Source organism: Pseudoxanthomonas sacheonensis (assembly GCF_031455975.1).
Lineage (GTDB): Bacteria > Pseudomonadota > Gammaproteobacteria > Xanthomonadales > Xanthomonadaceae > Pseudoxanthomonas_A > Pseudoxanthomonas_A sacheonensis_A.
Window position 1 is genome coordinate 1 of record NZ_JAVDTT010000005.1, and the last position, 55,295, is coordinate 55,295.

The 55,295-nt window shown below is 64.4% G+C and carries 54 protein-coding genes and 4 tRNA genes (1 of these 58 running past the window's edge); 31 read left to right on the forward strand and 27 right to left on the reverse strand.

The window, feature by feature from the left end; genetic code table 11:
* The 6 genes from J2W94_RS16100 to J2W94_RS16125 all read right to left on the reverse strand — a co-directional run.
* Positions 1–338 (reverse strand): GTP-binding protein (locus J2W94_RS16100; protein WP_310095647.1); only part of this gene is annotated, 338 nt, incomplete at its 3' end.
* Between the two features lie 60 nt (positions 339–398).
* Positions 399–474 (reverse strand) — tRNA-Thr (locus J2W94_RS16105).
* Positions 475–537: 63 nt separating this feature from the next.
* A tRNA-Gly gene (locus J2W94_RS16110) sits at positions 538–611 on the reverse strand.
* Between the two features lie 28 nt (positions 612–639).
* A tRNA-Tyr gene (locus J2W94_RS16115) sits at positions 640–725 on the reverse strand.
* A 281-nt stretch (positions 726–1,006) separates the two neighbouring features.
* Complete coding sequence (locus J2W94_RS16120) at positions 1,007–2,044, reverse strand: isoaspartyl peptidase/L-asparaginase family protein (protein ID WP_310095649.1); 1,038 nt, start codon at positions 2,042–2,044, stop codon at positions 1,007–1,009.
* 35 nt (positions 2,045–2,079) lie between these two features.
* Positions 2,080–3,108 carry a cyanophycinase gene (locus J2W94_RS16125; RefSeq protein WP_310095651.1) on the reverse strand — a complete coding sequence of 343 codons (1,029 nt, stop codon included), beginning with the start codon at positions 3,106–3,108 and terminating at the stop codon, positions 2,080–2,082.
* A 188-nt stretch (positions 3,109–3,296) separates the two neighbouring features.
* Between J2W94_RS16125 and J2W94_RS16130 the strand changes: the two genes are divergently transcribed.
* The 3 genes from J2W94_RS16130 to J2W94_RS16140 all read left to right on the forward strand — a co-directional run bounded on the left by J2W94_RS16130 (position 3,297) and on the right by J2W94_RS16140 (position 8,150).
* Entirely contained in the window at positions 3,297–3,884 is a 588-nt protein-coding gene (locus tag J2W94_RS16130) for an RNA polymerase sigma factor (RefSeq protein ID WP_310095653.1), read from the forward strand.
* Complete coding sequence (locus J2W94_RS16135; RefSeq protein ID WP_310095655.1) at positions 3,862–4,959, forward strand: FecR family protein; 1,098 nt, start codon at positions 3,862–3,864, stop codon at positions 4,957–4,959. The genes J2W94_RS16130 and J2W94_RS16135 overlap by 23 nt, the downstream gene beginning before the upstream one ends.
* Before the next feature lie 95 nt (positions 4,960–5,054).
* The gene (locus J2W94_RS16140) at positions 5,055–8,150 is read left to right on the forward strand and encodes a TonB-dependent receptor (RefSeq protein WP_310095657.1); all 3,096 of its coding nucleotides are present in this window, start codon (positions 5,055–5,057) and stop codon (positions 8,148–8,150) included.
* Positions 8,151–8,369: 219 nt separating this feature from the next.
* On the opposite strand, the gene ychF is transcribed toward J2W94_RS16140, so the two are convergent.
* The 8 genes from ychF to J2W94_RS16180 form a co-directional block, all read right to left on the reverse strand.
* On the reverse strand, positions 8,370–9,461 hold the full coding sequence (gene ychF / locus J2W94_RS16145) for a redox-regulated ATPase YchF (RefSeq protein ID WP_310095659.1): 1,092 nt from the start codon (positions 9,459–9,461) through the stop codon (positions 8,370–8,372).
* A 92-nt stretch (positions 9,462–9,553) separates the two neighbouring features.
* A complete protein-coding gene (gene pth, locus J2W94_RS16150) occupies positions 9,554–10,135 on the reverse strand; it encodes an aminoacyl-tRNA hydrolase (RefSeq protein ID WP_310095661.1) in 582 nt (193 codons plus the stop codon).
* 48 nt (positions 10,136–10,183) lie between these two features.
* The gene (locus J2W94_RS16155; protein ID WP_310095663.1) at positions 10,184–10,846 is read right to left on the reverse strand and encodes a 50S ribosomal protein L25/general stress protein Ctc; all 663 of its coding nucleotides are present in this window, start codon (positions 10,844–10,846) and stop codon (positions 10,184–10,186) included.
* 111 nt (positions 10,847–10,957) lie between these two features.
* A complete protein-coding gene (locus J2W94_RS16160) occupies positions 10,958–11,917 on the reverse strand; it encodes a ribose-phosphate diphosphokinase (RefSeq protein ID WP_310095665.1) in 960 nt (319 codons plus the stop codon).
* A 97-nt stretch (positions 11,918–12,014) separates the two neighbouring features.
* Positions 12,015–12,090: transfer RNA gene (locus J2W94_RS16165), tRNA-Gln, on the reverse strand.
* A gap of 5 nt (positions 12,091–12,095) precedes the next feature.
* Positions 12,096–12,968: a 4-(cytidine 5'-diphospho)-2-C-methyl-D-erythritol kinase gene (gene ispE / locus J2W94_RS16170; protein ID WP_310095667.1), complete on the reverse strand. Its 873-nt coding sequence runs from the start codon at positions 12,966–12,968 to the stop codon at positions 12,096–12,098.
* Entirely contained in the window at positions 12,965–13,618 is a 654-nt protein-coding gene (gene lolB / locus J2W94_RS16175; RefSeq protein WP_310095669.1) for a lipoprotein insertase outer membrane protein LolB, read from the reverse strand. Before lolB ends, ispE begins: the two co-directional genes overlap by 4 nt.
* Positions 13,615–15,279, reverse strand: a complete 1,665-nt coding sequence (locus J2W94_RS16180; RefSeq protein WP_310095671.1) for a hypothetical protein — start codon at positions 15,277–15,279, stop codon at positions 13,615–13,617. Before J2W94_RS16180 ends, lolB begins: the two co-directional genes overlap by 4 nt.
* 67 nt (positions 15,280–15,346) lie before the next feature.
* Here J2W94_RS16180 and hemA point away from each other — a divergent pair, with 67 nt between their 5' ends.
* The 8 genes from hemA (at position 15,347) to J2W94_RS16220 (ending at position 24,153) form a co-directional block, all read left to right on the forward strand.
* Positions 15,347–16,627, forward strand: coding sequence for a glutamyl-tRNA reductase (gene hemA / locus J2W94_RS16185; protein ID WP_310095672.1), 1,281 nt, complete (start codon positions 15,347–15,349; stop codon positions 16,625–16,627).
* Positions 16,605–17,690 carry a peptide chain release factor 1 gene (gene prfA, locus J2W94_RS16190; RefSeq protein WP_310095674.1) on the forward strand — a complete coding sequence of 362 codons (1,086 nt, stop codon included), beginning with the start codon at positions 16,605–16,607 and terminating at the stop codon, positions 17,688–17,690. The genes hemA and prfA overlap by 23 nt, the downstream gene beginning before the upstream one ends.
* 75 nt (positions 17,691–17,765) lie before the next feature.
* Complete coding sequence (locus tag J2W94_RS16195; RefSeq protein WP_310095676.1) at positions 17,766–18,215, forward strand: GNAT family N-acetyltransferase; 450 nt, start codon at positions 17,766–17,768, stop codon at positions 18,213–18,215.
* Positions 18,215–19,936, forward strand: coding sequence for a tetratricopeptide repeat protein (locus J2W94_RS16200; RefSeq protein WP_310095678.1), 1,722 nt, complete (start codon positions 18,215–18,217; stop codon positions 19,934–19,936). The genes J2W94_RS16195 and J2W94_RS16200 overlap by 1 nt, the downstream gene beginning before the upstream one ends.
* Positions 19,937–19,963: 27 nt before the next feature.
* On the forward strand, positions 19,964–20,482 hold the full coding sequence (moaB, locus tag J2W94_RS16205) for a molybdenum cofactor biosynthesis protein B (protein WP_310095680.1): 519 nt from the start codon (positions 19,964–19,966) through the stop codon (positions 20,480–20,482).
* Positions 20,483–20,486: 4 nt separating this feature from the next.
* Entirely contained in the window at positions 20,487–20,834 is a 348-nt protein-coding gene (locus J2W94_RS16210; RefSeq protein WP_310095682.1) for a hypothetical protein, read from the forward strand.
* Positions 20,831–21,613 carry a polyphosphate kinase 2 gene (gene ppk2 / locus J2W94_RS16215; protein ID WP_310095684.1) on the forward strand — a complete coding sequence of 261 codons (783 nt, stop codon included), beginning with the start codon at positions 20,831–20,833 and terminating at the stop codon, positions 21,611–21,613. The genes J2W94_RS16210 and ppk2 overlap by 4 nt, the downstream gene beginning before the upstream one ends.
* Positions 21,614–22,104: 491 nt before the next feature.
* Complete coding sequence (locus J2W94_RS16220) at positions 22,105–24,153, forward strand: glycosyl hydrolase family 18 protein (protein ID WP_430540637.1); 2,049 nt, start codon at positions 22,105–22,107, stop codon at positions 24,151–24,153.
* A gap of 156 nt (positions 24,154–24,309) precedes the next feature.
* Here the strand turns inward: J2W94_RS16220 and J2W94_RS16225 are convergent, their stop codons facing one another.
* The 3 genes from J2W94_RS16225 to J2W94_RS16235 are packed head-to-tail and all read right to left on the reverse strand — an operon-like array spanning position 24,310 to position 26,419.
* Positions 24,310–24,576, reverse strand: a complete 267-nt coding sequence (locus J2W94_RS16225; RefSeq protein WP_310095685.1) for an acylphosphatase — start codon at positions 24,574–24,576, stop codon at positions 24,310–24,312.
* A complete protein-coding gene (locus tag J2W94_RS16230) occupies positions 24,576–25,145 on the reverse strand; it encodes a TlpA family protein disulfide reductase (RefSeq protein WP_310095687.1) in 570 nt (189 codons plus the stop codon). The genes J2W94_RS16225 and J2W94_RS16230 overlap by 1 nt, the downstream gene beginning before the upstream one ends.
* Positions 25,142–26,419: a YihY family inner membrane protein gene (locus tag J2W94_RS16235; RefSeq protein WP_310095690.1), complete on the reverse strand. Its 1,278-nt coding sequence runs from the start codon at positions 26,417–26,419 to the stop codon at positions 25,142–25,144. Before J2W94_RS16235 ends, J2W94_RS16230 begins: the two co-directional genes overlap by 4 nt.
* Before the next feature lie 76 nt (positions 26,420–26,495).
* On the opposite strand from J2W94_RS16235, the gene wrbA reads away from it, so the two are divergent.
* The 4 genes from wrbA to J2W94_RS16255 are packed head-to-tail and all read left to right on the forward strand — an operon-like array spanning position 26,496 to position 28,664.
* Positions 26,496–27,095: an NAD(P)H:quinone oxidoreductase gene (wrbA, locus tag J2W94_RS16240; protein WP_310095692.1), complete on the forward strand. Its 600-nt coding sequence runs from the start codon at positions 26,496–26,498 to the stop codon at positions 27,093–27,095.
* The gene (locus tag J2W94_RS16245) at positions 27,092–27,439 is read left to right on the forward strand and encodes a DUF2069 domain-containing protein (RefSeq protein WP_310095694.1); all 348 of its coding nucleotides are present in this window, start codon (positions 27,092–27,094) and stop codon (positions 27,437–27,439) included. Before wrbA ends, J2W94_RS16245 begins: the two co-directional genes overlap by 4 nt.
* Positions 27,436–28,170 carry a hypothetical protein gene (locus tag J2W94_RS16250; protein ID WP_310095696.1) on the forward strand — a complete coding sequence of 245 codons (735 nt, stop codon included), beginning with the start codon at positions 27,436–27,438 and terminating at the stop codon, positions 28,168–28,170. Before J2W94_RS16245 ends, J2W94_RS16250 begins: the two co-directional genes overlap by 4 nt.
* Positions 28,171–28,175: 5 nt before the next feature.
* Complete coding sequence (locus J2W94_RS16255; protein WP_093287593.1) at positions 28,176–28,664, forward strand: asparaginase domain-containing protein; 489 nt, start codon at positions 28,176–28,178, stop codon at positions 28,662–28,664.
* A gap of 319 nt (positions 28,665–28,983) precedes the next feature.
* Here J2W94_RS16255 and J2W94_RS16265 read toward each other — a convergent pair whose 3' ends face one another.
* Both J2W94_RS16265 and sufT read right to left on the reverse strand, forming a co-directional pair.
* Positions 28,984–31,335 carry a S8 family serine peptidase gene (locus tag J2W94_RS16265; RefSeq protein ID WP_430540638.1) on the reverse strand — a complete coding sequence of 784 codons (2,352 nt, stop codon included), beginning with the start codon at positions 31,333–31,335 and terminating at the stop codon, positions 28,984–28,986.
* 327 nt (positions 31,336–31,662) lie between these two features.
* Positions 31,663–32,214, reverse strand: a complete 552-nt coding sequence (gene sufT, locus J2W94_RS16270; protein WP_310095699.1) for a putative Fe-S cluster assembly protein SufT — start codon at positions 32,212–32,214, stop codon at positions 31,663–31,665.
* Positions 32,215–32,467: 253 nt separating this feature from the next.
* On the opposite strand from sufT, the gene J2W94_RS16275 reads away from it, so the two are divergent.
* Positions 32,468–32,887, forward strand: coding sequence for a hypothetical protein (locus J2W94_RS16275; RefSeq protein ID WP_310095701.1), 420 nt, complete (start codon positions 32,468–32,470; stop codon positions 32,885–32,887).
* A gap of 18 nt (positions 32,888–32,905) precedes the next feature.
* On the opposite strand, the gene J2W94_RS16280 is transcribed toward J2W94_RS16275, so the two are convergent.
* Together J2W94_RS16280 and J2W94_RS16285 are read right to left on the reverse strand one after the other, a co-directional pair.
* Positions 32,906–34,312, reverse strand: coding sequence for an NAD(P)(+) transhydrogenase (Re/Si-specific) subunit beta (locus J2W94_RS16280; protein WP_310095704.1), 1,407 nt, complete (start codon positions 34,310–34,312; stop codon positions 32,906–32,908).
* Positions 34,309–34,608, reverse strand: a complete 300-nt coding sequence (locus J2W94_RS16285; protein ID WP_310095706.1) for an NAD(P) transhydrogenase subunit alpha — start codon at positions 34,606–34,608, stop codon at positions 34,309–34,311. The genes J2W94_RS16280 and J2W94_RS16285 overlap by 4 nt, the downstream gene beginning before the upstream one ends.
* Positions 34,609–34,747: 139 nt before the next feature.
* On the opposite strand from J2W94_RS16285, the gene J2W94_RS16290 reads away from it, so the two are divergent.
* The 4 genes from J2W94_RS16290 to J2W94_RS16305 are packed head-to-tail and all read left to right on the forward strand — an operon-like array spanning position 34,748 to position 36,533.
* Positions 34,748–35,098, forward strand: coding sequence for a hypothetical protein (locus J2W94_RS16290; RefSeq protein ID WP_310095708.1), 351 nt, complete (start codon positions 34,748–34,750; stop codon positions 35,096–35,098).
* 21 nt (positions 35,099–35,119) lie between these two features.
* Positions 35,120–35,680: an RNA polymerase sigma factor gene (locus J2W94_RS16295; protein ID WP_310096146.1), complete on the forward strand. Its 561-nt coding sequence runs from the start codon at positions 35,120–35,122 to the stop codon at positions 35,678–35,680.
* Positions 35,677–36,066 (forward strand): hypothetical protein, encoded by a 390-nt coding sequence (locus J2W94_RS16300; protein ID WP_310095710.1) that lies wholly within the window; start codon positions 35,677–35,679, stop codon positions 36,064–36,066. The genes J2W94_RS16295 and J2W94_RS16300 overlap by 4 nt, the downstream gene beginning before the upstream one ends.
* A gap of 5 nt (positions 36,067–36,071) precedes the next feature.
* Positions 36,072–36,533 (forward strand): DUF3106 domain-containing protein, encoded by a 462-nt coding sequence (locus J2W94_RS16305; RefSeq protein ID WP_310095712.1) that lies wholly within the window; start codon positions 36,072–36,074, stop codon positions 36,531–36,533.
* An 85-nt stretch (positions 36,534–36,618) separates the two neighbouring features.
* Here the strand turns inward: J2W94_RS16305 and J2W94_RS16310 are convergent, their stop codons facing one another.
* Positions 36,619–37,713, reverse strand: a complete 1,095-nt coding sequence (locus tag J2W94_RS16310; protein ID WP_310095714.1) for an NAD(P) transhydrogenase subunit alpha — start codon at positions 37,711–37,713, stop codon at positions 36,619–36,621.
* Positions 37,714–38,325: 612 nt separating this feature from the next.
* Positions 38,326–40,599 (reverse strand): DUF1631 domain-containing protein, encoded by a 2,274-nt coding sequence (locus J2W94_RS16315; protein ID WP_310095716.1) that lies wholly within the window; start codon positions 40,597–40,599, stop codon positions 38,326–38,328.
* A 155-nt stretch (positions 40,600–40,754) separates the two neighbouring features.
* Between J2W94_RS16315 and J2W94_RS16320 the strand changes: the two genes are divergently transcribed.
* The 5 genes from J2W94_RS16320 to J2W94_RS16340 all read left to right on the forward strand — a co-directional run bounded on the left by J2W94_RS16320 (position 40,755) and on the right by J2W94_RS16340 (position 44,586).
* On the forward strand, positions 40,755–41,357 hold the full coding sequence (locus J2W94_RS16320) for a nitroreductase family protein (RefSeq protein WP_310095718.1): 603 nt from the start codon (positions 40,755–40,757) through the stop codon (positions 41,355–41,357).
* A complete protein-coding gene (locus tag J2W94_RS16325; RefSeq protein WP_310095720.1) occupies positions 41,350–42,285 on the forward strand; it encodes a 5'-3' exonuclease in 936 nt (311 codons plus the stop codon). Before J2W94_RS16320 ends, J2W94_RS16325 begins: the two co-directional genes overlap by 8 nt.
* Before the next feature lie 30 nt (positions 42,286–42,315).
* Positions 42,316–42,867: an NUDIX hydrolase gene (locus J2W94_RS16330; RefSeq protein ID WP_310095722.1), complete on the forward strand. Its 552-nt coding sequence runs from the start codon at positions 42,316–42,318 to the stop codon at positions 42,865–42,867.
* Positions 42,848–43,651, forward strand: a complete 804-nt coding sequence (locus tag J2W94_RS16335) for an N-formylglutamate amidohydrolase (RefSeq protein WP_310095724.1) — start codon at positions 42,848–42,850, stop codon at positions 43,649–43,651. Before J2W94_RS16330 ends, J2W94_RS16335 begins: the two co-directional genes overlap by 20 nt.
* A 107-nt stretch (positions 43,652–43,758) precedes the next feature.
* Positions 43,759–44,586 (forward strand): transglutaminase-like domain-containing protein, encoded by an 828-nt coding sequence (locus J2W94_RS16340; protein WP_310095728.1) that lies wholly within the window; start codon positions 43,759–43,761, stop codon positions 44,584–44,586.
* 38 nt (positions 44,587–44,624) lie between these two features.
* On the opposite strand, the gene pip is transcribed toward J2W94_RS16340, so the two are convergent.
* A complete protein-coding gene (gene pip / locus J2W94_RS16345) occupies positions 44,625–45,566 on the reverse strand; it encodes a prolyl aminopeptidase (RefSeq protein WP_310095729.1) in 942 nt (313 codons plus the stop codon).
* A gap of 251 nt (positions 45,567–45,817) precedes the next feature.
* Positions 45,818–46,657, reverse strand: a complete 840-nt coding sequence (prmC, locus tag J2W94_RS16350) for a peptide chain release factor N(5)-glutamine methyltransferase (protein WP_430540639.1) — start codon at positions 46,655–46,657, stop codon at positions 45,818–45,820.
* Between the two features lie 170 nt (positions 46,658–46,827).
* On the opposite strand from prmC, the gene ahpC reads away from it, so the two are divergent.
* From ahpC to J2W94_RS16375, 5 genes are all read left to right on the forward strand, one after another.
* Positions 46,828–47,391, forward strand: coding sequence for an alkyl hydroperoxide reductase subunit C (ahpC, locus tag J2W94_RS16355; protein WP_310095731.1), 564 nt, complete (start codon positions 46,828–46,830; stop codon positions 47,389–47,391).
* Positions 47,392–47,501: 110 nt separating this feature from the next.
* The gene (ahpF, locus tag J2W94_RS16360) at positions 47,502–49,100 is read left to right on the forward strand and encodes an alkyl hydroperoxide reductase subunit F (protein WP_310095732.1); all 1,599 of its coding nucleotides are present in this window, start codon (positions 47,502–47,504) and stop codon (positions 49,098–49,100) included.
* A gap of 153 nt (positions 49,101–49,253) precedes the next feature.
* Positions 49,254–50,222, forward strand: coding sequence for a LysR substrate-binding domain-containing protein (locus J2W94_RS16365; RefSeq protein ID WP_310095733.1), 969 nt, complete (start codon positions 49,254–49,256; stop codon positions 50,220–50,222).
* 42 nt (positions 50,223–50,264) lie between these two features.
* Positions 50,265–51,233 (forward strand): transaldolase, encoded by a 969-nt coding sequence (locus J2W94_RS16370; RefSeq protein ID WP_310095734.1) that lies wholly within the window; start codon positions 50,265–50,267, stop codon positions 51,231–51,233.
* Positions 51,230–51,871 carry a hypothetical protein gene (locus J2W94_RS16375; protein WP_310095735.1) on the forward strand — a complete coding sequence of 214 codons (642 nt, stop codon included), beginning with the start codon at positions 51,230–51,232 and terminating at the stop codon, positions 51,869–51,871. The genes J2W94_RS16370 and J2W94_RS16375 overlap by 4 nt, the downstream gene beginning before the upstream one ends.
* Before the next feature lie 40 nt (positions 51,872–51,911).
* Here the strand turns inward: J2W94_RS16375 and J2W94_RS16380 are convergent, their stop codons facing one another.
* Entirely contained in the window at positions 51,912–54,152 is a 2,241-nt protein-coding gene (locus J2W94_RS16380; protein WP_310095736.1) for a sensor domain-containing diguanylate cyclase, read from the reverse strand.
* Positions 54,130–54,393, reverse strand: coding sequence for a DUF2007 domain-containing protein (locus J2W94_RS16385; RefSeq protein WP_310095738.1), 264 nt, complete (start codon positions 54,391–54,393; stop codon positions 54,130–54,132). The genes J2W94_RS16380 and J2W94_RS16385 overlap by 23 nt, the downstream gene beginning before the upstream one ends.
* Before the next feature lie 121 nt (positions 54,394–54,514).
* On the opposite strand from J2W94_RS16385, the gene J2W94_RS16390 reads away from it, so the two are divergent.
* A protein-coding gene (locus J2W94_RS16390; protein ID WP_310095741.1) for a glutamine--tRNA ligase/YqeY domain fusion protein crosses the window boundary here: on the forward strand, positions 54,515–55,295 show its start. The gene runs 989 nt beyond the window's last position; 781 of the gene's 1,770 nt are visible here — the first part of the coding sequence; its start codon is at positions 54,515–54,517; its stop codon lies off the right edge, out of view.

Below are 55,295 nucleotides of genomic sequence, written 5' to 3' on the forward strand. Positions count from 1 at the left end.
ATCGGGCCGTCGGCGGCCGAGCACACCAGAATCGCACCGTCCATCTGCGCCGCACCGGTGATCATGTTCTTCACATAGTCGGCGTGGCCCGGGCAATCGACGTGGGCGTAGTGGCGATTGGCCGACTCGTATTCCACGTGCGCCGTCGAAATCGTGATGCCGCGCGCCTTCTCTTCCGGCGCCGCGTCAATCTGGTCGTAACCCTTGAACTCGCCACCGAAACGTTCCGCACCGATCTTCGTCAGCGCCGCCGTCAGCGTCGTCTTGCCGTGGTCAACGTGACCAATCGTGCCCACGTTCACGTGCGGCTTGGTGCGTTCGAATTTACCCTTTGCCATGGCTGCTTCTTCTCGAGTAGATCGTTGGATGGATGGTGTTTTGCTTGGAGCTTTGCAAGGTGGTGCTCACGAAAGGAATCGAACCTTCGACCTCCTCCTTACCAAGGAGGTGCTCTACCGACTGAGCTACGTGAGCATGCTTCTAAATGAACATGCCGCTTAAGTTTTTTGCCGATTCTCTAAAGCGCGCTGCGTTCGTTGGAGCGGGAGACGGGGATCGAACCCGCACCATCAGCTTGGAAGGCTGAGGTTCTACCATTGAACTACTCCCGCGCCGGGAAACTGCTGTGACACATGAAACTGGTGGAGGGAGGTGGATTCGAACCACCGAAGGCGTAAGCCAGCAGATTTACAGTCTGCCCCCGTTGGCCGCTTGGGTATCCCTCCGGATTGCGTAGATTCGATAAAGCCCAGCCGGCCAAATCAAACCGGAGTGAAACAGCCGGAGATTTTCGCCTGTAGTCCAGGCACTGTCAACCGGACATTCACTCCGATCTCCAGATAAATGATCCTGGGATGGCGCAAGAGCGCTTCAGGGTCACTCCCGTTCAGGCTGACTCGGACGGGATAGCGTGGGAGCGGCGTCCCGCCGCGAGCTCTTGCTCTTGGATTTGTACCGCAAGAGCTCGCGGCGGGACGCCGCTCCCACGCCACTCCGACGTTGATGCTTAGGGCTTGGCCGCAGCGGCAGGCGGATGAGATGGCAGCGTCTCGTCCGAATACAAGGCCACGTGCGGCACGCCGTCGGCGCCGATCCAGCCGCGATACATGCCTTCGGTGTTGAAAGGCGTGCCGATGGCGCCATCGGCGCCCAGTACGATGGCCCCGCCATCCCCGCCCAGCTTGGGAATGATCTGGTTGATGACGGTTTCGCCGGCCTGCTGCGGGGTTTCCTTCAGGTAAGCCATGCGCGCACAGATGTCGTGGGCGGCGGCGGCGCGGATGTAGAACTCGCCCCAACCGGTCCCGGAGACCGCACAGCCGGCATCGGCATAGGTGCCGGCGCCGATGATGGGCGAATCGCCGACCCGGCCGTAACGCTTGTTGGTCATGCCTCCGGTAGAGGTGCCGGCGGCCAGATGGCCCTGCCGGTCCAATGCCACCGCACCGACGGTGCCGAAGTGCTTGGCGGTCTCCAGATCGGTGTGGGCCTGCCCGGAGGCTTCTTCCTTCAGCGCTTTCTGCAGCTGCTGCCAGCGCTTCTCGGTACGGAAATAGGACGGGTCGACCAGCGTAACTCCTTGTTCCTTAGCGAATATTTCCGCCCCCTGCCCGACCATCATCACGTGCTCGGACTTTTCCATCACCGCGCGCGCCAGCAGGATCGGGTTCTTGACCGTGTGCACCCCGGCCACCGCGCCCGCCTTGCGGGTGGCGCCGTCCATCAGCGAGGAATCCAGCTCGTTCTTGCCATCGTGGGTGAAGACCGCGCCCTTGCCGGCGTTGAAATGGGGATCGTCCTCCAGCACGGTGATCGCCGCGGTCACCGCGTCCAGCGCGGGTTTGCCGACCGCCAGTTGTTCGTGGCCCTTGCGCAGCGCCAGCTCCAGCGCCGCCCGCACCGCGGCCTCGTCGGCCGGAGTCATGTCGCTGCGCACTACGCCGGCGCCGCCATGGATCAGTAGCACGCTGTCGTCGGGCTGCGCAGCCTGGACGGTAGGACCAAGCAGGACCAGCAAAGCAGCGCAAAGACGCAGTTTTTTCATCGGGATTTCCGGTTTTTCGTGGGCTGGGAAGGATTTCAGTCTAACTGGCGGACTACCAAACGGCCCTTCACCACATCGGCTTCGGATTGGAAGGCCGGGTTCTCGACGGTGAAGGCCGGCAGCACCAATCGGCTGCCGGAACCGATGCCGGTGATCATGAAGCCAGGAAAATCAAGGGCCTGCCCTGTCTGTACCCGCCCTTCCATGAATTCTCGGTAGGACTGAGGGCCATCCTTGGCAGTCAGCTCCATTAACGTCTGCGGCAGTACCAGCCAGACCTTGCCGCCTGTATCGGTGAAGACCTGGCCGGTCCCGTCGCCGTCGATGCATAGCGCCGTGTTTTCGTCCACCCCCAACCCCCTGATCTCGGAGGTGGCCTGCTCTTTGGACAGGCGGGCGACGAAGGTCAGCAGCCGCCCCAGGCGGTCGCGGGCGCCGAAATGGCTGTCGGTGATGACCCGATGCGCCGGCAGTGGGGGCAGTTGCAGGAAATCGTCGACCAGAGTGACCGCCGGGCCCATCGGATCCTTCAATGCGTCTTCTGAGGTCAGGCTGCCGCCGTCCATCGCGCCGTAGCTGAAAGCGCCCATGATGGCCAGCCCGGCGCTGGTGCCGCCCAGCGGCTTGCCGTCGCGGACATGCTGGTTGATGGCGTCGTTGAGCGGAGTGCCCTTCCAGTAGCGCACATAGTTGGACTGGTCGCCGCCGGCGATGAAGATGCCGTCGGCCTTGCGCACGATTTCCAGCACCGCCGGATCGCTGGCGGCGCGCCGGTCTTCGAACACCAACGTCTGCGCCGAAGTGATGCCACCGATATCCTTGAAGAATTCGTCTTGCGCTTCGATGGAGCCGGAGGCCCGCAGGATCACGATACGGCCATGGCCGGCCTTGCCTATCATCCAGCGGAACGCCTGGTAGGGCCATTCGCCGCCACCGACCAGCATCAAGCCCGGCTGCGTCTTTTCGGGGCGCGGCGCAGTCATGTCGCCTATTTCGTAGTAGCGGTAGCCGTCGCGCTGGGCGCTGTCGCCCGCCGTCTGCGCTGCGGCGGGGCCGACGCACATAGCCAACGCCGCCGCACAAAACCAAAGCCAGACCAGACCTGTGTTTCTGGATCGCCCGAAGGCGGTTTGCGGCTGGCTCATGTCGTCGACCTGGAAAGCGGATTGCCGATACTGACGAATGGGAGCGCCATTTCCCTACTCCCGCTCGTCGCCTACGGAGCGGCCGCCGATTGGGTTAAGGTCGGCACATGAACGAATCGCTCGACGCCTGGTTCGCCAGCGAGATCCTGGTGCACGAACAGGCGCTGAGCTACTTCCTGCGCCGTTGCTGGCCGCATCGCGACGAGCTCCACGACCTGCGCCAAGAGGTCTATGTCCGCGTCTACGAGGCCGCGGGCAAGGCGCTTCCAACCAACCCCAAGGCTTTCCTGTTCGCTACGGCGCGTCATCTGATGGCCGACCGGGTGCGTCGCAGCCGGGTGGTGTCGATCGAGGCAGTGGGTGATTTCGAGTCCTTGAACGTCTTGATAGAGGAGGTGACGCCCGAGCGCTGGTCGAGCGGGCGTCAGATCCTCAAGCGGCTGGCCGAAGCCTTCGACCGTCTTCCCGAGCGTTGCCGGGAAGTGGTCTGGCTGCGGCGGGTCGAAGAACTCCCGCAAAAGGAAGTTGCCATGCGCCTGGGTATCAGCGAGAAAACCGTGGAAAAGCACGTCGCCAAGGGCGTGCGCCTGCTCGCCGAGCATTTCTACGGCGGTGGCGCGCCCGTTGCGGACGCGCGGCAAGAACGCGCACAGGCCGAAAATGGAAGCGAACATGGCCAGCAGCAGACAGATTGAACAAATCGCGGCCGCCTGGCTCGCCCGGCGCGACGGCGACGGTTGGGACAAGCAGGCTCAGGCCGAGCTGGAGGCCTGGCTTGCCGAGGCCACCGCGCACCGGGTGGCTTTTCTGCGGCTCGAGGCGGCATGGGCGCACGGGGGACGGTTGAAGGCGCTGGGAGCCGGCGTCCCGGCCGGCGAGATACCCGCGCGCGGACAATGGGCACGCGCTTCGTTCGATATGCACGAACGCCGTGCCGCCAGCGACGAGGACGCGCCGCAGACGGACGCGACAAAGGGGCCGCCCGACCTGCGCGAGCTGGCGTTCGCCCCACGCAAGCCGCAGCGCAGTTCGCGCGTGGTCGGATATGCGGGCACCGCAATGGCGGTAGTCCTGGCGGTGGCGCTGGGCTGGGGCTGGCAACGCCATGCCTCGGTGGAACAGGCGTCCTATCTCACCGCGTTAGGCGATTTGCGCCACGTACCGCTGTCCGATGGCTCCAACGCCACCATGAGCAGCGACAGCAGGATGCAGGTGTCGCTCTCCAATGGCGAACGCCGCATCGATCTGCAGCAAGGGGAAGCGTTTTTCGAAGTAGCCAAGGATCCGGGCCGGCCGTTCGTGGTCAGCGCCGGCGGACGGCAAGTAGTGGCGGTGGGCACCCGCTTCGCGGTTCGCCGGGATGGCGCGGATCTGCGGGTGGTGGTGACCGAAGGCACGGTACGCCTGCAATCCGAAGGCGATGCCGGTCCGCGACGGATGCCGATCACCCTGCTTCACGCCGGCAACGTGGCGCTGGTCAGCAGTCGTGGCGTGTCGGTGCGCACGGGTTCGGTGGAAGAAGCCGAACGGGATCTGGACTGGCGCAGCGGTTACGTCACCTTCCGCGACACGCCATTGGAAGCCGCGGCGGCCGAATTCAACCGCTACAACGCGCGCAAGATCGTCATGGGCGATACGGAGGTGGCGGCCATGCGGGTGGGCGGCAACTTCCGCTGGTCCAATACCGAAGCGTTCGTGCGTCTGCTCGAGCAGGGGTTCCCGATCCGGGCCGAACGCCACCCGGACCGCATCGTTCTGCATAACAACTGACCCACCCCCCGCCGCGAATGTCGACGGGGGGATTTCTCGAGTTCGTTCGTCCATGTTAGTCGTGGGCGCAGTCCCGTGCGCCAATGGGGAAAAAGATGCTACGTCGTCCGTTCCGTGTGCTGCTGTTGAGTCTGGCCTGTTCTGTCTCCCTGACCGCCCTGGCCTCCCAGGCGCAAACCTCCGCATCGTCCCCCATCAACCTCCCGGCCGGCGACCTGGTTACCGCGCTGGATGCGCTGGCCCGCCAATCCGGGGCGCAATTCGTCTATCGCGCCGACCAACTCCAGGGCTTGCGTACTTCCGGTGTGCAGGGCGCCAGGTCGCCGCAGGAGGCCGTCGACCGCCTGCTGCGGGGCAGCCAATTCGTCGCCCAGCGCGACGCTTCCGGCGCAATGGTCATCGTCAAGCGCACCGCGCCGGCCAAACCACGGACGGTCCGCCAGGTCTCCATGGCCCAGCAGGCGCCGGCCGCGCCCGAAGAAGCGCCGCCGGCGGTGCAGGAACTCGAAACCATCCAGGTCACCGGTTCGCGCATTCCGCGCGCGCAGCTCGAAGGCCCTGCACCGATCACTCTGATCACCGCCGAACAGATCCAGGCGGCCGGCCTTACGTCCGTCCCGGATCTGTTGCGCTCGCTGAGCCAGAACAGCGGCAGCGTCTATGGCCAGCAGAACACCACCAACGCGCAATCCACACCGGGCGCCCAAGCGGTCGACCTGCGCGGCCTGGGACCCAACCATACCCTGGTGCTCATCAACGGTCGCCGCATCGCTGACTTTCCGCTGCCGCTGAACAGCCGCAGCAACTTCACCGACATCGGCAACATCCCGTTGGGGATGATCGACCGAGTCGAAGTGCTGACCGGCAGCGCCTCGGCCGTTTACGGCTCGGATGCCATGGCCGGCGTGATCAACTTCATCCTCAAGAAATCCACCGATGGCACCATCGTCGACTACCGCTACGGCGACACCGAGCGCGGCGGCGGCGAATCCCACCGCCTGTCGCTCACTACCGGCTTCGAACGGGACAACTTCAGCGGCATCGTCGGCCTGGAACTGCTGAACAAGCGCCCGCTGTGGGGTACCGACCGCAACGTCCAGGACTCCACCCTCGACGCACCCACCTCGCGTCGGCGCCTACCCCGACTCATCGCCCAACTCTACGACTGGGACGACGACGTCAATATCGCGCCGGCCGACGATTGCGCGGCGTTGGCGGGATTGAACGAAGGCACCACTGCGCTTGCGGAAGACAGGTTCGGCGAGCCCTATTGCGGCAGCGAACGGGCCATCGCCTACCGCACGATCCAGAACGAACGCAAAGGCGCCAATCTCTACGGTTCGTTCGAATACCGCTTTTCCGACGCGCTGTCTTGGTTCGCCGATGTCCAGCTTGGGCGCCAGACGGTCAAGCTGCTCACCGGCACCAACGGCAACGATGTGACCAGCGACCACATGGCCTGGGAATTCCACGACCCGAACTCCACCGACAACAACGACAAGATCTTCTACAACGCCGCCACCGGCCATTATGAAATCTGGTCGCGGCAGTTCTCACCCGAAGAAGTCGGCGGACTGGAAAACCGCATGAACGAGACCGTGCAGAAGACGCTGGCGGTGACCACCGGCTTCAGCGGCAAATTCGGCGAGGACTGGAACTGGGAAGCGGCCTACAACCACTCCCAGTACAAGGCAGACGTGAAGATGCCGCGCATCAAGGCCGATGTCGCCAACCGCTTTTTCCTGGGCGAGCGGCTAGGCTACGACGCCGATGGCTACGCGATCTACAGCCCGGATCCGGCGCGCCTGTTCACCCCGCTGACGCCCGCGGAGTTCGCCACCTTCGGCGTGATGTCCGTCTGGCACCCGGTAGCCAAGAACGACAATCTCAGCTTTACGTTCGATACCACCGCCCTGTTCTCCATGCCGGCCGGCGACGTCGGCTTCGCGGGCGCGATCGAATACGGCGACCAGTCCTACCGCATCAACCCCGATCCCCTCGCCCTGACCGCCGACGCCTACTACGGCCCGCGCTACGGCGATGGCCATGGCAGCCGCGACCACTGGAGCGCGGCGGGCGAGTTGCGCGTGCCCCTGCTGAGCTCCCTGCAGGCCAGCTTTGCCGGTCGCTATGATCGCTATAGCTATGGCAGCAAGGACCCGGGCAAGTTCACCTACAGCCTGGGCCTTGAGTGGCGTCCGCTGGACACGCTGTTGGTGCGCGGTTCCTATGGCACCGGCTTCCGCGCGCCGGACATGCACTACCTGTTCGCGGGCGAGGACTTCTACCGCACGGTCTCGACCGATTACTATCAGTGCCGCACCGACGAACCGGGCATGAGCGACGGCGATTGCTACGACGACGGAAGTTGGGACACCAACACGTTCGACGTCTACGCCGGCAACATGGAGCTGGACGTGGAAACCAGCAAATCGTTCACCGCGGGCTTGGTCTGGTCGCCGAGCGCCAATTTCGACCTGGCGGTGGATTACTACAAGATCAGCGTGTCGAACCAGGTACAGGCCCAGAGCAGGGAGCAGCTGCGCATCGACGAAGCCAATTGCCGGCTTGGCGTCACCAACGATGGCGATCCGGTCGACATAACTTCGCCGACCTGCGTCGACACGCTTGCCCGCGTCATCCGCGACGAAGACGGCACCATCACCAGCGTCCACTTCGCCCCCATCAACATCGCCAACGAAGAAACGTCGGGAATCGATGTGACCGCCAACTATCGCCTGCAAACCGCCGCTGCCGGCAAGTTCAATTTCAACGCCAACTACAACTGGGCCCACAAGCACACCCGTCAGCAGTACCCGGGCGATCCGACCGAGGACATGCTGGATGTCAGCTTCGCCGCCACCACGCTACCGCGGACCAAGGGCAATGTCGGCGTGAGCTGGGACCGGAATGCCTGGGGCGCCAGCCTGTTCGGCACCTACGTCGGCCGCGTCGCCAACTACGACAACGATGCGTGGACCCGAGCCAGCTGGCGTTTCAATGCCGGCGCCCGCTACGACATCAACGACCACCTGCGCGTTTCGCTGACCGTCAACAACCTGCTGGACAAAATGCCGCCAAGGGACGCGACCTGGGCGAACTACCCGTACTACGACACCTCGTGGTTCGACTCCATGGGACGTAGCTATTACATGCAGATCACTTGGAAGCTGGGTGGCGAAGGGCTGTAAGCGTCTCGCTGCCGATAAGGTGCAGAACGAAAAAACCCGCCATTCGGCGGGTTTTTTTAGGAGTGAGCTGAGAGGAGTGAGAAGTGAGGGATTTGCTACCTGCACTTCTTATACTCACTCCTCACTCCTCTCCACTCACTCCTCACTCCTCTCCACTCACTCCTCACGCCTCGCTCCTCTCCACTCACTTCTACAAGCAGGCGGCGGACCAACGCGCCGTCAGACGTTGAAACGGAAATGCAGCACGTCGCCTTCCTGCACGCGGTATTCCTTGCCTTCCAGACGCAGGCGGCCGGCTTCCTTGGCTCCCGTTTCGCCCTTGTACTTGATGAAGTCGTCGAAGGAGATGGTTTCGGCGCGGATGAAGCCCTTCTCGAAATCGGTGTGGATCACGGCGGCGGCCTGCGGTGCGGTGGAACCGGCCTTCACCGTCCAGGCCCGCACTTCCTTCACCCCGGCGGTGAAATAGGTCTGCAGGCCCAGCAGTTTGTAGGCCGCACGGATCACCCGGTTCAGACCGGGCTCGTCCAGGCCCATGTCGGTGAGGAAGGTGTCGCGGTCGGCGTCGTCCATCTGCGAGAGCTCTTCCTCGATCGCGGCGGACACCGGCACCACTTCGGCGCCTTCGGCCGCGGCGCGCGCGCGCACCGCATCCAGATGCGGGTTGTTGTCGAAACCGTCCTCCAGCACGTTGGCGATGTACAGCACGGGCTTGAGCGTGAGCAGGAACATGTCGCGCACCAGCGCGAGCTCTTCCTCATCCAGGCCGACCGTCCTGCCGGGCTTGCCGTCGTTGAGCGCGGCCTGCAGCTTGGCCAGCACCGGCTTGCGCGCGATGGCGTCCTTTTCGCCTTGCTTGGCCGAACGTTCGGCGCGGTTCAGCGCCTTTTCCACGCTGTCCAGATCGGCCAGGGCCAGCTCGGTGTCGATGGTGTCGATGTCGGAAAGCGGGTCGACCTTGTTGTTGACGTGGATGACGTCGTCGTTCTCGAAGCAGCGCACCACGTGGGTGATCGCGTCCACTTCGCGGATGTGGGCCAGAAACTTATTGCCCAGACCTTCGCCGCTGGCCGCGCCGGCGACCAGACCGGCGATGTCGACGAACTCGACCGCGGTCGGCAGCACTTTCTGCGGCTTCACGATCTCGGCCAGCTGGTTCAGGCGCAGGTCCGGCACCGGCACTACGCCCACATTCGGCTCGATGGTGCAGAACGGGAAGTTGGCCGCGGCGATGCCCGCCTTGGTCAGTGCGTTGAAGAGGGTCGATTTGCCGACGTTAGGCAGGCCGACGATGCCGCATTTGATGCCCATGGGTGGATCCGTGAATGGAGATTCGGGATTCGGGATTCGGAAAAGCGCCTGCTCTCCCAAATCCCGAATCCCCAATCCCTAATCCCTAATCCCTAATCCCGACTTGTATGCAATCGCGTCATCGCATCCATGAAATTGCCGGCAACCGCGAGCGGCAACACATCGATCGCATCGTCTATGGCGCGGCCGATCAGTATTTCATCGTCCTTGCCCGGCTTGCCCAACACCCAGCCCGTCACCTTGTCCTTGTGGCCAGGATGGCCGATACCGATGCGCATCCGGTGGAACTTGCCGTTTCCCAGCAGCTGCATGGTGTCGCGCAATCCGTTCTGGCCCCCATGGCCGCCGTCGAACTTGAGCCGCGCGATGCCTGGTGCGAGGTCCAGCTCGTCGTGCGCCAGCAACGCTTCCTCCGGCGCGATCTTCCAATAGCGCAACGCGGCGGTCACCGACTTGCCGCTGAGATTCATGTAGGTGGAAGGCTTCAACAGCCAGATCGGCTCGCCGCCGATATGGATCTTCGCGGTTTCGCCGAACAATTTGCTTTCCAGGCCGAAGCGCACGCCTTCCCTTTCGGCGAGCGTGTCGACAAAGCGGAACCCGGCGTTATGCCGGGTTCGCGCGTGTTCGGGACCGGGATTGCCCAGTCCGACGATGAGACGTAATCCTGCCATCGCGAAAATCGCCGGTACGCCCGCCGCAGCGGGCGTACCGTCAGGCGATCACTTCTTCGGCTCTTCCTTCTTGGTGACCTTGGCGGCAGGCACTTCGGCGACAGCGGCCGCATCGACCTCTTCCGCTTCTTCCTGGCCGTACTTGGCGATCACCACGGCCACGTCGTGTTCCTTGCCCAGCTTCAGCTCGGGGATTTCGACGCCGTTCGGCAGCTTCAGATCGGACAAGTGGATCACGGTGCCGACTTCCAACGCGGAAAGGTCGATCTCGATGAACTCCGGCAGGTCCTTCGGCAGGCAGCTGATTTCCACTTCGTTCAATTCGTGGGTGACCACGACTTCGGCGGCCTTGCCGGCCGGCGACTTGTCTTCATTGAGGAAGTGCAACGGCACCGAGACGCGCAGCGCTTCGTTTTCGTTCACGCGCTGGAAATCCAGGTGCAGGATCTGCTGCTTGAACGGGTGGCGTTGCATGTCGCGCAGCAGGACCTTCTGCACGTCGCCGCTGAGGCTCAGGTCCAGGATCGACGCGTAGAACCAGTCGTTCTGGCTGGCGAGCCAGACGTCGTTGTGGTTCAGCTGGATGCTGACCGGCTTGAGTTCGCCACCGTAAACGATGGCCGGCACGGTACCGGCGCGACGCAGGCGGCGGCTCGCACCCTTACCCTCGTCTTCGCGGCGCTGCACCTTGATTTCATGTGTGATTGCCATTTTCTTTACTACCTTCGGTTGAATGAACCGCCTCGCGGCGGTTTTGGAAGCTCACCCGCGACCAGGTGAGCTGGTTTGGCCGACAGCCGGAATGGCTGCCTGCCGATTGCTTCAGTCCACGTAGAGCGAACTGACCGATTCGCCAAAGGCGATCCGGCGAATGGTTTCCGCCAGCAGCTCGGCCACGCTGAGCTGGCGGATCTTGCTGCAGCCGCGTGCGGCGGCGGACAGCGGAATGGTGTCGGTGACCACCAACTCGTCGAGTTCCGACGCGTTGACGTTGTCCACCGCCGGACCCGACAGCACCGGGTGGGTGCAGTAGGCCGCCACCTTCAACGCGCCTTGCGCCTTCAGCGCGGCGGCCGCTGCGCACAAGGTGCCGGCGGTGTCGACGATGTCGTCCACCAACACGCAGGTCTTGCCTTCGACGTCGCCGATGATGTTCATCACCGTGGACACGTTGGCGCGCGGACGGCGCTTGTCGATGATGGCCAGATCGGCGTCGTCCAGACGCTTGGCCACGGCCCGCGCGCGCACCACGCCGCCGACGTCCGGCGATACCACGATCAGGTTTTCCGTGCCGTAGGCGCGCCAGATATCGGCGAGCAGCAGCGGCGACGCGTAAACGTTATCGACCGGCATGTCGAAAAAGCCCTGGATCTGATCAGCGTGCAGATCCACGGTCAGCACCCGGTCCGCATTGACGGCGGTGAACATCTTCGCCGCCACCTTGGCCGTGATCGGCACCCGCGACGAACGCGGACGGCGATCCTGGCGCGCATAACCGAAGTAAGGCACCACTGCGGTGACGCTGGCGGCCGAGGCGCGCTTCAGCGCATCCACCAGCACCAGCAACTCGACCAGATTTTCCGCGCTGGGCGCGCAGGTCGGCTGGATCACGAACACCTCCTGCCGGCGCACGTTTTCCTCGATCTCCACCTGCACTTCGCCATCGGAGAAGCGCGACACCATCGCCTTGCCCTGGCGTATGCCGAGTTCGCGGCAGATGCTGGCGGCCAACGGCTGGTTGGCGTTGCCGGAAAAGACAAGCAGGTTGCGTTCGTCTTGCATGTCGTGGGTCCGGTGATGGGAATGGAAATAGGGAACAGAGAATGGTCAGGCTTCGGAGCTTGACTATTTCCGATCCCATTCTCCGTTCCCGGAAAATTGGCTGGGGCGGAAGGATTCGAACCTACGAATGCCGGGATCAAAACCCGGTGCCTTAACCACTTGGCGACGCCCCAATGTTCTAACGCTTCTTCGGCAGGGCCTCGTGCAACAGCGAGCGATCCACGCCAGCCGCGATCCAGGCGCGCAATCCTTCCGGCAAGCCAGCTAGCGCGGCTTCGGCGGAAGCGCGATCGGTGAACTCGACGAAACAACCGCTACCGGACCCGGTGAGGCGTGGCGTACCGATCTGCGAAAGTGTTGCGAACGCGGCCTCGATGGCGGGTTCGCGACGACGCAGGATTGGCTCGAACGCATTACCGAGCAAATTTCCCGAAACGAAGTCGGCTATTTTCGCGGGTGCAGCATTGCGCGTCAAATCAGGGGCTTGGAACAAGTCCTTGGTAGGGACGTGGATTCCGGGGTCGGCCAGCACATACCAGGCAGGAGGAAGCCGAATCGGGGTCAATTCCTCCCCCACTCCCTCGGCCCAGGCGTTCTCACCACGCACGAAGACGGGGACGTCCGCGCCGAGTTGCAAGCCCAGGGCAGCCAACCGGTCCAAACTCAGACCCAGACCCCATAACTGGTTCAGGCCCACCAGCACGGTAGCGGCATCCGAGGACCCGCCACCGAAACCTCCGCCGGCAGGAATGCGCTTTTCGACGGAGATGTCGGTACCTTGGCCGATTTTGGCTTCCGATTGCAGCAAACGAGCCGCCCTGACGACCAGGTCGTCGGCCTCGGCCACACCTTTGACCGACTCCCCGTGCCGGACGATTTGGCCATCGCCACGAACGCGCAGATACAAGGTGTCTCCCCAATCCAACAGCCGGAACACGGTCTGCAGCTGGTGGTAATCGTCCTGACGGCGCCCGGTGATCTGCAGGAACAGGTTCAATTTGGCGGGCGCCGGCCATTCGGACCAGCCGTCCTCAAGGGCAAACCGACTCATTGCGGTAGGAAATCCCAGCGATCCACGATCAGCCGAACCGTCGCCCGGTCGCGCCGGGCGTCTATCCTGCGCGGCAGCGGCGGTTGCTCGCCTGCCGCATCGAACCATTCCGTGTAATCGATGCGCCAACCGGCCTGTTCGACCGTCTGCAGGCGGCCTGCGGTGGAAAAGGACTGGTTCTCGCCAGGCATGCCTTCGGCGGACAGGCCCTGGACCCAGCGGGCCAAGGCGTTGACCGGTATGTCCCAGCCGGTGGCTTCCAGCAATAAGGCCTCGGCGTCCTCGCCTTCACGCACGCCGCCCTCCAGACCTTCCAGCCGTCCGGCTTCGGAATGCGTATCGCCGATCAACCGCCAGCTCTGGCGGGTGACCGGGGCGCTCAGCGAAACCACATAGCGCGGTCCGTCCTGCTGCCAGTCGATCCTGCCGTTACCGCCTTTGCCGGCGTTGTTGATGGCCACGCGGCCTTCGAACGACCATTGCGGATGGCTATCGAGCCAGGTCGCGCGCCGGGCCTGGGTTTCTTTCGCTGCCTGTATCGCTTCCGGCTCGGATAACGGGGGTGGCAGGGAGGCCTGCGGCGCTCGCGTCGCGCATGCCGCCAGCAACAGCGAAACGCCGACCGCCATGAAGCGTGGAAGAGAGGTCATGCGCCGGTCTTCTCCAGCGCGCGCTGCAGCGAGCGGTTTTCGGCGTCCAGTTTGCGCGATTCCTCGAAGAACTTGCGCGCCTCCTCCCGCTTACCGGTGAACCACAGTACCTCGGCTATGTGCGCTGCGATTTCCGCGTCCTTCTGCAAGGTGAAAGCGCGGCGCAATTCGACCAGCGCCTCGGCGTTGCGGCCCAGGCGGTAGAGGACCCAGCCGTAGCTGTCGATGATCGCGGCTTCGTCGGGCTCGGCCGCACGGGCGCGGTCGATCAGCTCAAGCGCTTCCTGATAGCGCGTGGTGCGGTCGGCCAGGGTGTAGCCGAGCGCATTGAGCGCAGCGACGTTTTCCGGGTCGGTGACCAGGATCTTGCGCAGATCGGCTTCGGCGCGGTCGATGCGGTCGCGCCGCTCCCAGGCCAGGCCACGCGCATAGAGAAGCGCATTGTCGTCCGGGTAGGCGGCAAGCCCGCGCGCCAGCACGTCCAGTTCGCCCGCATCGTCATCGTCTTTTTGTTTTAATTCCGCTTCCAGCAGGTAGGCGCCGCGCCGCGCCTCGTCGTCGGCACCGGCATCGCCCTGCAGCGCGCGGGCATCGGCGAAGGCTTCTTCCTTGTGGCCCAGTTCGAACAAGACATTGGCGATGCGCAAACGGGCCTCGGTGCGCTGGGGGCCACCGGGAACTCCCCGGTACCAATCCAGCGCTTCCTGCGGGCGCTTGAGAAACTGAGCGATCTGTCCGATCAGCAGGCGACGCTCGGGATCCGGGTTGCTTCCCTCCTTGCGCAGTTCGTCGTACAGCACGGTCAGCGTCATGGTGTCTTCGGCCTTGGCCAGCAGCGAAGCGCGCAAACCGTAAGTCTGGTTGTCCTGCGGGCCGCGGGCCAAGGTGGCCGCCGCCTGCTTCGGATCGCTCATCGCGTCGTATTCGGCGGCGATGGCCAACCGCATTTCCGGCGTCAGTACGGCCGCGCTCGACAACCCGGCCAAGATCTTGCGCGCCTGCTCGGTGTCGCCGGCTTGGCGAAGCTGGCTGGCATGCAGCAAGGCGACCCGCGGCTCGCTCGGAAAGCGTTTCACCGCTTCGCCCACAATACGTTCGGCCAGCTTCGGCTGCTCCAGCGACTGCGCCAGTCCGCCGAAGGCCAGCCAGGCCTGCAAATTCGAGGGAATCGCGCCGGCGTCGACGAAGCCATCCAGCAGCCGCGCCGACAACGCCGGATCGCGGCCGCCGCTGCCCAGCACGGTCAGCGCGTAGCGCCAGCCCATGTCTTCCTTGTCGCGCAGCAGCGCGTCCAGTTCGCGCTGCGCGCTGGGGGCGTCGTTCTTGCGCAGCGCCAGTGCGGCCTCGGCCGCACGCATGGCCAGCGACTGCGGGGCACGCTGCCGCCAGAGCTTCAGCGCCTGGGTCGCACTGGCGTCGTCATTGGCCAGCAGGGCGATGCGGGTGGCGCGCTCGGCCAGGCCGGCGTCATCGTCCGCCTGGGCGGCCTGCAGATACCAGCGCGAGGCCTCGGGCAACTGGCCGGCCTGCAGAGCGAATTCGCCGGCCATGACCGGGGTCAGCGCATCCGGGGATTTAGGGGTCGCGGGAGCGGCCAGCAGGGGGCAAGCCATGGAGAGGAACAGCAGTACGCCAACGGTGATACGAATCATTGCGGGCATGTAGACCAGCCGGGCCGTAAAATGGCGGCCTTCGAATGGCCAGAAGCTTAGCGCAAGCACCTGAACGATGACGTTGTGGGTACTAGGACTCAACCACCAGACCGCGCCGGTCGGCTTGCGCGAGCGCGTCGCGTTCGATGCTGCCGCCCTGCCCGCTGCGCTGGCGTCCTTGCGCGCCTTGCCCGATGTGTCCGAGGCCGCGGTGCTGTCCACCTGTAACCGCACCGAGCTGTACGCCATCGCCGAGGACGGCCAGGCGCTCAGCGCCTGGCTGGCCACGCATGCCGAGGGCCTGGACGGTTACCTGTACCGGCATAGCGACGCGGACGCCGTCCGCCATCTGTTCCGGGTGGCCACCGGCTTGGATTCGATGGTCCTGGGCGAACCGCAGATCCTGGGCCAGGTGAAGGAAGCCTGGGTCGCCGCGCGCGAACATGGCGCGCTGGGCAATGGACTGGACCGGCTGTTCCAGCAGACTTTCGCCGTGGCCAAACGCGCGCGCACCGATACGCGCGTCGGCGCCAACCCGGTTTCGGTGGCCTCCACCGCGGTGAGACTGGCGCAGAATTCGTTCGCCCGCCTCGACGAATCCACCGTGCTGCTGATCGGCGCTGGCGAAACCATCGAACTGGCCGCGCGTCATCTGAGCGAAGGCAAGGTAAGACGCCTGCTTATCGCCAACCGCACCCTCTCGCACGCGCAGGAACTGGCCACACGCCACGGCGGCTACGCGCTGCCCCTCACCGAACTGGATCGGCATCTGGCGGAAGCCGATGTGGTGTTCTCCGCGACGGCGAGCCGCGAACCCGTGGTCACCCATGCCCAGGTCGCCGCCGCGTTGGCCCGACGCAAGCACAAGCCGATGCTGCTGTTCGACCTGGCGGTACCGCGCGATATCGAGCCCGGCGTGGCCGAGTTGGACGACGCCTATCTCTATACCGTCGACGACCTTGAGCGTGCGGTCGAGGACAACCGTCGCGGCCGTCGCGAAGCCGCCGATGCCGCCGAAGTGATCATCGAACTGCAGGTCGCGCGCTACGTCGAGAATCTGCACGCCAGCTCGCGCCAGGAACCGCTCAAGCGCCTGCGTGCGCACGGCGATGCCGCGCGCGAAGACGTGCTGGCCAAGGCGCGCCAGCAACTGGCCAATGGCCGCAACGCCGAAGAAGTGCTCGACTTCCTGGCGCATACCCTGACCAATCGCCTGCTCCATCCGCCGACCGCCGCCCTGCGCGAGGCGGCGCTGTCCGGCGATGCCGAACTGGCGCGCGCCGCGGACAAGCTGTTTCCCGCCCAGGCTCCTTACTCGCACCTCAAGAAAGAAGATGACGCCGACCCTGCGCCGTAAACTCGAAGCGCTGGCCGAACGCCGCGAAGAACTCGAACGACTGCTGTCCGACCCTGGCGTGGTCGCCGACAACGACCGTTTCCGCAAGTACTCGCGCGAGTTCTCGCAGCTGGAACCGGTGACGATCGCGCTGACCGAAGAAGCCAAGGCCAAACGCGACCTCGCCGCCGCCGAGGCCCTGCGCGACGATTCCGAAATGCGCGAACTGGCCGAAGAAGAAATCGCCAGCGCGCAGGCGCGCCTGCTGCAGCTGGAAGACGAGCTTGCCCTGCTGCTGGTGCCCAAGGATCCGCGCGACGACTCCGACCTGTTCCTGGAAGTGCGCGCGGGCACCGGCGGCGACGAAGCGGCGATCTTCGCCGGCGACCTGTTCCGCATGTACGCGCGCTATGCCGAACGCCAGGGTTGGAAAGTGGAAGTCGAATCCGAGAGCCCCGGCGAGCACGGCGGCTACAAGGAGATCGTGGCCAAGATCAGCGGACGCGGCGCGTTCTCCCGTTTCAAGTTCGAGTCGGGCACCCATCGCGTGCAGCGCGTGCCGGAAACCGAATCGCAAGGCCGCATCCATACCTCGGCCGCGACCGTCGCCATCATTCCCGACGACGATGCGGTGGAAGAGATCGTGATCAATCCGGCCGACCTGAAAGTGGATACTTTCCGCTCATCCGGCGCCGGCGGCCAGCACGTCAACAAGACCGAATCGGCGATCCGCATCACCCATATTCCCAGCGGCCTGGTGGTCGAGAACCAGACCGCGCGCTCGCAGCACGCCAACCGCGAACACGCGATGAAGCGACTGAAGGCGCAGCTGCTGGAAGCCGAGCGCAGCAAGCAGGCGGCGGCGCAGGCCGAGTCGCGCAAGCTGCAGGTCGGCAGCGGCGACCGCAGCCAGCGCATCCGCACCTACAATTTTCCCCAGGGACGCATCACCGACCATCGCGTGGAAGGTCTCACCCTGTACGATCTGCCCAACATCCTGCAGGGCGGCCTGGATGAATTGCTGGAACGCCTGAGCCGCGAACATCAGGCCGACGAACTGGCACGGTTGACGGAAGCCGCGTAGGTCGGGGCTACGTCCCCGACCACGTGGCGTCCGGCGTCGGGGACGTAGCCCCGTCCAACAGCAAGAGGAGACTGCATGAGTATCGAGATTCGTCGTGCCAGCGTGGAGGATGCGGAGGCCATCGCACCGCTGTTCGATCTCTACCGCGTGTTCTACCAACAGCCCTCGGACCTGGCGCTGGCTCGTCGTTTCATCGGCGAGCGGCTGCAGCACGCACAGTCGGTGATCCTGTTGGCCGAACTCGATGGCGAGGCGGTCGCCTTCACCCAGTTGTTCCCTTCCTTCTCTTCCGTGCGTGCTGGGCGTTCCTGGATCCTCAACGATCTTTACGTGCAGGCTTCCGCACGCCGCACCGGCATCGCTCGCGCCTTGTTGCAGGCGGCGGCCGACTTCGCCAGGGCCGACGGCGCGATCCGGCTGGAGCTGGAAACCGACCCGGACAACCGCAGCGCCCAGGCGCTTTATCGGCACATGGGCTGGGAGCCTTACGAGGGCACGCTGCGCTTTCGGCTGCATCTGGACTGATGGCCGGAACGATGTTCCAGGAAACGCCCTCCCTGCTGCGCGAGCAGGTGCGCCAGAATCCGGGCGATTTCATTGCCTGGGTCATGCTGGCCGATGCCGAGCTCGACGAAGGCAACCTGGCCGCTGGCCAAGCGGCCGCAGAACGAGCGCTCGCCCTGCGACCGGGCCATCCCGAAGCTCAGGCGCGGATCGGACGGTCGCTATGGGCAAGTCAACGCTATGGCGAAGCGGCGGTGGCGTTGCATGCGGCATCGGCGGCGGCGCCGCAGCATCCGGGCATCGCACTTTGGCTGGGCCATGCGCTGGAAGACGCCGGAGATGCGGAAGGCGCAGCGGATGCCTATGCCCGCGCGCATGGGCTCATGCCGGATAACCCCGCCTTGGCGGCGCATCTGCTGCATTGGCGACGCAAACTGTGCGACTGGCGAGATTTGGATGCGCTTTCGCTGCAAACCCGACGTTCGGTGACCCGGCATGAGGGAGCCGTAGAACCGTTCGCTTTTCTAAGCGAATCCGCCTCGCCAGACGAACAACTGGCCTGCGCCAGGACGCGCGCTGCGATGGTCGCGCGACAACTGCAGCCGATGGCGCCGGCAACGACCATCGCCGATACCACACTACGCCTGGGCATGCTTTCCAATGGCTTCGGCGCGCACCCGACCGGCGCGCTGATCGTCGCGTTTATCGAATCGCTGGCGGCGATGCCCGGAGTGGTCGTCCATCTGTTCGCTACCCGTGCCGACGATGGAAGCGCCATCCGGCAGCGGCTCGCACGGACGGCAGTCCTGCATGAAGTCGCCGGCCAGGCCCATGACGCCGTCGCCCAGCGGATCCGCCAATCGAACATCGACGTTCTCTACGACCTGCGCGGTTGGGGCGGCGGCGGCACACCCGAAGTACTGGCGCGCAGGCCCGCGCCGGTGCAGGTCAACTGGCTCGCCTATCCCGGCACCTCGGGCGCACCTTGGATCGATTACGTATTGGCCGACCGCTTCGTGCTGCCGCCCTCGCTGGCGAATTACTTTTCCGAACAGGTCGCGTGGTTGCCGCGCTGCTTTCAGCCTTCGGACATCCAGCGCGAAGTCCGGCCTCCCCTGGCGCGCGAACACTATGGCCTGCCTCATGAGGGCGCGATCCTGGCCTGCTTCAACAACAGCTATAAGATCAACCCAGCGAGTTTTCAGCGAATGATGCGGGTCCTTGCAGGCACACCCGGCAGCACGTTGTGGCTGCTCTCCGGGCCGGGCCTCTCGGACCGGCGCTTGCGCCAGGCTGCGCAAGCACAAGGTGTGGATCCGCAGCGGTTGGTATTCACGCGCAAGCTACCGCACGACCAGTACCTGTCGTTGTACGGGCATGCCGACTTATTCTTGGACACCGATCCCTACAACGCCCACACCACCGCCTCCGATGCACTGTGGGCCGGGTGCCCGGTGCTGACCCGACCGGGGTCGACCTTCGCATCGCGCGTGGCCGGCAGCCTCAATCATCACCTCGGGCTTACAGAAATGAACGTCGACAGCGACGACGCCTTCGTACGCAAGGCGATAGCGCTGATCCGCGATCCAATGGAGTTGTCACGCGTACGGACCGCGTTGGCGCATGCGCGTGGGCAGCGGGGATTGTTCGACATGGTCGGCTTCGCCCGGGACTTCCTGGGCGCGGCACGAAGAATGGCGGAGCGCGCCCACCAGGGACTACCGCCGCAGGCCTTCGGCTGAGCTCCTCGATGCGGTAGGCTGACCGCTATGAGCGCCAATACCCATTTCATTCCCTTGCACCTGTGCGTGCTGACCGTGTCCGATTCGCGCACGCTCGCCGACGACAAGTCGGGCGACTACCTGATCGGCGCGCTCGGAGCGGAAGGACACGCGCTGGCCGAACGCGCCCTGCTGCCGGACGACCGCTACCGGCTTCGCGCACTGGTTTCCAAATGGATCGCCGACGACAGCATCGATGGCGTGCTGGTCACCGGCGGCACCGGCTTCACCGGCCGCGATTCCACGCCCGAAGCGCTGCTGCCGCTGTTGGACAAGGAAATGCCGGGTTTCGGCGAACTGTTCCGCGCGATCAGCTTCGAGGAGATCGGCACTTCGTCGCTGCAGTCGCGCGCCTTCGCCGGTCTGGCCAACGGCACGTTCGTGTTCTGCCTGCCCGGCTCGACCTCGGCCTGCACCACCGCCTGGGAAAAGATCATCCGCGCGCAATTGGATGCGCGCACCAAACCCTGCAACCTCGCCACCTTGCGACCCCGCTTGAAGGAGTAAGCGCATGCCGCTCAACACGCTGCAACTGCTGGCCAAGGCCAGCGGCCTCACCGCCACCGACATCGCCACGGCGATTCCACGCGCTGGCGTGGCCACGGTCAAAGCCTGGCTGAGCGGCGACAAGCTTCCGGGCAAGGAACAGGTCAACGCGCTGGCGCGCACGTTCGGCGTGCCTGCGGGCGCTTTGCTGTCGGAACTGGCCAGCACCTTCGATCCGGCCCGCACCAAGGGCGAACACGATCTTCTGGCCGCCTACCGCTCGCTCAACACGAAGCAGCAGGGCGCAGTGCTGGAAGTGGTGCGCACCATGGCCGATACGCATGCCGTCAGCCGCAGGAAAGCGAAGAAATGAATAAGCTCAAGCGCAAGGAATACGAGAAGCTGCTCGAGCCGCTGCAGCTTGAACTGGTGGACATGTCGCGGTGGTTGCAGCACAGCGGAAAACGCATAGTGGTGGTGATCGAAGGTCGCGACACCGCCGGCAAGGGCGGCGTCATAAACGCGATCTCCGAGCATCTCAATCCACGCCAATGCCATGTCGTGGCGCTGTCCAAACCGAGCGAACGCGAGAACACACAGTGGTACTTCCAGCGTTATGTGCCATATCTACCAGCGGCCGGCGAGATTCTTTTGCTGGATCGCAGCTGGTACAACCGCGCCGGCGTCGAGAAGGTAATGGGTTTCTGCAACGACGACCAGTACCGGGCTTTCCTGAAGCAGGCGCCCGTGTTCGAACAGCTGCTGGTCGACGACGGCATTCTGCTATTCAAGTACTGGCTGACGGTGGACCAGTCCGAACAGGAGGAACGTTTCGCCGAACGCCTGCAAGATCCGCTCAAGCGATGGAAGCTGTCGTCCATCGATGTTCAGGCGCGCGCCAAGTACGCGGACTACACCAAAGCACGCGAAGCCATGCTGAAAGCGACGCATACCAAGATCGCCCCCTGGACGCTGGTGGATTTCAACGACCAGCGGCGTGGGCGGCTCACTCTCATTGGCGACCTGCTGCACCGGCTACCGGACACGCAGGTGCCGGATGCGGAGCTCGACTTTCCACCGTTGAAGTCCAAGCCGCTGAAGGAACGCTTCGGCGTGGTCAAGCCCATTACCGGCTACGACGCCAACGACTGACCGGTGGGATGCGCTTGCTTGGCTCGTCGGATGACGGTCGTGTCGCGATGTCACGACGAAAAGACATTTCGCCGATGACTTTAAGTGTCCGGCATGCGTTCGCGCGTTGCTCACGCTGTCCATTCATGGCTCTTTCTGACCGATGCGGGACAATCCAAAGACGCGGCACGACACCTGCTTAGCCTTGTTTCGGCAGCATGCGGACATCCGCATCGCGCACTGCATTCCTTAGTGTGACGATCGCTGCAATATGCGCATGCGATGCCTTGACACGATTACCGTTGCCCACCAGTGTCGGACCCGCCCAACAGCGCCGCACATCGCATGCAGGCGTAACGTTCACGGCCTCGCAACATCCAACTGCACCTTTGTCGTTCTTGCCTGAGGGAACAAACGCGCCGCAGCCGCATCGCCGCGCGCAAGCGAATCGCAGACGCCGTTGCGTCTGCGTCGATCCTCACCGTCAGGTATCTGGAGAACGCACTATGAGCATGAGAATAACGAAGGCCTTGCTGTCCGCCTGCCTGCTGGCGGCGTGGATGGCGCCCGCACAGGCGCAAAGCGTCAGCTGCACCGGCGTGGCTCAATGGAACGCATCCACCATCTACAACCCCGGCGACAAGCTCGTTTATCAGGGCAAGCTCTATCAGGCGCAGACCGCTATCTGGAATGCGCCCCCTACCCATTGCCCCAGCTGCGGCTGGTATCTGGATCTGGGCACCTGCAGCACCGGCGGCGGTAACCAGTCGCCGACGGTCGCACTGACTTCCCCGGCCAACAACGCGACCTATAGCGCAGGCGCCACGATCGCCGTCTCGGCCAACGCCGCCGATAGCGATGGCACGGTGACGCAGGTGCAATTCTTCCGCGGCACTACTTCGCTGGGCATCGACACCAGCGCTCCCTACAGCGTCAGCTGGACCAACGCCGCCGCCGGCAGTTACGCGCTGAAAGCCGTGGCGACCGACAACGCCGGTGCCACCGGCACTTCCGCGCTGGTCAACATCACCGTCAATCCGGTCACCACCCCCGACACCACCGCACCCAGCGCACCGACCGGACTCGCAGCATCATCGGTGACTTCTTCCAGCGTTACCCTGACCTGGACGGCATCGACCGATAACGCGGGTGGCAGTGGGATTGCGGGATACGATGTCTATCGCAACGGCAGTCTGGTCGGCTCGCCCACCGGCGTCGGATATACCGACAGCGGACTCAGCGCCGCCACGGCTTACAGCTACCGGGTACGCGCCCGCGACAATGCCGGCAATGCGTCCGCACAGGGCACGCAGATCAGCGCGATGACCAACTCGGGTGGTGGCGGTGGCGGCAAGCGCGTGCTTGGGTACTTCACCCAATGGGGCATCTACGGACGCAACTACCGGGTCAAGAACATCGACACCAGCGGCTCGGCGGCCAAGCTCACGCATATCAACTATGCGTTCGGTAACGTGCGCAACAACATTTGCGAAGTGGGCCTCACCATTCCCTCGAATGAAGCCACTGGCGCCGGTGGCGATGCGTTCGCCGATTACACCAAGGCCTTCAGCGCGGCAGAAAGCGTCAGCGGCGCCGCCGATACCTGGGACCAGCCCCTGCGCGGCAACTGGAACCAGCTCAAGCAGCTCAAGGCCAAGTATCCCAATATCAAGGTGCTGATCTCGCTGGGCGGTTGGACCTGGTCGCGCGGCTTCGCCAGCGCGGCGCGTCCTGAGAATCGGGTGGCGTTCGTGAGCTCCTGCGTCAATGCGTACATCCGTGGCAACTTGCCGGTCACCGACGGCGCGGGCGGTACCGGTGCGGCGGCTGGCGTGTTCGATGGCATCGACATCGATTGGGAATACCCCAACGCCTGCGGCCTGCAATGCGGCGGCGCCGAAGATCGCGCCAACTTCACCGCCTTGCTGGCCGAGTTCCGCCGTCAGCTCAACCTGGTGCGTCCGGGCCTGCTGCTGACCATCGCACCAGGCGCGGGCGTCGACAAGATCGCCGCCACCGATCCGGGCCAGTACCACCAGTACCTGGATTTCATCAACGTGATGACCTACGACTTCCATGGCGCGTTCGAACCCCGCACCAACCACCACTCGGCGCTGTTCGCTTCGCCCAACGATCCGTCCACGGGCAATGTGAAGTTCTACAACAGCAACGATGCGATAGAGGCGTTCCTGGCGCTCGGCGTACCCGCCAGCAAGTTGAACCTGGGCATCGGCTTCTATGGCCGTGGCTGGACCAACGTGGCCAACGTCAACAACGGCCTGTACCAGACCGGCAGCGCAGCGCCGGGCACGTACGAGGCGGGCAACGAGGACTACAAGGTGCTGAAGGACCGGCCGGGCACGATCTACACCGACGCCAATGCGCGTGCGACTTGGAAGTACGACGGCAACACGTTCTGGAGCTACGACACTCCGGCGATGGTCACCGAGAAGATGAACTACGTGAAGGTCCAGAACCTGGGCGGCGCGTTCTTCTGGGAATTCAGCGGCGACGACGCTCAAGGCACCCTGGCCAAGACGGTCGGCAACGGGTTGCAGTAAGGCAGCAGAAGTCTGGAAGCAGGAACAGGGCGCCGGAAGGGCGCCCTGTTTTTATGTGGCGTCCCTAACATTTTTGAAAATCGTAGGGCGGGCACTGCCCGCCGGCTCTTTTTGCGCGGCACGGAAACGCGGCGGGCAATGCCCGCCCTACGGCACTCAGGCGACATGAAAACCCTGCGGTACCGGCCCTTCCCAGTCCTCGCGCACGACCTCCGCAACTTCCGCTGCAGGTGGACCTTCCTGTAGCCAGCGCGCCAGGCTTTCTAACGACTGGCCGTCGCCCGCAGCGATCACTTCCACCCGACCGTCGTCGAGATTTCGCGCGCTGCCCGACAGGCCCAGACGTAATGCCTGTTCGCGGGTGGACGCACGGAAAAACACTCCCTGCACCTTGCCGCTGACCCAGAACCGCGACGCCGGCATCACGTTCCCGCTTTTGCCGTACCGGCGGAAGCGACCGCCGCTTCGATCTCTTTGGCGGTGACCGGGCCCAGGAATTGCTTGGCTACTTTTCCCTCCGGTGCGATCAGATAGGTCATGGGCAACCCGCGTGGCGTGGCGAAATCCTTGGGTGGGTCGTACACATCGAGAATGGCAATGGGATAGCCCACCGGGCGCGCTTTGAGGAATTCGCGCATGGCCTGCGGCTCTATCTCCTCGTAGGCCAGGCCTACGACTTCGATATCGTCTCTTTGTTTGTCCAGCGCCGACAGCTCGGGCATCTCCTTGATGCAGGGCGCGCACCAGGTAGCCCAGAAGTTGACCACCACCCATTTGCCGCGATGCGCCGCGAGTTCGTAGGCGGGTCCGTCCACCGTCCCGACTTTCAACACCGGGATCTCCGCGGTCGCCTGGTTGGAGGCGGCATCCGGCGCGGTGGCGTCCGGCACCACTGGTGGCGTTGCCGCAACCGGAGTAGCCACCGCATCGCGTTTGCACGCCGCCAGGGCAAGCAGGAAAAACGCGCCGTAAAGCATTGCTCTGTATTTCATATTCCGCTGTTGCCTTTGTTCGTATAGAGGTCGCTGACCCTGCGCTTCAGCAGCACACGCAGTGGGATACGCAGTTCGTCGAGCGCGTTGCGGGCTGCGACACCCAGCATGTCGTCATGGCAAGGCAGGTGCGCCTCGGCCACCGGAACCCTCAGCTGGCAAGCCTCATACAGCTCGGCGAGGGTCATGTCGTCCAGGTCGCGCGCCAGCAGCCACTCGCCATGTTCGTCGCGGCGCAACAGGTTGATGTCGCCTAGCTGGCACAGCAACTGCTGCGCCAGAGAATCGGTCAGAATCGGTTCCAAGTTCAATATCTGATCGCTGTGCATGCCCCTGCCTTCGGCGCGTGCTTCATGGAAGCGTCCTAGCAGGCGAAGCAATGCATAGAACTCGTACCCCAGCGGCAACCGCATCGACGCCGGCTGGTAGCGGAACGCCGCGATCGCCGAGGCAAACGAGGCGCCGAGCAGGATCGCGGCCCAGCCCAAATAGATCCACAGCAGCAGGATCGGCAGCACGGCCAGCGGGCCATAGATGTTCTGGTACGAATTGAAGCTGCCCAGATAGACGCCCAGCGCCCATTTGATGATCTCCAGCAGAATCGTCGCCATCAGTGCGCCGGCCACCGCGTAACGCAGCTTGATGGTGCGGTGGGGCACCACGCGGTAGATCGCGGCGATGGCGCCGAATTCGATCAACACCGGCGCAAGGGTCAGGCTCAGCGTCTGCAGGACCTTGCCGCCGCTGGTCGCGAAAACCGGCAACGCGAAGAAGCGCACGGAGATCGCCAGCGAGGCCGCCGCCACCAACGCGCCCAAGGTGAGCACCGTCCAATACACCAGGAAGCGGCTGAGCTGCGGGCGGGTCGTGCCTACCCGCCAGATCCGATTGAAGGTGGCCTCCACGCTATTCAAGGTGATCAGCAGCGACACCACCAGGGCTATGACGCCGGCGATGGTCAACTTGCCGGCGCTGGCCGAGAACTGCTTGAGGTACCCCGACACCGAGCTCGCGGCGCTGGGCACGAAATTGGAGAAAATGTAATCGCTGAGCTGATCGCTCCATTCACTGAACACAGGGAATGCCGACAGCACCCCGAACACCACCATCGCCAGCGGCACCAGCGCGAAGACCGTGGTGTAGGCCAGCGCGGCGGCGGCCTGGAACAGACGGTCGTCGAGGAAGCGCTTGGCCAGGAAACGCGCGAAGGTACCCATCCGCGCGCGGTCGCGCATGCGTTCGGTCCAGCGATTCAATGAATCCAGCGGTTCCATTGGCGGAAGGGTACCCGATGCGCGGAGCCTGCGACATCGCCGATACTAGGCACCATTGGAACGATTGGGCGGGGCGATGCCGGAAATTTTGGTGCTCTATTACAGCCGTGGCGGCTCGGTGGCCCGGCTGGCGAAGCAGGTCGCCCGCGGTGTGGGCGAAATCGCGGGCATGAGCGCGCGCTTGCGCACGGTGCCGCCTGTGGCCGCGGTGACGCAGCAGGCTTCGCCGCCGGAACCGGACGAAGGCGCCCCGTATGTGCACACGCGCGACCTGGCGGAATGCGTCGGGCTGGTGATCGGAAGCCCTACCCGATTCGGCAATATGGCCGCTCCGCTGAAGCACTTCATCGATGGCCTGGGTGCCGAGTGGGCCAGCGGAACTCTGGTGAACAAGCCTGCGGGGGTCTTCACCTCCACCGCCACCCAGCATGGCGGTCAGGAGTCGACGCTGCTTTCGATGCAGCTCCCGTTGCTGCATCACGGTTGCGTGATCGTCGGCCTGCCGTATACCGAGCCGGCCCTGAGCACGACACGCGGCGGCGGTACGCCTTACGGCGCCAGCCATGTGTCCGGCGTAGCGGACGATCCGCAGCTGAGCGAGGAAGAAGCGATCCTGGCCCGTTCGTTGGGCCGGCGCGTGGCCGAGATCGCCAGGCGTCTGGGGACGGCGGCATGAAGGCGTCGCGCGTGGTCCTGGCTTTGTCGCTGTTCGCGTTGTCGGTGCTGTTCTCTCTGTGGTTCCACGACAGCAAGCTGCGTGTGGCCGCGATGATCTTCTTCACATTGCCGCCGTTGCTGCTGCTGGTCGGCGTGCTGCGCGGCAACGCCAAGGCCGTGTTCTGGGCCGGCGTACTGGGCCTGTTCTGGTTCAGCCATGGGGTGATGGAAGCCTATACCTTGCCCGCCGAACGCGCCTATGCCCTCACCGAGGTCGTATTGGCGATCATGATCATCATGGCCGGCAATTGGCCGGGCGTCAGCGCGCGGTTCGGCAAGAAGAAAACGGCAGGCGACACATGATCGCTTCTGCGCGCGTTGTCGCTGCTTTAGCGGTCCTTGCCCTGTTGATTTTCGCCCCGCAGGTCCGCGCCGACGAGAACTGCGAACCGGTCGCCGAACAAATGGCTACCAACGCAGATCAATCGACGCTGTCGGTGGCCACGGTCTGCGACAAAGAGGGAATCCGCAGCTACCGGATGCGCGCCGGAACCAAGGACGGCCGGATCGACCAGAAAACCGTGGAAGTGGAGACCGAGTACACGACCATGGGCAGCGCCAGCCTGGTCGATATCGACGGCGACGGCTATCACGAAGTCGAAGTGCGTGGCATGTGCGGGGCCGGGCCCAACTGCGAAGGCCAGCTTTACCGCATCGATCGCAGCAGCGGAAAATTGGAACTTTTCTTCAGTGGCGGCTATTCCGACCTGTCGGTGATCGATGGCTATCTGGTCGAGGCCGGCCGCGCCAGCTGCTGTTCGTGGGAATACCATGCCTACCGCCTGCACGGCAGCACCGGCACGCTGGACTACGACAACATGGATTTCATGGTCGAAGTAGGCGCCGACCTCGACAGCGAAGAAGAAAATGCGCCGGCGCGCTGCACTTTCAGCCGCAGCATCGAGGGCGCGCGCCAAGTCATGCGTCCACCCGGCCGCGAATGGCTGCAGCTGTGCGAACTCTACGGCGACTATCGCCTCACCACACCCGAAGAAGCGAGCGCGGCCGAAGCGGCCGGGAGCGCGCAGGAGTAAGCGAAATGGAAGAACTACTGATCGTCACCACCGGCGGCACCATCGACAAGATCTACTTCGACGACAAGTCCGACTTCCAGGTCGGCGATCCGCAGATCGGCCGCATCCTGCAGGAGCTAGGGGTGGCGTTCCGTTTCAATGTGATCCCCATCATCCGCAAGGATTCGCTGCATATCAGCGACGCCGACCGCGAACTGGTGCGCGACACCATCGCCGCGCAGGCCGCGCGGCACGTGCTGATCACGCACGGCACCGACAGCATGGTCGCGACGGCCAAGGTGCTGTCCAGCATCGAAGGCAAGACCATCGTCCTGACCGGCGCGCTGAATCCGGCGCGTTTCCGCGGTTCCGATGCCGAGTTCAACATCGGCTGCGCGGTGGGTGCGGTGCAGTCGCTGCCGGCCGGCGTCTACATCGCCATGAACGGACGCATCTGGGACCCGGCGAAAGTGCGCAAGAACGTGTCCGCGAATCGTTTCGAAGCCGCCGACTGATACGCCGAGAATAAAGCGAGAACATCCTGATTTTAGTAGGGGGTGCCGCAGCTTCCTTCTCCTCTCCCCTTGTGGGAGAGGGTGGCCGAAGGCCGGGAGAGGGGGTCGGCTTTTGATCTTCCGGCTTGTACTCAAAACCTCGGAGACGGAAGCGAAAACACGCTCGCTGCGCTCACGCTCCCCTCTCCTGCCCTACGGGCATCCTCTCCCACATGGGGAGAGGAGCGACGTCAAGGGCAACAGAACAGACTCTTCCGGCAGACAAAAAGAAACCCCGGCTTGCGCCGGGGTTTCCACTCGCCGTCCTGGCGGCCTTCGATCAGAAGGTGACGCTCCAGCTGTTGATGTAGCCAGTGTCGCCGCCCGCGTTGTCGTTCACGCGCAGGTTCCAGGTACCGTTCAACGCTTCGCTCGACAGGTTCACGGTATAGGTCGAGTTGATGTTGTCGGCGCTGCCGCCGCTGCGGTTGTGCAACACGTACACGCTGCCATCCGGCGCCACCAGGTCCACCTTCAGGTCGCCGATGTAGGTGTGCACGATGTTCACCGCCACCGAAGTGCTGGCCAGGCCGCTGCCGCTGCGACCGGACACGGTGATGGGGCTGTTGACCGTGGTGTTGTCGCCGATGGCCACGTCGGTGCCATTGGTGTACGTCTGCGTACCGCCACCGCCGCCGGTGGTGTAGCTACCGGTCAGGCTGACGCCGGAGAAAGCGGAATAGGCTTTCAGGCGCACGTAGTAAGTGCCTGCGGTGGGAGCTGCGAAAGTGCAGGTTTCGGCGTTGCCGTTCACGTACGGCCGGCAGTCGTACACCGTGTCCGTCGGAGCGCTGCCGGACTTGACGTACATGTCCATGTCGCCGGTACCACCCGAGGTGGTGAAGGTCAGGTTGGAAGCCCCTGCCGGCACGACCATGGTGTAATTCAGCGAGGCACCCGTGGCCGCGGACAGGCCCGTCACCGGCACACCGTTGCTCAACACCGTGCCGCCACCGCCCGAGCTCACCGTGACCGAACTGGTCTTGGTGTTGGTGGCGCCGCCGTTGTCGGTGACCGTCAGGGTGACGGTGTAAGTACCCGCCGCCGAGTAGGTCTTGCTCGGATTGGTAGCCGTGGACGTGGTGCCGTCGCCGAAATTCCAGCTGCGCGAGGCGATGCTGCCATCGCTATCGGTGGAAGTGTCGGTGAAGCTGACGGTGAGTCCGCTGGCCGAGGAAGTGAAGTTGGCCACCGGAGCGACGTTGCCGCCGCCACCGCCTGCCGCATCCACCGCCGCCTTGGCGTTGACGATACCCGCGCCGATCGGTTGCGAAGGCGTGGACGGGAACGCGCGCGCGCTGCTCTTCAGCAACGCTTCCACCTGTGCGGGCGTCTTGGGCGTGGCCGAAACCGCCTGTATCAGTGCCACCACGCCGGCGACATGCGGTGTCGCCATCGAGGTGCCGCTGTAGGACGCGTAGGTTTCCGCGCCGGGAGTACGCGCACCTGCGTTCAAGGTGGAGAGGATGCTCGAACCCGGAGCCGCGACATCCACCAGCGCGCCATAGTTGGAGAAACTGGAGCGCGCGCCCGTGCTGGTGATGGAACCCACCGCGACCACGTTGTTGCAGTTGGCCGGCGAGGCGTTGGACACGTTGGTGTTGTCGTTGCCCGCCGCGATGACCAGCGTCGTGCCGCGGCCGACCGCGCCGTTGATCGCCGTCTGCGTGGTGGCGCCGCAAGCGCCGCTACCGCCGAGGCTGAGGTTGATGACTTCGGCCGGATTGGCATTGGCCGGCACACCGCTGACGGTGCCGCCGGACGCCCAGATGATGGCGTCGGCGATATCCGAATCGTAGCCGCCGCACTTACCCAGCACGCGTACGGGAACGATCTTGGCGCCATAGGCCACGCCCGCAACGCCCACGCCGTTGTTGGTCACTGCCGCTACCGTGCCGGCGACATGGGTGCCATGCCAGCTGGAATTGGAAGCCGGTATGCCCGCTCCGCATTCGTTGGCGTTGTAGCCGTCGCCCGGATCGGCCGGGTTGGAATCACGCCCATCGCCGTCCACCGAAACCGCGGTGTCGATGATGAAGTCGTAACCCGGCAGGATGTTGGCGTTGAGGTCGCTGTGAGTGGTGATGCCGGTGTCCAGGATGGCGACGACGGAGCCGGCGCCGTTGGTGGTATCCCAGGCTTCGGTAGCGCGAATGCCGCCCGCGCCGGTGCCATAGCCCCATTGTTCGCTGAAGCGGGGATCGTTGGGGGTCAGGAGAGGTTTGTTGAGTTTGTCGACTTCCACATATTCGACATTCGGATTCGAAGCCAGCTGACGCATCAGCGATTCGGCTTCTACGCGATCCAGCTTGCGGTCGGAACGGACGACGTCAGCGCCTACGGCCAGGCGGCGCAGTTGCCTGACTTCGAGCGCGCGGCCCGCTTTAGCCGGAATAGCGCGGGTTGCGGATCGCAACGCACTGTCCAGCGAAGCCGTACTCGCGCGCTCGGTGCTGCCGTCGCGGTACTTGACGATGAAGCGATCGAAGTTCTTCTGCTCGGGGGATTGCAGACCACTGAGGTCGATGCGGCCTGCCGCCATGGCGGGCATTGCGCACATCGAGGAGATAGCGATAGCGGTGGCACTCGCCAATACGTGCAAACGCAGACGACGCTTTGAGACATCCGACATTGAAGTTCCCTCTACATAGTAGTGATGCCGCTGATGCGGCTGTTCGGGAACGGCCGTGACTTGGAACAAGGGGTGGTGACGGCCGCTTCCGCTGGGGATGCGTCGAACGACGCATCCTGAGCCGAACCTAACCGGGCGTGCGGCATGCGCACAAGATATTCCAGTGAGGAATCTCACGGAATGGGGTACAGATATCGTTAAATGTGACGGTAACCGGTTTCAAATGATACTAACGGCCCTGTCGATGTGACGGCCGCGTGAAGGTTGGCTACTACTGGAATCGTTTGCATGCTGCGTCACGGTGCCGCGTTGCGCGGCCCTCTTGGATCAGAGCATTCCCGTTTCCAGCTTGGCCGCTTCCGACATCATGTGCCGGCCCCAAGGTGGGTCGAATACCAGTTCGACGTCGGCCTCGACCACCGTCGGAATGAGTTCCAACTTGTTGCGCACGTCGTCGACCAGGATCTCGCCCATGCCGCAACCGGGCGCGGTCAGGGTCATCTTTACTTCCACTTCGCGCTGGCCGTCGTCGCGGTGACGCAGGTTGGCTTCATAGACCAGGCCCAGGTCCACGATGTTGAACGGGATCTCCGGATCGAAACAGGTGCGCAGCTGCTTCCAGATCAGCTGTTCGACTTCCTCGTCGCTGGCGTTCTCGGGCAGGCTCAGCGACTCGGCCGGCTCCTTGCCGATGGCATCGCCATCCTGTCCGGCGATGCGGAACAGATTGCCTTCCACGAATACCGTATAGCTCCCGCCCAGCGCCTGGGTGATGTAGCCGAAGCTGCCCGCAGGCAGGGTGACGCTATCGCCCTGCGGCACGAGGACGGCGGCGCAATCGCGCTCGAATTGGACAGGTTCGCTGCTGCGGGAATACATGACAACCAGATGGGGGCCGCGCCGGCTGGCGCAAGTCGACATTTTACGCCCTACGTCGCCCTGCGACCCGTTGGCGGCCATAAAGCGCGGGCAACTGTGTGTTCCGGACCGTGGACTGCACGGCCGAGGACTGCGTAAAGCAGCTTCTGGATCTCTCCCCCAAGGCTATCGGGCGCCAATGCTCGCTGATCGCAACGGCGCGCGGGGCTACGGCACGCGGCACAGTATCCTATGCCGTCACGCTGGAGCCATGATGCAAGAAACCACCCTGACCCACCGCCCCATACGCTGGCTTGCGCTGGTGATGCTGTTATTGGGCGGACTCTGCTTCGCCGTGATCTGGATCATGCTGGCGGTCTATCTGGGCAAACCCTGCGGCTGGATGGCTGTGCTGGGTGCCCTGGATGCCGCTGTGATGCTGCGTTTGGGCGGAATGCGGGGCGGGGCGGGGCGCACGCTGCTGGCGGTGCTGGCGACACTGGCGATCATTGCGCTGGTGAACTGGGGCACCGCAGCCACGCAGATCGGTTTCGCCATGGGACTGAATCCGTGGGATTCGGCGCTCAAGCTAGGTATGGGCTACGCCTGGACGCTATTCCAACTGGCCAACCAAACCGCCGACCGGATCTGGATGGCGGTTGCACTGGTGGCCGCAGCTGTCGCTGCACGTTGAAGCATGCCGACGTCGGGCTCAGTGTCCGCCGTCCAGCGCCTTGAGTTCGCTCACCAACGCCGATGCCATCTCCGCACCGTCGCCATACAACATGCGGGTGTTGTCGGCGTAGAACAGCGCATTCTCGATACCGGCGAAACCGGTGCCCTTGCCGCGCTTGATGACAATGGTGTTCTTCGAATTGACCACGTCCAGGATCGGCATGCCGTAGATCGGCGACGCCGGATCGGTCTTGGCCACCGGGTTGACCACATCGTTGGCGCCGATCACCAGCGACACATCGGTGTTGGGAAACTCGGGGTTGACGTCGTCCATGTCCGCGATCAGATCGTAGGGAACGCCCGCTTCGGCCAACAGTACGTTCATGTGCCCGGGCATACGGCCGGCGACCGGATGGATGGCGAACTTCACCTTCACGCCGCGCTCCATCAGCTTCTGCGCCAGTTCCCAGATCTTATGCTGGGCCTGGGCCACCGCCAGGCCGTAGCCGGGCACGATCACCACCCGCTCGGCGAAAGCCATCATCGCCGCAACGTCGCCGGCCTCGATGGGCTTTTGCGAGCCGGTGATTTCCTGCATTTCACCGCCGCCGCCGCCGAAATTGGAAAACAGCACGCCGCTGATCGGGCGGTTCATGGCCTTGGCCATCAGTCGCGTCAGCAGGATGCCGGCCGCGCCCACCATCATGCCGGCGATGATCAGCGTCTCGATGCCCAGCACATAGCCTTCGAAGGCGACCGCCAGACCGGTGAACGCGTTATAGAGCGAGATCACCACCGGCATATCCGCGCCGCCGATGGGCAGGGTCATCAGGATGCCCAGCGCCAGCGCCGCGACGAAGAAAGCGATGATCCACGGCACGCCCAGCGTCCACATGGCCAGGCCGCCCAGCGCCACCGCGACCACGGCGACCAGCGCGTTGAATACCTGCTGACCGGGGAAGGTGTAACGCTTGTCCATGCGCCCGTCCAGTTTCGCCCAGGCGATGATGGAACCGGACAGCGATACCGCGCCGATCAGCGCGCCGATCACCGCAAGCAGCAGGGTCACCTTGGAGGGAGATCCGCCCTGCGACGAATAGCGCAGCAGTTCCACCGCGCCGATCGCGGCGGCCGAGCCGCCGCCCATGCCGTTGTACAACGCCACCATCTGCGGCATGTCGGTGATGGCCACGCGGTTGGCGGAAATCCACGCCGCCGCGGTGCCGATGGCCACTGCGGTGAAGATCAGCAGATGGTTATCCAACTCCGGCAGCAGGAAGGTCGCTGCGGTGGCGATCAGCATGCCCAACCCGGCCCAACGGATGCCACTGCGCGCGGTCATCGGCGAGGCCATGCGCTGCAGGCCGAGCAGGAACAGCGTGGCGGCGACCAGATAGCTCAGTTTGACGAAGGTCGACAGCAGTTCCGGAGTGACCCAGCTCATGGCTTGGCCTCCGGCTTCTTGGAGGACTTGAACATGTCCAGCATGCGCTCGGTCACCACGTAGCCGCCAGCGGCATTGCCCGCGCCCAGCAGCACGGCGACGAAGCCGATCACCTTCTCCAGCGTGGTATCGGCATGCCCCAGGACGATCATGGCGCCGATCAGCACGATGCCGTGGATGAAGTTGGAGCCCGACATCAGCGGGGTATGCAGGATCACCGGCACCCGCGAAATGATCACGTGCCCGGCGATGGCCGCCAGCATGAAGATGTACAGGGCCACGAAACCGTCGCTCATCCACTCTCTCCTCGGGCACTGCGCCCTGCCCGCATCATAACCGGCCCCTGAATCCGTTGGCAGCAAGGTCAACCCTTGGCCCGCGACTGCGTTTCCTTCCCCATATCCAACCCGCCAAGCCATGAGGACGACCGCGATGATGAAGTACAAGCCCCTGTTGGCGCTCGCTGCATTGTTGTTGGGCGTCGCTGGCGCCGCCTCTGCCCGCGACGCGCTTGCCGGCGATGTCGGCGACCGTGTCGACCACCGTCTGGATCGCAGAGGCGACCGGGTGGAACAGCGACTCGACCTCAAGGGCGACCGCATCGAAACCCGCTACGACCAGCGCGCGGCCCGGGCTGACAACCACGGCCATCCACGCGCAGCCGATCGCCTGGAAGCCCGCGGCAGCCATATCGACCGCCGGCTGGACCGCAAAGGCCAGCTTGCGGCCAACCGCCTGGACCGCCGCGGCGACCGCTTCGACTACCGTTGGGATCGCAGGCACTAAGCTGTGCTGGTGAGTGCCGACATCAGCCAGGCAGGCTTCGACCAGAAACCCGAGAACGCCGCGCGTCCGCCAGCAGCGACGCTGGAATTGTTCCTGGCCGGTATCGGCACCCGTGCGTTCCGCTTCGCGGAGGCCGGCCTGCGCAGTCGCGACGACGCGTTGGATGCGGTGCAGGACGCGATGATGAAGATGCTGGGATACCGCGAGCGTCCCGCCGCCGAATGGACGCCGTTGTTCTGGAGCATCCTGCGGCGCAAGATCGTGGACGTGCAGCGGCGCGGTAATTTCCGTCTGCGTTTCTTCGCCCCGGCCAGCGAACGCGGCGAGGATAGCGTGATCGACTGGGCCGACCCGGCTGCAGGGCCTGCCCAGGCCCACGACCAGCGCGAAGCCTATGCCAAGCTGACCCTGGCCTTGCGCAAGCTGCCGGCGCGCCAGCGCGAAGCCTTCACCCTGCGCGTGCTGGAAGAATTGGACGTGGCCGATACGGCCAAGGCCATGGGTTGTTCGGAAGGCTCGGTCAAGACCCACCTGTCGCGCGCGCGCGATGCTTTGCAAAAACAACTGGAGGATTTCCGATGAACCCGGGAATCGGCAACGAGAAAACAATCGGCACCAGCGAGTCCTTCGATGGCCGCATGCGCCAACTGCATGCCGCGGCCGTGACCGAGCTTTCGCCACAGACGCTGGCACGGCTGCGCAACGCGCGCCAACAAGCGCAGACGTCGGCACCGCGACGCGGACACGCCTGGCGCTGGGCGACCGCGACCGCGTTCTCCGCCGTGCTGGCGGTGACCATCGGGCTGCAACTGCTGCCGAAGCCGAACTCCACGCCCGCCGCTCAACCTGTCGTCGCGACCCTCGTCAGCGATGACGTTTATGCGGACAGCGTGAGCGCGCTGGATGAAAACCCCGACCTGTACATGTGGCTGGCTTCTTCCGAAGCCGAACCGCTGGCAATGGAGTAATCGAAATGAAAACCGCTCTTTCCCGTTCCCTGGCGCTGGGCCTGTTGCTGCTGGCCGGCAACGCGCTGGCGCAGTCGACGCCTGCGCAATCGCTTCCCGAATGGGAGAAATTGACTCCGCAACAGCGCGACGCATTGATCGCACCGGTACGCGAGCGTTGGAACAGCGATCCCGATGACCGTCCGCGCATGCTGGAGCACGCACAGCGCTGGAAGAGCATGACCCCCGAACAACGCCGGCAGGCGCGCAAGGGCATGCGCCGCTTCGAAGGCATGAACCCCCACCAGCGCGAAGAGGCACGCGTGCTGTTCTTGCGCATGAAGGACCTACCGCCGGAGCAGCGCAAGAAGTTGCGCGATGATTGGAAGGCCATGACTCCGGAACAGCGCCGCGCGTGGATACAAAAGAATGCGCCGCAGGATTCGAGGCAGGCGCCGCCGCCGTTGCCGCCATTGCCACCCCGGTAAATCGGATTGAGGACCGGTGCCGGTCCTAGCAGTGCGCAGATAAAGGATTCGTCATCCCCGCGAAGGCGGGGATCCAGCGACTTCTTTACTCCGCCGCAACCACTTCCGGCCACCGCGTCTTCGCCAGCAGTTCGTCGTTCCAGTCGAAATTAATCGCGCCTTCCTTGACGAACAAGGAAACGAAATTGAACACGTTGCGCGAATACATCTCGCTGGCGTGCACTGCGCCCATGCTGGCCAGGTTCAAGGGGCCGGCCACGGTGACGCCGTTGAGTTCGATGGTTTGGCCCGGCTTGGTCGCCTCGCAATTGCCGCCGGTTTCGGCGGCCAGGTCCACGATCACGCTGCCGGGTTTCATCGCCTCCACCATGGGCATGGTGATGATCTTGGGCGCGGGACGGCCCGGCACCGCGGCGGTGCAGACCACTACATCGATACCCTTCAGGTGCTCGGCCAGCCGCCGCTGCTGCTCGGCGCGTTCCTCGTCGGTGAGCTGGCGCGCATAACCGCCCTCGCCCGCCGCACTGACGCCAAGATCCAGGAACTTGCCGCCCAGCGATTCGATCTGTTCGCGCGTTTCCGGGCGCACATCGAAGCCTTCCACCTGCGCACCCAAGCGCTTAGCGGTGGCGATGGCCTGCAATCCGGCCACGCCGGCGCCGACGATCAACACCTTCGATGGACGAATGGTGCCGGCGGCGGTGGTCAGCATCGGGAAGAAGCGCGGCGCCAGCTGCGCGGCGATCAACACGGCCTTGTAGCCGGCCATGCCGGCCTGCGAACTGAGCACATCCATCGCCTGCGCGCGGGTGGTGCGCGGCAGCTTTTCCAGCGGGAACGAGAGGATGCCGCGCGCCTTAAGCGCGTCGCCGCGTGCCGCATCGGCCTGCGGCTGCAGCATGCCGACCAACGTCGCGCCCTGCTTCAATTGTCCGATCGCGGCGGGATCGGGCGACTGCACGCAAAGCACCAGGTCGGCCTGGGCCGGCGTGTCGTGCGTGGCCATTTGCGCGCCCGCATCGATATAAGCCTGGTCGACGAACCCGGCGCCCAGCCCGGCGCCGGGTTCGACCTTGATGCTGGCGCCGGCGGCCACGAGCTTCTTCACCGTTTCCGGGGTGGCGGCCACGCGACGCTCACCGGGCGCCGCCTCCTTCAACACCAGCACTTCAATCGCCATGTTTTCCTCACCCGTCCGATTCCAGACTGCGGATGCTAGCAAAGCGCGGGGAAGAAGGCCGATCTGGAAGACAAAGTTAGGCCTGACTGCTTTGGCTTTGGCTTTGGCTCTTGCCAACCATCCCCGTGAGGCGCGGCAAGCGGGCCGGGACAAACCCCGCAGGGGCGGCGCACAAGGATGTGCGCCGTTTCCGGAGGCGCAGGAGGCGCCTTACGGAAATTCCCGGCCCGCTTGCGGACCCGACGGCTTCATCGTGGGGCGCGACGTTAGGGTGTGTTTCTTTGGTTACTTTCTTTGCACAAGCAAAGAAAGTGACTCGCGCAAAGCGCGAAACGCTTTTGCTTTGAAGGAAGAGCTAAAGAACAAGATCAAGAGCACCCCTCCTCAATCCTCCCCTGCGCTGCGCGCAAGGGAGGAGGCAGAAGCAGGAGCAAATGCAGGAGCAGGAGCAAAATCAAAATGGATGACCAGCCATTCGGCTGTTGAGGAGCACTTCCAGCGTTCGCTGGGATGACGGCTTATTTTTTTTGGGGCCTGCACGTAAGTCGCGGGAGTCCCCGTCTTCGCGGGGATGGCGATTCTGGAGAACTTTGGGATAACGATTCTGGAGAATCAGGCGCCGACCGCCGCCTTTTCCGGGTCCAACCGCTCGATCACGCCCTGCATCGCACTATCGAACGCATCCTCATCCTCGTGTGTGCGCAGCCGCCCCATCCGCACCATCATCGCCAGTTCTTCCGGCGAGGCCACGCAGAAACGCACGCCGCGGCGATTGACGAACAACAGACGCGAGGAAATCGGACTGACCCACGACAACTTGCCCGCCTGCACCTTATTGTCCTTGTCCACGAAGTCCAGCCACGTGCCGATCGCCAGCGAGCGGAAGTGGTCGGCATCGGTGCTGTCGAAATCCAGCGTGTCGGTGCCGCCGACTAACTGGATGGAAACCGAATCGTCCTCCGCCACCTTCGGCAGCACGACCTGCGGCAGCTCCGGAAGCTGCCTTTCCAGATCCGGGCGCGAGGCTGCCACCGCCTGCAAGGTATCGTGGAGGGCATCGACCGCGGAACTGGCGCCGTCGGGGTTCATGCCGACGCTGGCGAACACCTTCTGCAGGGACGGCCGCCAGGCCTGCAGCCACGGCTTGCCGATGATCTGGCGCTGGGCTTCGGTGAGTTCTTCCATCAGCCCATCGGCCAGGGCCAGCGCATCGCGCAAGCCGTCGCTGTCCTCGCCCTCGCGCAGCACGGTCATGGTGACGTGGTGGGCCCAGGGCTGGCGCATGAAATCGTCTATGGCCTGCGGTACATGGCGGCCGTCCAGGCGGGTGGACAGTTCCAGCGCCATGCGCACGCGCGCGGTTTCCAGACGCTCCTGGCCGCTCTGTATTTCCGCGGCGCGGCGTTCGGCGATCTCGATGCGTCGCTTGTGCTGGCCCAGAAAATCGCGGAATTCCTCTTCCAAGGTCAGGAAGATGGCGAGGTTTTCGTTGAATTCGGCGGTCAGGCGATCCACCACCTCCTCCACCTTAGTCATCAGCGTGCGCTCGGCAGCGCTCTCGCCGTTGTTGCCCTCGCACGCCTCGGCCAGCACGTTGAGCAGGCGCCGCGCCGGATGGGTCTTCTGCACGAACATGCGCCGGTCCAGCAACGCGACCTTGACGAAGGGAACCACCAGCCGGCCGATCAGCTCGCGCGGGCGGCCTTCCAGGTCGCGTTCGTCCAGCATGACGTCGAAAAGCATGCCGACCAGATCGATGGCGTCCTCATCCACCGGCGCCAGGCGCGCGGTCGAGGGATCCACGCCCAATTGGGTGGCGCCGCTGATCACTTCGCTCTTCAGGCGCTGGGCCAGCGATTCGCCGGTATCGCCGATGGCCGCGCGCAGCGTGGCGCTGGGCGTGCTTTGCAGCAGGGAGAGCACCGAAAGCATTTCGCGTTGCGACAGCGGGCGATTGTCGCTGGAGGAAGAGCGCGAAGGCTCGGGGGCCTCGCGATTGCCTCGCGATTCCTGCAGCAAATGGTGCAATGCTTCCAGCAGCACGCCCTGCGCGCCTCCGGCATATTCCGCAGGGCCGTCGGCGAAATTGTGTTGTCCCATCGACGCCTGCATGCCGCCCTTCATTCCGGCCATGCGGTGGGTGAAACGGGCCGCCCAGGCCGGTGCGCTGGCCTCGTCTTCGTCGGCCATCGGCTCCGGCGCGCGCGGTGCCTGGCGTGCCGGCGAACGGGTAGCGGGCATCTCGGGCATCACTCCCGCTTGCGCCAGCCTCTGGTCCAGCGCTTCGTAGATGCGGCCGATGCCGGGCACCAGATCGCGCTCGCACAGCTTGATCACCACCAGACGCACTTCCAGGGTCAGCTCGCAGGTCGCGAAGGCCTCATGGATGGCGACACCGATATGTTCGGGACCGATGGGGTTGTGGTCGACGTCCAGCACCAGATTCCCGGCGATCCAGCCCAGCCGGCGATCCAGGCGCACGAGAACGGTCTTGCAGTCGCGCAGAATCACGCTGGCCAGGTTGCGCGCGGCCAGACGGGATTCCAGTTCCTGATCGGAGATCAAGGTGAGCGCGCTGGTGGGCTCGGCCAGTGCGCTTTCCGCGGACTGCGGCTCTCCGGCCTCCAGCGATTGCCAGGCCTTGTCCAGGTGGGCGCGGAAGCGGCGGATGACTTCCTCGCGGCGGCGGCGCAATTCGCGCATCGCATCCAGGAAAGCCATCTGCGAGTTGCCGGCGCGCTCGGCGCGGTCGAACAACGCATCGTCGAAACGGCCCAGCGCCACGGCGAAGGTATCCACCAGAGGCGGCACCGCCGTTTCCCGCGCCTGGCCCAGCAGTCGCGGGTCGCGACCGTAGCGTTCGGCGTTGTGATAGCTGCTGGACATGCGCAAGGTTCCCCGCCTTGGCAGGCGAAAAAGCAAGAGGAAGAAAGCGGCCCCAGTTCCGCCTCGACAGCTTAGGGAATCTGAACCCGCCGCAACCGTGACCCGTTAGGCAGTTTGATGCTGTGCAACATCCTGTCCATGTTTAAACTGTGTCCATGCGCGCATCCGATCCCCTGCAGTTCCTCGACTTACGCCGGTCCGTTCCCTCCAAGCAGCTCGACGCTCCCGGCCCCGATCCCTCGACCCTGTTGCGTATGTTGACGGCGGCGGTGCGTGTTCCCGACCACGGCAAAATGGTGCCGTTCCGCTTCCTTCGCATCGAAGGCGATGCGCGCCATGCGCTGGGTCGGACCCTGGTCGCCCGCACTTTGCAGCGCGATCCTGATGCGCCCGCGGCGGCGATCGAAAAGGAACGCATGCGTTTTTCGCACGCGCCGCTGATCATCGCCGTGATCGCGCGACTGACTCCGGACCACAAGGTGCCGGAACAGGAGCAACTGCTCAGTGCCGGCTGCGTTTGCTTCGCCCTATTGCAATCGGCGCAGGCGCTGGGTTTCGGCGCGCAATGGCTTACCGGCTGGGCGGCCTACGACGAAGCGATCGGGAACACGCTCGGCCTGCAGGCGCACGAAAAAGTGGTCGGCTTCATCCATATCGGAACGCCCAAGTTGGAGGCGCCCGAACGCGAGCGCCCCGACGCGGCCGCATTGCTGAGCGATTGGAATCCGCCGGTGGTGAGCCCGCCGAACCATGCCTGAAGCGACGGCCGCTCCCACGTTGAAGTCGCCGCTGTACCTGGTGGACGCCAGTCTGTACGTGTTCCGTGCCTGGCACTCCATGCCGGACCAGTTTCACGACGCCGACGGCTGGCCGACCAACGCGGTGCACGGCTTCGCGCGCTTCGTGTTGGAACTGCTGGAGCAGGAACGCCCGCAACACATCGCCATCGCTTTCGACGAGGCCTTGGACAGCTGCTTCCGCAACAAACTGTATCCGGCCTACAAAGCCAATCGCGATCCGGCGCCGGAGGAGCTCAAGCGCCAGTTCACCCACTGCAAGGCGCTCTGCGCGGCTCTTGGCCTCAATGTGCTGGCGCATAGCGAATACGAGGCGGACGACCTGATCGGCAGCGCCCTGCATTCCGCCCGGCCGCGTGGCTTCCGCGGTGTGATCGTGTCGGCGGACAAGGACATGTCGCAACTGCTGTGGGAGGCGGACGAGCAGTGGGACTTCGCGCGCGGGCAACGCTGGGGCATGGCCGGGGTCAAGGCCCGGCACGGCGTGGAAGCCACGCAGATCGCCGACTACCTGGCGCTCACCGGCGATGCGGTCGACAACATTCCCGGCGTTACCGGGATCGGCGCGAAGTCGGCGGCGATCCTGCTGGCGCATTTCGGCAGCCTGGATGTTTTGCTTACGCGCATCGACGAAGTGGCCTTCCTGCGCATGCGCGGCGCTGCGCAGATGGCCGTGCGCCTGCGCGAACAGCGTGAACACGCGCTGCTGTGGCGGCAGCTCTCGACCATCGCGCTGGATGCGCCTGTCGACAACGCGGAGCCCGACTTCATTCGCGCCAGTGTCGACGCCGGCATGCTCGAAGCGCTTTCCGAATCGCTGCGTTTCGGCCCGATGACGCGCCGCCGTCTACGCAGCGCCGCCGGACTGGGCGACAACACCAACTACTAATAAGCAACGCATTCCGAATAGCATGTCCGCATGAACGACAAGACCGCACCGCCCAAGACCGTCTACGAAGGCAAATACCTGCGCATGATCGAGCGCGGCGCCTGGGAATATGTGGAACGCACCCACGCCAGCGGACTGGCCGCGATCATCATCGCGGTGACGCCGGAGGACAACGTGCTTTTCGTCGAACAGTTCCGCGTACCGCTGCAGGCAGCGACCATCGAGATGCCGGCGGGACTGGTGGGCGACGTCCATGCCGACGAATCCATCGAGATCTCCGCGATCCGCGAGCTGGAAGAAGAGACCGGCTGGACCGCCGCCCACGCCGACGTGCTGATGATCGGCCCGACCTCCTCAGGCATGGCCAGCGAGAAGATCGCCTTCGTCAGAGCCACCGGTCTCAAGCGGATCGGCGCAGGGGGTGGCGATGGCGACGAGAACATCACCGTCCACGAGATTCCGCGCACCCGTGCCGCAGCGTGGCTGGTGCAGAAAATGACCGAAGGCTACGAACTGGACGCCAAATTGTGGGCCGGCTTGTGGATGATCGACCACCACCTGGATGGCACGCCGCGTGGATAAGCCAGCGACGCTGTTGGATGCGGAGGATCCGGCGCCCTTCACGGTCCACCGTGCGCACGGCGATTCGCCCTTCGTCCTGATCGCCGACCATGCCGGACAAAGGATTCCCACGCGCCTCGGCGATCTGGGTCTGTCGCAGGCGGAACTCGACCGCCATATCGGCTGGGACATCGGCATCGCCAGCCTGGCCGAACGCCTGTCCGAGAAGCTCGACGCCTTCGCGATCCTGCAGACCTACTCGCGGCTGGTGATCGACTGCAACCGCCCGCTGGAAGCGCCCGGCTCCATTGTCGAGGTCAGCGATGGAACTTCGATCCCAGGCAACGAAAGCCTGGACGACGATGCGAAGACCGCACGCGCACTGGAGATCTTCGCGCCCTACCACGCGCGCATCACCCAGGAACTGGATCGCCGCAGCGAACAATCCCCCGCGCCGGTGTTGATCTCGCTGCACAGCTTCACTCCGGTATTCGCGGAGTTCGTGCGGCCATGGCACGCCGGAATCCTTTATCACCGCGATACGCGGTTAGCACACGCCCTGCTCGCCTCGTTGCGCGCAGAACCGGGATTGGAAGTCGGCGACAACGAACCCTATGCGGTCAGCGACGCCACCGATTTCGCCATTCCGGTCCACGGCGAACAGCGCGGACTGCTGCACGTGGAGCTGGAAATCCGCCAGGACCTGATCGCCGATGCGGCGGGTCAGGAAGAATGGGCGGAGCGGCTCGCCCGGCTTTTGCCTGGACTCCTGCCCGGACTGTTGCCGGATTTGACGCACGGCTGATCCGCTTCTGCTACAACGGTGCTACCCCACGCTTCCAGCACCGCTCTCGCCCGGATGCACCAGCACGGTGCGACCCAGTGCTGGCGGCTCCCTGTCCGGAGTTCCACGTGCTGATACGCCTCGGTTTCGAAATCACCCACAGCTTCCCGGAACCCACCCCGATGCTGTTGACGTTGAATCTGCACGACTCACGGCGCGCGGATATCGCCATCGCCAAGGAACTGCAAACCTCGCCCGCCGTTCCCCTGCAGCAGTATCACGATGGCTTCGGGAATGTCTGCACTCGGCTGGTTTCGCCCGCCGGATCCTTCACCGTATCTTCGGACATGGTGGTGCGCGACACCGGCTGGACCGATGCCGTGGTGCCGACGGCGCAACAGATACCGGTCTACCAATTGCCGGAGGAAACCCTGCTCTATCTGCTCGGCAGCCGCTACTGCGAGACGGACAAGCTTGTGGAGAAAGCCTGGGATCTGTTCGGCCACACGCCGACCGGCTGGGCGCGCGTGCAGGCCATCTGCGACTACGTGCACGACCGCATCCAGTTCGGCTACGAATTCGCGAACGCCACCAAAGGCGCCGCGCAGGCGCTGGAGGAAGGCCGCGGGGTGTGCCGCGATTTCGCCCATTCGGCAGTGGCCTTGTGCCGCTGCATGAATATTCCGGCGCGCTATTGCACCGGCTACATCGGCGACTTCGGCGTGCCGCCCAGCACCGCGCCGATGGATTTCTCGGCTTGGTTCGAAGCCTTCCTGGACGGGCAGTGGTACACCTTCGATGCGCGCCACAACTTCCCGCGCATCGGCCGTGTGCTGATCGCGCGCGGGCGCGATGCGGCGGACGTGGCGATCAGCAATACCTTCGGTCCGAACACGCTGGAGCGGTTCGAGGTGTGGTCGGAGGAAACCTTCGTGGAAGCGTTGATTCCCAGGTGAAACGCTTTTCCTTCTCCATTCGGGAGAAGGAAAGCAGCTCAAGCGAATTTGTCCGTCGCGCCCACTAGCGCATCCACATGCTCGGCCTCGAAGGCCGAGTGCCCGGATACCGGAGAAATCAACAGCTCGGCCTTCGGCCAGGCCTTATGCAGGTCCCAGGCGTTGGCCATCGGACAGACCACATCGTAGCGGCCGTGCACGATGACGCCGGGGATGTGCGCGATCTTGTGCGCGTCGCGCAGCAGCTGCTCTTCGACCTCGAAGAAACCGCCGTTGACGAAGTAATGGTTTTCGATCCGCGCGAAGGCCAGCGCGAAAGCCGCGTCTTCGTGGCCGCTGACGAAGTCGTGGTCCACGCGCAGGAAACTGGTGGCGCCTTCCCACACGCTCCATGCGCGCGCCGCGGCCAAGCGCGTGGCTTCATCGTCGCTGGTCAGCCGGCGATGGAAGGAGGAAATCAGATCGTGGCGTTCGACGACCGGGATGGGTTCGAGGAAATGCTCCCACGCGTCCGGGAACAGGCGCGAGCAACCTTCCTGATAGAACCACTCCAGTTCCCAGCGGCGCAGCATGAAGATGCCGCGCAGAACCAGTTCGGTCACGCGCTGAGGGTGTTTCTGCGCGTAGGCCAGCGCCAGGGTGGAACCCCAACTGCCGCCGAACACCTGCCACTGCTCCACGCCCAGCTTTTCGCGCAGTTGCTCGATATCCGCAACCAGGTGCCAGGTCGTGTTGTCTACCAGGTCGGCGTGCGGCCTGGAGCGGCCGGAACCGCGCTGGTCGAACAGCACGATGCGGTATTTGGCCGGATCATGGAACCGCCGCATCTTCGGACTGCAACCGGCGCCCGGACCTCCGTGCAGCAGGACCACCGGCTTGCCGTTCGGATTGCCGCACTGCTCGTAATACAGGGTGTGGCGGTCGTCGACCTTGAGCGTGCCGGTGTCGAAGGGTTCTATTTCGGGGTAAAGCTGGCGCATGGTTGCGGCCCGCGGTTCGGGGCGGGAAGTTTAACGCAGCGGGAACTGTCTTCCCTTTCGACACCGCAGCTCGGTGCTCAGAACCTCGACGTCGTCATCCCAGCGTCTTCAAACAGCGAAACTGATCAAGCTGGAAGCGCCTTTCAACAGCGAGGCTGGTCATCCACTTTGACTTTTGCCTGGACCTTCGCCGATCAAGATCAAAATGGATCCCAGCGTTCGCTGGGATGACGGCTTAAAGAGAGCAGGAACTAGCCAGGGCTGCGCCCCAGCGTCACCCTGTCGCGCGACTCCAGGTCGCGTTCGGTGGCGACATCGACGAATCCTGCCGCTTCAAACAGCTCCCGAATCGCAGCGCCCTGCTCCAGGCCATGCTCCAGCAGCAACCAGGCGCCCGCCACGAGATGGGTACCCGCTCCGGAAACAATTTCCCGAATCGCATCCAGCCCGTCGGCACCAGACGACAGTGCCGCAGCGGGCTCGAACCGTAGATCCCCCTCGTCGAGGTGCGGGTCGCCCTCGGCGATGTAAGGCGGATTGCTGGCGATGAGGTCGAAGCGCTCGCCCATGAGCGGTGAGAACCAGCTGCCCATGCGGAATTCGACATTCCGGATGCCATTGCCTTCGCCGTTGCCGATGGCGATGTCCAGCGCGCCCTCGCTTGCGTCCGTGGCGATGACCCGGCATTCCGGACGCTCTTTCGCGATGGCCAGCGCGATGGCGCCACTGCCCGTACCCAGATCGGCGGCTCGCGAAGGAGACGAAACCGGAAGCCTTGCGATCGCCAGCTCCACCAGCAGTTCGGTTTCCGGCCGGGGAATCAGCGTATCGGCGGTGACCGCCAGGTCCAGCGTCCAGAAGCCGCGCCGTCCGGTGAGATAGGCGACGGGCCGGCCCGATTCGCGTGCCTCGAGCAGCACGCGGAAACGTTGCAAAGCGGAAATCTCGATGGTTTCGTCGCCATGCGCGAACAACCAGGACACCGGCTTGCCCAGGGCATGGGCAAGCAGCGGCCTGGCATCGGCCACTTCGATACGTTCACTGGCCTGGCGCAAAACCGCATCCAGTCGGGGCTGTGGACTCGTATTCATCGGCGACATCGTATCTGCGGCGGCGCGTTTGCGAGTCCCAGAAGCAGCAGCCGAGTCACGCAATAGTCATTGACTATCAATATGATGCTACCAATCGATTAGAGATATCAATCGATCGATACTAGTATTCACCGTCCCTATCAATCACCCCACCAACGAAGGAAGCATAGATGTCCCTGATCAATACCCATGTGAAGCCCTTCACCGCCAATGCCTTCCACAACGGCAAGTTCGTCCAGGTTTCCGACGCCGACCTGAAAGGCAACTGGTCCGTGCTGATCTTCATGCCGGCCGCCTTCACCTTCAACTGCCCCACCGAAGTCGAAGACGCCGCCACGCATTACGCCGAGTTCCAGAAGGCGGGCGCCGAGGTCTACATCGTCACCACCGACACCCATTTCTCGCACAAGGTCTGGCATGAAACCTCGCCAGCGGTCGGCAAGGCGCAGTTCCCGTTGATCGGCGACCCGACCCATCAGCTGACCCGCGCGTTCGACGTGCATATCGACGAAGAAGGCCTGGCCCTGCGCGGCACCTTCATCATCAATCCGGAAGGCGTGATCAAGACCGCGGAAATCCACGACAACGCCATTGCCCGCGACATCAGCGAAACCCTGCGCAAGCTCAAGGCCGCGCGTTACGTCGCCAGCCACCCGGGTGAAGTGTGCCCGGCCAAGTGGAAGGAAGGCGAGAAGACCCTGGCGCCGTCGCTGGACCTGGTCGGCAAGATCTAAACGCCCCCTCTTCACAACGAATTGCCCGCAACAACGCTCCTCCCCCAAAGAGGCGATCCCCTCCCCCGCACGCGGGGGAGGGCTTTATGCAACCCCTACGCGAGTCCCCCATGCTTGAGTCCGATCTGAAAACCCAGCTGCAGGCCTACCTCCAGAAGGTGACGCGTCCGATCGAGATCGTGGCGTCGCTGGACGACAGCCCCAAATCCCGCGAGATGGAAGAGCTGCTCGGCGAAATCGTGTTGCTGTCCGACAAGATCACCCTGGTCGAACGCCGCGATGCCGACGCGCATACGCCCTCTTTCGCGTTGAACAGCCCCGGCCACGACATCCACCTGCGTTTCGCGGGCATTCCGATGGGCCATGAATTCACTTCGCTCGTCCTGGCGTTGCTGCAGGTCGGCGGCCACCCGTCGCGCACCGCGCAGGACGTGATCGAACAGATCAAGGAACTGGAGGGTCCCGCCCCTGACGGCGTTCTCAAGTTCGAAACCTATTTCTCGCTCAGCTGCCAAAACTGCCCGGACGTGGTCCAGGCGCTGAACCTGATGGCGGTGCTGAATCCCAACATCCAGCACGTCGCCATCGACGGCGCGCTTTTCCAGGACGAAGTCGAAGCACGGCAGGTGATGTCGGTTCCGACCATCTACCTCAACGGCGAAGTCTTCGGCCAGGGCCGCATGGGCGTGGAAGAAATCGTCGCCAAGCTGGACACCGGCGCAGCGGCGCGCGATGCCAAGAAGCTCGCGGCCAAGGCGCCGTTCGACGTCCTCATCGTCGGCGGCGGCCCGGCCGGCGCTGCGGCGGCCATCTATGCCGCGCGCAAGGGCATCGCCACCGGCGTAGTCGCCGAACGCTTCGGCGGGCAGGTGTTGGACACCATGGCCATCGAGAACTTCATCTCGGTTTCGGAAACCGAAGGTCCGAAGATGGTCGCGCAACTGGAACAGCATGTGCGCCAGTACGAAGTGGACATCATGAATCTGCAGCGCGCCGAGAAACTCACTTCGGGCAACGGCGTGATCGAGATCGAGCTGGCCAACGGCGCGTCGCTGAAGAGCAAGACCGTGATCCTGTCCACCGGCGCGCGCTGGCGGCAGATGAACGTGCCAGGCGAGAACGAATACCGCAATAAAGGCGTGGCCTATTGCCCGCATTGCGACGGCCCGCTGTTCAAGGGCAAGCGCGTGGCGGTGATCGGCGGCGGCAACTCCGGCGTGGAAGCGGCCATCGACCTGGCCGGCATCGTCAGCCATGTGACCCTGATCGAGTTCGACCACCAGTTGCGCGCCGACGCGGTGCTGCAGCGCAAGCTGCACAGCCTGCCGAACGTGAAGGTGATCACTTCGGCGATGACTACGGAAGTCACCGGCGACGGCCAGAAGGTCGATGGACTGGTCTACCAAGACCGTGGCAACAACGAGAAGCACACGCTGGCGCTGGAGGGCATCTTCGTGCAGATCGGCTTGCTGCCGAACACCGAATGGCTCAAGGGCACGGTGGCGCTGTCGCCGCGCGGCGAGATCATCGTCGACGAACGCGGCCAGACCTCGCTGCCTGGCGTGTTCGCCGCGGGCGACGTGACCACGGTGCCGTACAAGCAGATCGTGATCGCCATGGGCGAAGGCTCCAAGGCCGCGCTCAGCGCCTTCGACCATCTGATCCGCACTTCGGCGCCTGTCGAAGAAGCGGAAGTTGAGGCGGCGTGATGTTCAAGCCCTCCCCTTCAAGGGGAGGAGCCTGCCCCGGACTGGATCCGGGGTTGGGTGGGGATGGTGTAGCTTGTGCCGCACGTCAATCACACCTGACCGGAAAACCATCCCCATCCCGGCCTTCCCCTTGAAGGGGAAGGAGAAACCTTCATGAACCTGCGCGACCTCAAATACCTGCTGGCGCTCGCCGACCACAAGCATTTCGGTCGCGCGGCGGCGGCGTGCTTCGTCAGCCAGCCCACGCTGTCCACGCAGATCAGAAAGCTGGAAGAGGAACTGGGCGTGTCCCTGGTCGAGCGCGCGCCGCGCAAGGTGATGCTGACCCCGGCGGGACGCGACGCCGCCGAACGCGCGCGCCGCATCGTCGCCGAAGTGGAGCAGATGAAGGAAGGCGCGCGCCGCAGCCAGGATCCGGAAGCCGGCACCGTGCGGCTGGGCATCTTCCCGACCCTGGGACCTTACTTGCTGCCGCATGTGATCCCGCGCATTCGCGAACGTTTTCCGAATCTGGAGCTGCTGCTGATCGAGGAAAAGAGCGACGTGCTGCAGTCGCGCCTGCACGACGGCAAGCTGGACGCGGCCCTGCTCGCGCTGCCGGTGCACGACGACCAGTTGCACAGCGAGTTCCTGTTCGAGGAGCCGTTCCTGCTGGCCGTGCCGGAGAACCATCCGCTGGCCCAGCGCGATTCATTGAGCCTCAGCGAACTATCCGACCAGAAATTGCTGCTGCTGGAAGACGGCCATTGCCTGCGCGAGCAAGCGTTGGAAGTCTGCCGGCTGTCGGGCGCGAACGAAAAATCGGAATTCCGCGCGACCAGCCTGGAAACGCTACGGCAGATGGTCGCCGCCAACGTCGGCATCACCTTGCTGCCCACGCTGGCGATCAAGCCGCCGGTAGCGCGATCACAGAACATACATTTGCTAGGCTTCAGCGACTCGCATCCCAGCCGCCAGATTGCGATGCTATGGCGCAGGAGCTCGGCGATGGCCGAGTTCCTGCTGGAGCTGTCGAAGGTATTCTCCGAGTTGCCGACGGAGTTGTTCTCGCCCACTCCGGAAATCGGTCTGCAGCCGCCCCAAGCTCTTGGCAGGAAATCCGCCGGCAGCAAACGCCACTAAAGCCCCCACTGAAGCCCCCACCTCAGGACAACCAAGAACACCATGACCTCAGTATCGAAACTGCAACAACTCCGCGAACTCTCCGTCGTGGTCGCCGATACCGGCGACTTCGATGCGGTCAAACGCCTGCGCCCGGTCGACTGCACCACCAATCCGACCCTGGTGCGCAAGGCGCTGGATCTGCCGGTCTACGCCGAAGCCATCGACAAGGAACTGGCCTGGGCGCGCACCCAATCGGGCGACAAACAAGCGGTGGTCGAAGAAGTGGTGGATCGCCTTACCATTGCGGTCGGCTCCGCGCTGGCAGGCCTGGTGCCTGGCCGCGTTTCCACCGAAGTCGACGCCGACCTGGCCCACGACACCGAAGCCACGGTGAAGAAAGCGCACAAGTTCATCGACATGTACGCCGCGGGCGGCATCGGCCGCGAACGCGTGCTGATCAAGGTCGCCGCCACTTGGGAAGGCGTGGAAGCGGCGCGCCAGCTGCAGCGCGCCGGCATCGACTGCAATCTGACCCTGATCTTCAACCGCACCCAGGCGCTGGCCTGTTCGGAAGCGGGCGCGTTCCTGATTTCGCCCTTCGTGGGCCGCATCCTGGACTGGTATGTGGCGCGTGGTGAAGCGCCGTCGAACATCGATGCGGATCCGGGCGTGGTGTTCGTGCGCGGCGTGTACGACGAATTCAAGCGCCGCGGCTCGTCGACCGTCGTGATGGGCGCCTCGTTCCGCTCCACCGCGCAGATCGAGGCGCTGGCGGGCTGCGACCGCCTGACCATCTCGCCGGACCTGCTGGAGAAACTGGAAGCGGAAACCGGTGAGTTGCCGCGCAAGCTCTCGCCCGTCAAGGCCGAAGCGAACACGCATGCGCCCATCGACGCCGAGCGCTTGGCCAAGGATCTGGCGGACGATCCCATGGCGACCGAGAAATTGCGCGACGGCATCGCCGCCTTCGCCAAGGACCTGGTGGGCCTGCGTCAGACCATCGCCGAGCGCTTGTCCGCCGCCGCGTGAACCTGCGCAACTTCCTGATCGCCTGCCTGGTGCTTGGCGCACTGGGTTGGTGGTATTCCTCGCACTCGCCACGCAAGGCGAGCGCGCCGGAGGGCGTGTCCACGAATTCCGGATGTCCGCTGCCACCCCTGGTCGACAGAGGCGAAGCGCCGTTGCAGAGCGATGTGCCTGCCTCGATGCGGCCGTTCGCACTGACCGCCGCGACGCTTCAGCCTTTGGCGGGTTTCAGCATCGAAGCGCGGGTGCTTTCGCGCGAAGACTACAGCCTGGGGCGGGAAGCCGATCTTTCGCCCACCGATCTGGCGCTGGGTTGGCGAACCATGCGCGAGGAAGCCGTGTTGTCGCAACTGGACATCAGCCAATCCTCGCGTTGGTACAACTATCGCTGGAAAGATCAGCCACCGCTGCCGCCCGGGGAAATCGCGCGCAACAGCGCCAACATGCACATGATCCCCGCCAGCGATGCGGTAGCCGACGCGCTTGCGGACATCGGCAAGGGCGATAACGTGCGCATCGATGGCTGGCTGGTGGAAGCCAAAGCCCCGGACGGCTGGCGCTGGCGCAGTTCGACCACGCGGGACGACACCGGCGGAGGCGCCTGCGAGGTAGTCTACGTCTGCGGCATCACGCGGCTTTGATCGTGCCGCCGGATCGCATCCGGCATCCATCGCGCGATTCTCAAGGTTTCCGCGCTGCCAGGACTACCCGATTGCGGCCTTCGTGCTTGGCTGAATAAAGCGCCCGATCGGCCCGTTCCAGCGCCTGGGTCGGGGTCTGTTCGTGTACGAGGCGCGTCGCCACACCCACACTGACCGTCAATTTCACCTTCTGGTCTTGCCATTCCACTGCCGACTCCTCGATCTGCAGACGGATCCGCTCGCCGATTTCCCGCGCCTGATCGTCCCCGGGAGTAGGCAGCAAGACCAGGAACTCCTCTCCACCGTACCGTCCCAACAGATCTCCCGGCCGCAAGGCCCGGCTCAGGACATCGGCCAGATGCCTGAGGCATTGATCGCCACAGGCATGGCCATAGGTGTCGTTGACCAGCTTGAAACCGTCCACGTCGATAAACAGCACCGCAAGGGTTTTGTCATTCTTGTGGGCTTCGATGAACGCATGGCTCAGCGCCAGGTCGATCGCGTTGCGATTGAGCATGCCGGTCAGCGCGTCCAGTTCGGCCGAACGGCGCAGCTTTTGCGTCTCCCGGGCTTCCGCGGTCTGCTGCAACACCAGTTGCCCGAACTGATCGACCAGCGCGAGTTCTTCCGCGCTGAACGCCTGCGGACCCACCCGTTCCAGCAGCGCCACGCCCACATCGCCCTTGCCCGTGGTCAGCGGCACCGCCGCATAGGCCATGCTCGCCGCGCGTGCCCGCGTGCTTCCCGGCACCGGATTCATGATCAGCTCGGCCATCGGCAACTTCCGCTGCGCCACCGCGCGCAGGGTCGCATCGTTGACGTCGATCAACGCGGACAGGCGCGAGGTGTGGGTGACCGGCTCGGTGATCCGGGTCTGGTCGTAGCCAGGGCGGGAAAGAATGATAGTGGCCGAATTCAACTGCAGCCAGGGCAACAGGCTTTCCATCGCCATTTGAACCGCATACCACTCCAGATCCTTGCTGGCGACGTCCTGCAGGCGCTTGCGCAGCAGATCGGCCAGGTCGGTGTAGGCCTGCTGTTGCCGCAACCGCTGTTCGCTGGCCTTGCGGGCCATGCGCTCCTGTTCGTGCTTGAGGCGGAAATCCGCGATGCGGCCGATCAACGCGACCACCAGCACCACCGCCACCAGCACCAATCCGATCTGGTAACCGAACCTGCCCCAGAACGGATCCGCCATTCCGCGCACGCTCAGTTCGAATAGCGTGCAACTGATGCCGAGCATGATCAGTGCGGTCAGCAGCGGCCAGCCCAGCCACGCCTTGCGCAGGATCGCGCTGAAGAAGGCGAGCATCGCGAGCACGGCCGCCGCCGCCCAGCCGATGATCACCAGTATCTGCATGGTCTCCGGCGCGAAGGCGAAGCCGCACAATCCGGCCGCGGCCAGCGCGACCATCGCCGACGCGCCCGCGACGGGCGTCCAGCGCAGCCAGAGGTTGTCCGGGCGCCGGCCGGCGAAGTCGCGTGCCGTGCAGATCCCCGACGCGCTCACCAGCAGCATGGCGATATTGGTGCCCTGTCCTCCCAACGGTTTCAGCCAGGCCAGGAATGGAACGGTGTAGGCGTGCCCGTTGACCACCAACATCAGTAGGAGCGAGGCGCTCACGAAAGCCAGAAAGCTCAGGAACGCGAGCTCGCGCGCACCCAGGCAAAGCGATACCGCGACAATGGCCAGCACCAGCAGGCAGGCGTACAAGGCGATCGCGACCGCCAGCGACCGCTTGTCCTGCTCGGCTCCCAGCGCCATGCGTACGACTTGTGGGCGCAAAGTGCGCGCCAGTTCGGTACTGGCGGTCACATCGACACTGACCGGTCCTCGCCAGTGGGCGGGCAACGTTTGTGAAAAAGCCATCGGCAACAGTCCGTCGTGAGGCTGGGGACGGAAGAAATCCTGCGCCGGCGGGTGCCAGCCTGGGGCCTGGAGTTGCAGTTCCTTCAGTTCGATCCGGTTGAACCGCAGCTGCCAGGGCGATCCGTCCGGATTGCGGCTGGGCAGGTCGAAACTCAAGCGGAACCGCGCCGGACTTCCCTCCGGCGGAAGCACCACCCCGTCGCCGTCGACGCTGAGGTGGGCCCGCGGCTGCGCATCCAGCAATTGCAAGCTCACGGGGACTTCCAGCGCGGGCGCTGCCGAGGTTTGCGCAGCGCGCGCAATGCCCTCCCAGGCCACAGTCGCGGACAGGACCAACAGACCCCATGCCAGCAAGCGCAGGCCACTGCCCTGCATGCGCCACCGCGGATTACCCCGTGGCAGGTAGCGCACCCGGATCCTCCTCACCGTGGTGGTCGCGTGCCTGCTCCAGATGCAGCGCTTGCAGACAGCTCGTGGCCTCGTCGAGATAAGGGTCCGGAACGCAGACCCGCAAGACGCCGAACAGCGGCAGCTCGCCCGCGCCTCCCAGTAGGGATTCGCCAAAAATGAACACCGGAATATCCATGCCTTCCAGCGCGTGCTTGGGCAGATGGGCTTCGATCAGGTTGTTTGCGCGATAGACGACTTGCACGGCGACTCCCGGACACCGACCCAGAGTAACCCCAGTTCTGGCGAAAACCATGGCCCGCTCGCAGGAACTGTACGGGTGCGTCGGCTAAACTGTGACCCCGAACGCCAGGTTTCCTCAACGCATGTCCGCTGTCTCTACCGATCCCTCCTCGCCCCACGATGCCCACGCAACTCCGGCGCCCGGCGAGAAGAACGACTTCATCCGCCAGATCGTCCGCGACGACCTGGCCAGCGGCAAGCACACGGTCATCCATACCCGTTTCCCGCCCGAGCCCAACGGCTACCTGCACATCGGCCATGCCAAGGCGATCTGCCTGAACTTCGGCATCGCCAGCGAGTTCAGCGGCATCTGCAACCTGCGCTTCGACGACACCAATCCGGCCAAGGAAGACCCCGAATTCGTCGCCGCCATCCAGGACGACGTGCGTTGGCTGGGGTATGAGTGGGCGCAGCTGCGCCATGCCTCGGATTATTTCGACGTGTACTACCTGGCCGCCGAAAAACTCATCCGCGACGGCCTGGCCTATGTGGACGATCTGGACGCGCAGGCCATGCGCGAGTACCGCGGCACTTTGACCGCGCCCGGGCGCGAGTCGCCGTTCCGGGCCCGTACGGTGGAAGAGAATCTCGACCTGTTCAAGCGCATGCGCGCAGGCGAATTCCCCGATGGCGCGCGCACCCTGCGCGCCAAGATCGACATGGGCAGCGGCAACATGAACCTGCGCGACCCCGCGCTGTACCGCATCAAACACGTCGAACACCAAAATACCGGCAACGCCTGGCCGATCTACCCGATGTACGACTTCGCCCACGCCTTGGGCGATGCGATCGAGGGCATCACTCACTCGCTTTGCACACTGGAGTTCGAGGACCACCGGCCGCTGTACGACTGGTGCGTGGACA

What these genes read in the sequence shown, in the direction of transcription:
- J2W94_RS16120 (WP_310095649.1), bottom strand. Translation starts at nt 2,044, where the DNA reads ATGAAAAAACTGCGTCTTTGCGCTGCTTTGCTGGTCCTGCTTGGTCCT.
- J2W94_RS16125 (WP_310095651.1), bottom strand. Translation starts at nt 3,108, where the DNA reads ATGTGCGTCGGCCCCGCCGCAGCGCAGACGGCGGGCGACAGCGCCCAG.
- J2W94_RS16130 (WP_310095653.1), top strand. Translation starts at nt 3,297, where the DNA reads ATGAACGAATCGCTCGACGCCTGGTTCGCCAGCGAGATCCTGGTGCAC.
- J2W94_RS16135 (WP_310095655.1), top strand. Translation starts at nt 3,862, where the DNA reads ATGGCCAGCAGCAGACAGATTGAACAAATCGCGGCCGCCTGGCTCGCC.
- J2W94_RS16140 (WP_310095657.1), top strand. Translation starts at nt 5,055, where the DNA reads ATGCTACGTCGTCCGTTCCGTGTGCTGCTGTTGAGTCTGGCCTGTTCT.
- ychF (WP_310095659.1), bottom strand. Translation starts at nt 9,461, where the DNA reads ATGGGCATCAAATGCGGCATCGTCGGCCTGCCTAACGTCGGCAAATCG.
- pth (WP_310095661.1), bottom strand. Translation starts at nt 10,135, where the DNA reads ATGGCAGGATTACGTCTCATCGTCGGACTGGGCAATCCCGGTCCCGAA.
- J2W94_RS16155 (WP_310095663.1), bottom strand. Translation starts at nt 10,846, where the DNA reads ATGGCAATCACACATGAAATCAAGGTGCAGCGCCGCGAAGACGAGGGT.
- J2W94_RS16160 (WP_310095665.1), bottom strand. Translation starts at nt 11,917, where the DNA reads ATGCAAGACGAACGCAACCTGCTTGTCTTTTCCGGCAACGCCAACCAG.
- ispE (WP_310095667.1), bottom strand. Translation starts at nt 12,968, where the DNA reads ATGAGTCGGTTTGCCCTTGAGGACGGCTGGTCCGAATGGCCGGCGCCC.
- lolB (WP_310095669.1), bottom strand. Translation starts at nt 13,618, where the DNA reads ATGACCTCTCTTCCACGCTTCATGGCGGTCGGCGTTTCGCTGTTGCTG.
- J2W94_RS16180 (WP_310095671.1), bottom strand. Translation starts at nt 15,279, where the DNA reads ATGCCCGCAATGATTCGTATCACCGTTGGCGTACTGCTGTTCCTCTCC.
- hemA (WP_310095672.1), top strand. Translation starts at nt 15,347, where the DNA reads ATGACGTTGTGGGTACTAGGACTCAACCACCAGACCGCGCCGGTCGGC.
- prfA (WP_310095674.1), top strand. Translation starts at nt 16,605, where the DNA reads ATGACGCCGACCCTGCGCCGTAAACTCGAAGCGCTGGCCGAACGCCGC.
- J2W94_RS16195 (WP_310095676.1), top strand. Translation starts at nt 17,766, where the DNA reads ATGAGTATCGAGATTCGTCGTGCCAGCGTGGAGGATGCGGAGGCCATC.
- J2W94_RS16200 (WP_310095678.1), top strand. Translation starts at nt 18,215, where the DNA reads ATGGCCGGAACGATGTTCCAGGAAACGCCCTCCCTGCTGCGCGAGCAG.
- moaB (WP_310095680.1), top strand. Translation starts at nt 19,964, where the DNA reads ATGAGCGCCAATACCCATTTCATTCCCTTGCACCTGTGCGTGCTGACC.
- J2W94_RS16210 (WP_310095682.1), top strand. Translation starts at nt 20,487, where the DNA reads ATGCCGCTCAACACGCTGCAACTGCTGGCCAAGGCCAGCGGCCTCACC.
- ppk2 (WP_310095684.1), top strand. Translation starts at nt 20,831, where the DNA reads ATGAATAAGCTCAAGCGCAAGGAATACGAGAAGCTGCTCGAGCCGCTG.
- J2W94_RS16220 (WP_430540637.1), top strand. Translation starts at nt 22,105, where the DNA reads ATGAGAATAACGAAGGCCTTGCTGTCCGCCTGCCTGCTGGCGGCGTGG.
- J2W94_RS16225 (WP_310095685.1), bottom strand. Translation starts at nt 24,576, where the DNA reads ATGCCGGCGTCGCGGTTCTGGGTCAGCGGCAAGGTGCAGGGAGTGTTT.
- J2W94_RS16230 (WP_310095687.1), bottom strand. Translation starts at nt 25,145, where the DNA reads ATGAAATACAGAGCAATGCTTTACGGCGCGTTTTTCCTGCTTGCCCTG.
- J2W94_RS16235 (WP_310095690.1), bottom strand. Translation starts at nt 26,419, where the DNA reads ATGGAACCGCTGGATTCATTGAATCGCTGGACCGAACGCATGCGCGAC.
- wrbA (WP_310095692.1), top strand. Translation starts at nt 26,496, where the DNA reads ATGCCGGAAATTTTGGTGCTCTATTACAGCCGTGGCGGCTCGGTGGCC.
- J2W94_RS16245 (WP_310095694.1), top strand. Translation starts at nt 27,092, where the DNA reads ATGAAGGCGTCGCGCGTGGTCCTGGCTTTGTCGCTGTTCGCGTTGTCG.
- J2W94_RS16250 (WP_310095696.1), top strand. Translation starts at nt 27,436, where the DNA reads ATGATCGCTTCTGCGCGCGTTGTCGCTGCTTTAGCGGTCCTTGCCCTG.
- J2W94_RS16255 (WP_093287593.1), top strand. Translation starts at nt 28,176, where the DNA reads ATGGAAGAACTACTGATCGTCACCACCGGCGGCACCATCGACAAGATC.
- J2W94_RS16265 (WP_430540638.1), bottom strand. Translation starts at nt 31,335, where the DNA reads ATGTCGGATGTCTCAAAGCGTCGTCTGCGTTTGCACGTATTGGCGAGT.
- sufT (WP_310095699.1), bottom strand. Translation starts at nt 32,214, where the DNA reads ATGTATTCCCGCAGCAGCGAACCTGTCCAATTCGAGCGCGATTGCGCC.
- J2W94_RS16275 (WP_310095701.1), top strand. Translation starts at nt 32,468, where the DNA reads ATGCAAGAAACCACCCTGACCCACCGCCCCATACGCTGGCTTGCGCTG.
- J2W94_RS16280 (WP_310095704.1), bottom strand. Translation starts at nt 34,312, where the DNA reads ATGAGCTGGGTCACTCCGGAACTGCTGTCGACCTTCGTCAAACTGAGC.
- J2W94_RS16285 (WP_310095706.1), bottom strand. Translation starts at nt 34,608, where the DNA reads ATGAGCGACGGTTTCGTGGCCCTGTACATCTTCATGCTGGCGGCCATC.
- J2W94_RS16290 (WP_310095708.1), top strand. Translation starts at nt 34,748, where the DNA reads ATGAAGTACAAGCCCCTGTTGGCGCTCGCTGCATTGTTGTTGGGCGTC.
- J2W94_RS16300 (WP_310095710.1), top strand. Translation starts at nt 35,677, where the DNA reads ATGAACCCGGGAATCGGCAACGAGAAAACAATCGGCACCAGCGAGTCC.
- J2W94_RS16305 (WP_310095712.1), top strand. Translation starts at nt 36,072, where the DNA reads ATGAAAACCGCTCTTTCCCGTTCCCTGGCGCTGGGCCTGTTGCTGCTG.
- J2W94_RS16310 (WP_310095714.1), bottom strand. Translation starts at nt 37,713, where the DNA reads ATGGCGATTGAAGTGCTGGTGTTGAAGGAGGCGGCGCCCGGTGAGCGT.
- J2W94_RS16315 (WP_310095716.1), bottom strand. Translation starts at nt 40,599, where the DNA reads ATGTCCAGCAGCTATCACAACGCCGAACGCTACGGTCGCGACCCGCGA.
- J2W94_RS16320 (WP_310095718.1), top strand. Translation starts at nt 40,755, where the DNA reads ATGCGCGCATCCGATCCCCTGCAGTTCCTCGACTTACGCCGGTCCGTT.
- J2W94_RS16325 (WP_310095720.1), top strand. Translation starts at nt 41,350, where the DNA reads ATGCCTGAAGCGACGGCCGCTCCCACGTTGAAGTCGCCGCTGTACCTG.
- J2W94_RS16330 (WP_310095722.1), top strand. Translation starts at nt 42,316, where the DNA reads ATGAACGACAAGACCGCACCGCCCAAGACCGTCTACGAAGGCAAATAC.
- J2W94_RS16335 (WP_310095724.1), top strand. Translation starts at nt 42,848, where the DNA reads ATGGCACGCCGCGTGGATAAGCCAGCGACGCTGTTGGATGCGGAGGAT.
- pip (WP_310095729.1), bottom strand. Translation starts at nt 45,566, where the DNA reads ATGCGCCAGCTTTACCCCGAAATAGAACCCTTCGACACCGGCACGCTC.
- prmC (WP_430540639.1), bottom strand. Translation starts at nt 46,657, where the DNA reads ATGAATACGAGTCCACAGCCCCGACTGGATGCGGTTTTGCGCCAGGCC.
- ahpC (WP_310095731.1), top strand. Translation starts at nt 46,828, where the DNA reads ATGTCCCTGATCAATACCCATGTGAAGCCCTTCACCGCCAATGCCTTC.
- ahpF (WP_310095732.1), top strand. Translation starts at nt 47,502, where the DNA reads ATGCTTGAGTCCGATCTGAAAACCCAGCTGCAGGCCTACCTCCAGAAG.
- J2W94_RS16365 (WP_310095733.1), top strand. Translation starts at nt 49,254, where the DNA reads ATGAACCTGCGCGACCTCAAATACCTGCTGGCGCTCGCCGACCACAAG.
- J2W94_RS16370 (WP_310095734.1), top strand. Translation starts at nt 50,265, where the DNA reads ATGACCTCAGTATCGAAACTGCAACAACTCCGCGAACTCTCCGTCGTG.